General features: G+C 71.9%; 51 protein-coding genes (2 of these 51 only partly in view). 17 read left to right on the top strand and 34 right to left on the bottom strand.

Going from position 1 to position 56590, the window contains the following annotated elements; all coding sequences use genetic code 11:
- Positions 1 to 37, bottom strand: the 5' end (the start) of a protein-coding gene (gene pyrE / locus BLV05_RS37585) for an orotate phosphoribosyltransferase (protein WP_046767857.1). 503 nt of this gene lie to the left of the window's left edge; 37 of the gene's 540 nt are visible here — the first part of the coding sequence; the start codon lies at positions 35 to 37; its stop codon lies off the left edge, out of view.
- A 30-nt stretch (positions 38 to 67) separates the two neighbouring features.
- On the opposite strand from pyrE, the gene BLV05_RS37580 reads away from it, so the two are divergent.
- Complete coding sequence (locus BLV05_RS37580) at positions 68 to 703, top strand: hypothetical protein (RefSeq protein ID WP_052762300.1); 636 nt, start codon at positions 68 to 70, stop codon at positions 701 to 703.
- 151 nt (positions 704 to 854) lie between these two features.
- Here BLV05_RS37580 and BLV05_RS07340 read toward each other — a convergent pair whose 3' ends face one another.
- Entirely contained in the window at positions 855 to 1619 is a 765-nt protein-coding gene (locus BLV05_RS07340) for an SDR family NAD(P)-dependent oxidoreductase (protein ID WP_046767856.1), read from the bottom strand.
- 134 nt (positions 1620 to 1753) lie between these two features.
- Between BLV05_RS07340 and BLV05_RS07335 the strand changes: the two genes are divergently transcribed.
- The gene (locus BLV05_RS07335; RefSeq protein ID WP_063932518.1) at positions 1754 to 3169 is read left to right on the top strand and encodes a serine hydrolase domain-containing protein; all 1416 of its coding nucleotides are present in this window, start codon (positions 1754 to 1756) and stop codon (positions 3167 to 3169) included.
- Between the two features lie 69 nt (positions 3170 to 3238).
- On the opposite strand, the gene BLV05_RS07330 is transcribed toward BLV05_RS07335, so the two are convergent.
- A complete protein-coding gene (locus tag BLV05_RS07330) occupies positions 3239 to 3472 on the bottom strand; it encodes a hypothetical protein (protein WP_046767855.1) in 234 nt (77 codons plus the stop codon).
- Positions 3473 to 3714: 242 nt separating this feature from the next.
- Between BLV05_RS07330 and BLV05_RS07325 the strand changes: the two genes are divergently transcribed.
- The 3 genes from BLV05_RS07325 (at position 3715) to BLV05_RS07315 (ending at position 5541) form a co-directional block, all read left to right on the top strand.
- Positions 3715 to 4521 carry a helix-turn-helix domain-containing protein gene (locus BLV05_RS07325; RefSeq protein ID WP_046767854.1) on the top strand — a complete coding sequence of 269 codons (807 nt, stop codon included), beginning with the start codon at positions 3715 to 3717 and terminating at the stop codon, positions 4519 to 4521.
- On the top strand, positions 4518 to 4727 hold the full coding sequence (locus BLV05_RS07320) for a DUF397 domain-containing protein (RefSeq protein ID WP_046767853.1): 210 nt from the start codon (positions 4518 to 4520) through the stop codon (positions 4725 to 4727). The genes BLV05_RS07325 and BLV05_RS07320 overlap by 4 nt, the downstream gene beginning before the upstream one ends.
- Positions 4728 to 4791: 64 nt before the next feature.
- Positions 4792 to 5541, top strand: coding sequence for a siderophore-interacting protein (locus BLV05_RS07315; protein WP_046767852.1), 750 nt, complete (start codon positions 4792 to 4794; stop codon positions 5539 to 5541).
- Between the two features lie 109 nt (positions 5542 to 5650).
- Here the strand turns inward: BLV05_RS07315 and clpB are convergent, their stop codons facing one another.
- Positions 5651 to 8239, bottom strand: a complete 2589-nt coding sequence (clpB, locus tag BLV05_RS07310; protein WP_046767851.1) for an ATP-dependent chaperone ClpB — start codon at positions 8237 to 8239, stop codon at positions 5651 to 5653.
- A 113-nt stretch (positions 8240 to 8352) separates the two neighbouring features.
- Here clpB and BLV05_RS07305 point away from each other — a divergent pair, with 113 nt between their 5' ends.
- Positions 8353 to 8703: a DUF4333 domain-containing protein gene (locus tag BLV05_RS07305; protein WP_160312725.1), complete on the top strand. Its 351-nt coding sequence runs from the start codon at positions 8353 to 8355 to the stop codon at positions 8701 to 8703.
- A gap of 4 nt (positions 8704 to 8707) precedes the next feature.
- Here the strand turns inward: BLV05_RS07305 and BLV05_RS07300 are convergent, their stop codons facing one another.
- Complete coding sequence (locus BLV05_RS07300; RefSeq protein ID WP_046767850.1) at positions 8708 to 9325, bottom strand: TetR/AcrR family transcriptional regulator; 618 nt, start codon at positions 9323 to 9325, stop codon at positions 8708 to 8710.
- A gap of 63 nt (positions 9326 to 9388) precedes the next feature.
- On the opposite strand from BLV05_RS07300, the gene BLV05_RS07295 reads away from it, so the two are divergent.
- The 3 genes from BLV05_RS07295 (at position 9389) to BLV05_RS07285 (ending at position 11754) form a co-directional block, all read left to right on the top strand.
- Entirely contained in the window at positions 9389 to 9799 is a 411-nt protein-coding gene (locus tag BLV05_RS07295; protein WP_046767849.1) for a hypothetical protein, read from the top strand.
- A gap of 235 nt (positions 9800 to 10034) precedes the next feature.
- Complete coding sequence (locus BLV05_RS07290) at positions 10035 to 11210, top strand: FAD-dependent monooxygenase (RefSeq protein WP_052762298.1); 1176 nt, start codon at positions 10035 to 10037, stop codon at positions 11208 to 11210.
- A gap of 37 nt (positions 11211 to 11247) precedes the next feature.
- On the top strand, positions 11248 to 11754 hold the full coding sequence (locus BLV05_RS07285; protein ID WP_082155076.1) for an ester cyclase: 507 nt from the start codon (positions 11248 to 11250) through the stop codon (positions 11752 to 11754).
- A gap of 471 nt (positions 11755 to 12225) precedes the next feature.
- On the opposite strand, the gene BLV05_RS07280 is transcribed toward BLV05_RS07285, so the two are convergent.
- Genes BLV05_RS07280 through BLV05_RS07205 form a run of 16 tightly spaced genes read right to left on the bottom strand, consistent with a single transcriptional unit; the run spans position 12226 to position 28070 of the window.
- Entirely contained in the window at positions 12226 to 12678 is a 453-nt protein-coding gene (locus BLV05_RS07280) for a DUF1772 domain-containing protein (protein WP_046767981.1), read from the bottom strand.
- A 2-nt stretch (positions 12679 to 12680) separates the two neighbouring features.
- Positions 12681 to 13448 carry an alpha/beta fold hydrolase gene (locus BLV05_RS07275; RefSeq protein WP_052762295.1) on the bottom strand — a complete coding sequence of 256 codons (768 nt, stop codon included), beginning with the start codon at positions 13446 to 13448 and terminating at the stop codon, positions 12681 to 12683.
- Complete coding sequence (locus tag BLV05_RS07270) at positions 13445 to 15784, bottom strand: beta-ketoacyl-[acyl-carrier-protein] synthase family protein (protein ID WP_197683565.1); 2340 nt, start codon at positions 15782 to 15784, stop codon at positions 13445 to 13447. The genes BLV05_RS07275 and BLV05_RS07270 overlap by 4 nt, the downstream gene beginning before the upstream one ends.
- 43 nt (positions 15785 to 15827) lie before the next feature.
- Positions 15828 to 17120 carry a beta-ketoacyl-[acyl-carrier-protein] synthase family protein gene (locus BLV05_RS07265; RefSeq protein WP_046767847.1) on the bottom strand — a complete coding sequence of 431 codons (1293 nt, stop codon included), beginning with the start codon at positions 17118 to 17120 and terminating at the stop codon, positions 15828 to 15830.
- Entirely contained in the window at positions 17108 to 17512 is a 405-nt protein-coding gene (locus BLV05_RS07260) for a 3-hydroxyacyl-ACP dehydratase FabZ family protein (protein WP_046767846.1), read from the bottom strand. Before BLV05_RS07260 ends, BLV05_RS07265 begins: the two co-directional genes overlap by 13 nt.
- Positions 17509 to 18777, bottom strand: coding sequence for a beta-ketoacyl-[acyl-carrier-protein] synthase family protein (locus BLV05_RS07255; protein ID WP_046767845.1), 1269 nt, complete (start codon positions 18775 to 18777; stop codon positions 17509 to 17511). The genes BLV05_RS07260 and BLV05_RS07255 overlap by 4 nt, the downstream gene beginning before the upstream one ends.
- Complete coding sequence (locus BLV05_RS07250) at positions 18774 to 19214, bottom strand: hotdog family protein (RefSeq protein WP_046767844.1); 441 nt, start codon at positions 19212 to 19214, stop codon at positions 18774 to 18776. Before BLV05_RS07250 ends, BLV05_RS07255 begins: the two co-directional genes overlap by 4 nt.
- Positions 19199 to 19657, bottom strand: coding sequence for a holo-ACP synthase (locus BLV05_RS07245; RefSeq protein ID WP_046767843.1), 459 nt, complete (start codon positions 19655 to 19657; stop codon positions 19199 to 19201). The genes BLV05_RS07250 and BLV05_RS07245 overlap by 16 nt, the downstream gene beginning before the upstream one ends.
- Positions 19635 to 20039, bottom strand: a complete 405-nt coding sequence (locus tag BLV05_RS07240) for an acyl carrier protein (RefSeq protein WP_046767842.1) — start codon at positions 20037 to 20039, stop codon at positions 19635 to 19637. Before BLV05_RS07240 ends, BLV05_RS07245 begins: the two co-directional genes overlap by 23 nt.
- A 55-nt stretch (positions 20040 to 20094) precedes the next feature.
- Positions 20095 to 20862 carry a 3-oxoacyl-ACP reductase family protein gene (locus BLV05_RS07235; RefSeq protein WP_046767841.1) on the bottom strand — a complete coding sequence of 256 codons (768 nt, stop codon included), beginning with the start codon at positions 20860 to 20862 and terminating at the stop codon, positions 20095 to 20097.
- 3 nt (positions 20863 to 20865) lie between these two features.
- Entirely contained in the window at positions 20866 to 22392 is a 1527-nt protein-coding gene (locus tag BLV05_RS07230; RefSeq protein WP_046767840.1) for a phytoene desaturase family protein, read from the bottom strand.
- The gene (locus BLV05_RS07225) at positions 22389 to 23465 is read right to left on the bottom strand and encodes a 3-oxoacyl-ACP synthase III family protein (RefSeq protein WP_046767839.1); all 1077 of its coding nucleotides are present in this window, start codon (positions 23463 to 23465) and stop codon (positions 22389 to 22391) included. Before BLV05_RS07225 ends, BLV05_RS07230 begins: the two co-directional genes overlap by 4 nt.
- 23 nt (positions 23466 to 23488) lie before the next feature.
- Positions 23489 to 24487, bottom strand: a complete 999-nt coding sequence (gene fabD, locus BLV05_RS07220; RefSeq protein ID WP_046767838.1) for an ACP S-malonyltransferase — start codon at positions 24485 to 24487, stop codon at positions 23489 to 23491.
- Positions 24484 to 25842 carry an acetyl-CoA carboxylase biotin carboxylase subunit gene (gene accC / locus BLV05_RS07215; RefSeq protein WP_046767837.1) on the bottom strand — a complete coding sequence of 453 codons (1359 nt, stop codon included), beginning with the start codon at positions 25840 to 25842 and terminating at the stop codon, positions 24484 to 24486. Before accC ends, fabD begins: the two co-directional genes overlap by 4 nt.
- Positions 25843 to 25863: 21 nt before the next feature.
- On the bottom strand, positions 25864 to 26355 hold the full coding sequence (locus BLV05_RS07210; protein WP_052762293.1) for an acetyl-CoA carboxylase biotin carboxyl carrier protein: 492 nt from the start codon (positions 26353 to 26355) through the stop codon (positions 25864 to 25866).
- The gene (locus BLV05_RS07205; RefSeq protein ID WP_046767836.1) at positions 26352 to 28070 is read right to left on the bottom strand and encodes an acetyl-CoA carboxylase carboxyl transferase subunit; all 1719 of its coding nucleotides are present in this window, start codon (positions 28068 to 28070) and stop codon (positions 26352 to 26354) included. The genes BLV05_RS07210 and BLV05_RS07205 overlap by 4 nt, the downstream gene beginning before the upstream one ends.
- Positions 28071 to 28646: 576 nt before the next feature.
- On the opposite strand from BLV05_RS07205, the gene BLV05_RS07200 reads away from it, so the two are divergent.
- The gene (locus BLV05_RS07200; protein WP_267884854.1) at positions 28647 to 29504 is read left to right on the top strand and encodes a helix-turn-helix domain-containing protein; all 858 of its coding nucleotides are present in this window, start codon (positions 28647 to 28649) and stop codon (positions 29502 to 29504) included.
- Here the strand turns inward: BLV05_RS07200 and BLV05_RS07195 are convergent.
- From BLV05_RS07195 to dnaK, 4 genes are read right to left on the bottom strand one after another with little or no spacing between them, the layout of a single operon-like run.
- Positions 29407 to 29823, bottom strand: coding sequence for a heat shock protein transcriptional repressor HspR (locus BLV05_RS07195; RefSeq protein ID WP_152690654.1), 417 nt, complete (start codon positions 29821 to 29823; stop codon positions 29407 to 29409). The two genes, BLV05_RS07200 and BLV05_RS07195, sit on opposite strands and share 98 nt — an antisense overlap.
- Positions 29820 to 30968 carry a molecular chaperone DnaJ gene (gene dnaJ, locus BLV05_RS07190; protein ID WP_046767835.1) on the bottom strand — a complete coding sequence of 383 codons (1149 nt, stop codon included), beginning with the start codon at positions 30966 to 30968 and terminating at the stop codon, positions 29820 to 29822. The genes BLV05_RS07195 and dnaJ overlap by 4 nt, the downstream gene beginning before the upstream one ends.
- 31 nt (positions 30969 to 30999) lie before the next feature.
- The gene (grpE, locus tag BLV05_RS07185) at positions 31000 to 31680 is read right to left on the bottom strand and encodes a nucleotide exchange factor GrpE (protein WP_046767834.1); all 681 of its coding nucleotides are present in this window, start codon (positions 31678 to 31680) and stop codon (positions 31000 to 31002) included.
- Positions 31677 to 33572 carry a molecular chaperone DnaK gene (dnaK, locus tag BLV05_RS07180; protein ID WP_046767833.1) on the bottom strand — a complete coding sequence of 632 codons (1896 nt, stop codon included), beginning with the start codon at positions 33570 to 33572 and terminating at the stop codon, positions 31677 to 31679. The genes grpE and dnaK overlap by 4 nt, the downstream gene beginning before the upstream one ends.
- 147 nt (positions 33573 to 33719) lie before the next feature.
- Here dnaK and BLV05_RS38145 point away from each other — a divergent pair, with 147 nt between their 5' ends.
- Both BLV05_RS38145 and BLV05_RS07175 read left to right on the top strand, forming a co-directional pair.
- Positions 33720 to 33848, top strand: a complete 129-nt coding sequence (locus BLV05_RS38145) for a hypothetical protein (protein ID WP_267884848.1) — start codon at positions 33720 to 33722, stop codon at positions 33846 to 33848.
- A 5-nt stretch (positions 33849 to 33853) separates the two neighbouring features.
- Positions 33854 to 35047 (top strand): heparan-alpha-glucosaminide N-acetyltransferase domain-containing protein, encoded by a 1194-nt coding sequence (locus BLV05_RS07175; RefSeq protein ID WP_046767832.1) that lies wholly within the window; start codon positions 33854 to 33856, stop codon positions 35045 to 35047.
- Here BLV05_RS07175 and BLV05_RS07170 read toward each other — a convergent pair.
- Both BLV05_RS07170 and BLV05_RS07165 read right to left on the bottom strand, forming a co-directional pair.
- Positions 35021 to 36334, bottom strand: coding sequence for an SGNH/GDSL hydrolase family protein (locus tag BLV05_RS07170; protein WP_052762291.1), 1314 nt, complete (start codon positions 36332 to 36334; stop codon positions 35021 to 35023). The genes BLV05_RS07175 and BLV05_RS07170 overlap by 27 nt on opposite strands.
- Positions 36335 to 36472: 138 nt before the next feature.
- Positions 36473 to 38488, bottom strand: a complete 2016-nt coding sequence (locus BLV05_RS07165; RefSeq protein ID WP_046767831.1) for a beta-galactosidase — start codon at positions 38486 to 38488, stop codon at positions 36473 to 36475.
- Between the two features lie 389 nt (positions 38489 to 38877).
- Here BLV05_RS07165 and BLV05_RS07160 point away from each other — a divergent pair, with 389 nt between their 5' ends.
- On the top strand, positions 38878 to 41361 hold the full coding sequence (locus BLV05_RS07160) for a M14 family zinc carboxypeptidase (protein WP_046767830.1): 2484 nt from the start codon (positions 38878 to 38880) through the stop codon (positions 41359 to 41361).
- 62 nt (positions 41362 to 41423) lie between these two features.
- On the opposite strand, the gene BLV05_RS07155 is transcribed toward BLV05_RS07160, so the two are convergent.
- Together BLV05_RS07155 and BLV05_RS07150 are read right to left on the bottom strand one after the other, a co-directional pair.
- Positions 41424 to 41930, bottom strand: coding sequence for a ferritin (locus BLV05_RS07155; protein ID WP_046767829.1), 507 nt, complete (start codon positions 41928 to 41930; stop codon positions 41424 to 41426).
- Positions 41931 to 41977: 47 nt separating this feature from the next.
- Entirely contained in the window at positions 41978 to 43213 is a 1236-nt protein-coding gene (locus tag BLV05_RS07150; RefSeq protein ID WP_046767828.1) for an MFS transporter, read from the bottom strand.
- A gap of 92 nt (positions 43214 to 43305) precedes the next feature.
- Here BLV05_RS07150 and BLV05_RS38140 point away from each other — a divergent pair, with 92 nt between their 5' ends.
- Positions 43306 to 44271 carry a LysR family transcriptional regulator gene (locus tag BLV05_RS38140; RefSeq protein ID WP_152690653.1) on the top strand — a complete coding sequence of 322 codons (966 nt, stop codon included), beginning with the start codon at positions 43306 to 43308 and terminating at the stop codon, positions 44269 to 44271.
- Here the strand turns inward: BLV05_RS38140 and hutI are convergent.
- The 5 genes from hutI to BLV05_RS36465 form a co-directional block, all read right to left on the bottom strand.
- The gene (gene hutI, locus BLV05_RS07140; protein ID WP_046767827.1) at positions 44268 to 45440 is read right to left on the bottom strand and encodes an imidazolonepropionase; all 1173 of its coding nucleotides are present in this window, start codon (positions 45438 to 45440) and stop codon (positions 44268 to 44270) included. The genes BLV05_RS38140 and hutI overlap by 4 nt on opposite strands.
- A gap of 23 nt (positions 45441 to 45463) precedes the next feature.
- Complete coding sequence (locus BLV05_RS07135; RefSeq protein WP_046767826.1) at positions 45464 to 45961, bottom strand: helix-turn-helix domain-containing protein; 498 nt, start codon at positions 45959 to 45961, stop codon at positions 45464 to 45466.
- Positions 45962 to 46173: 212 nt separating this feature from the next.
- Positions 46174 to 48408, bottom strand: coding sequence for a putative bifunctional diguanylate cyclase/phosphodiesterase (locus tag BLV05_RS07130; RefSeq protein WP_082155071.1), 2235 nt, complete (start codon positions 48406 to 48408; stop codon positions 46174 to 46176).
- 16 nt (positions 48409 to 48424) lie between these two features.
- Complete coding sequence (locus BLV05_RS07125; RefSeq protein WP_046767825.1) at positions 48425 to 50542, bottom strand: Rv1355c family protein; 2118 nt, start codon at positions 50540 to 50542, stop codon at positions 48425 to 48427.
- On the bottom strand, positions 50526 to 51242 hold the full coding sequence (locus BLV05_RS36465) for a hypothetical protein (protein WP_046767824.1): 717 nt from the start codon (positions 51240 to 51242) through the stop codon (positions 50526 to 50528). Before BLV05_RS36465 ends, BLV05_RS07125 begins: the two co-directional genes overlap by 17 nt.
- 900 nt (positions 51243 to 52142) lie before the next feature.
- Here BLV05_RS36465 and BLV05_RS07115 point away from each other — a divergent pair.
- The 3 genes from BLV05_RS07115 to BLV05_RS07105 all read left to right on the top strand — a co-directional run.
- Positions 52143 to 53387 carry an MFS transporter gene (locus BLV05_RS07115; RefSeq protein ID WP_046767823.1) on the top strand — a complete coding sequence of 415 codons (1245 nt, stop codon included), beginning with the start codon at positions 52143 to 52145 and terminating at the stop codon, positions 53385 to 53387.
- 1430 nt (positions 53388 to 54817) lie between these two features.
- Positions 54818 to 55906: a GGDEF domain-containing protein gene (locus BLV05_RS07110; RefSeq protein ID WP_197683564.1), complete on the top strand. Its 1089-nt coding sequence runs from the start codon at positions 54818 to 54820 to the stop codon at positions 55904 to 55906.
- A gap of 42 nt (positions 55907 to 55948) precedes the next feature.
- Positions 55949 to 56590: the 5' portion of a lactonase family protein gene (locus BLV05_RS07105; RefSeq protein ID WP_046767822.1), read on the top strand. It continues 381 nt past the right edge of the window; 642 of the gene's 1023 nt are visible here — the first part of the coding sequence; it begins with the start codon at positions 55949 to 55951; its stop codon lies off the right edge, out of view.

Here is a 56590-nt window from a genome sequence, read left to right as displayed (position 1 = left end):
CGACGATGTGGCGGCGCAGCTCATCCCAGGCACTCACGAGGCACGAGCGTACGGCAGGCTGTGCAGCGTGCAGCCCGGAGCCGTCGTCGTCGTGTCCGGCCCGCTCGGCCCCTGGGACGGCGGGCCGGCACCCACGCGCGCGCCGTACCCCGTCGTCGTCGCGTCGCCGGTCGCGGACCGCCGCCCGTACGCGGTCAGCTGGCTGGCCGACGCCGCGCGCCGGCTGCTGGCGGCCGCGCCCGCGTCGCCGCTGGTCCTCGTCGCGCACGGCACCGCGGGTCCGCTGCTGCCGGCGCTGGCCCGCGCCCAGCGAGCGGCCGGGCGCCGCGTCGGGGGTTACGTGTTCGCCGACGCGACCCTGCCGCGGCCGGGCGCGCCGTCGCACCTGGACCTGCTCCGCGCGGCCGACGGAGCCGCCGCCGACGCCGCGCACGAGGCGCTGCACGCGAGCGGCGCAGGGTGGCCGCCCGAGGCCGCGCACCCCGGCGACCACGACTTCTGGACCGAGCGGCTGCCGCCCGCGCCGGACTGGCCCGACGCGCCGTGCGCCTACCTGCACACGGGCGCCACCGTGCCGGGCGTCGGGCCGGTGGACTTCTGGGCCCGGTCGGCGACGGCCCGCGGCTGGCCGGTACGCACTCCGGCCGCCGGCGAGGACGTCGCGGCGGCTCTGGCCGAGACGATCGCCGCACTGCCCGGATGACCGATACTCGCGCGATCGCCTGACCCGCACCGCCCTGCCGGCCCCGTTGGAGGTCTGCTGTCGCATCAGACGGCAGACCTCCATCGCGCGATGGTGCTCTGCCGTCGCTTTGGACGGCAGACCTCCACAGGGCGTCAGTGCTGCGCGCTGATCAGCGGCGACGGCCGGCGGGGTGGCGCTGCCCGAGCCCGAGCACCAGCCGCCGGGGCAGCCGCGGCAGCACTGCGGCCGCGGCCTTGTACATCGTCCCGGGCACCGACACGACCTTCCCCTGCCGCAGGTCCTTCAGCCCGGCGGTGACCACCGCGTCGGCGTCGAGCCACATCCACGACGGCAGGCTGGACATGTCCTGCTGTGCGCGGTCGTGGAACTCGGTGCGGACGAAGCCCGGCGCGAGCGCCATGACCTGGACGCCGGTGCCGCGCAACTGGGGCGTGAGGCCCACGCTGAACGCCGTCACCCAGGCCTTCGCCGCGCTGTACGTGCTGCGCGGCACCCAGCCGGCCACCGAGCTGACGTTGACGACGGCGCCGCGGCCACGCTCGACCATGCCGGGCAGCGCGGCGTGCGTCAGCCGCAGCACCGCCCGCACCAGCACGTCGAGCAGGTACTCCTCGTCGGCGACGTCGTTGGTGAGGAACCGGCTGCGCAGCGCGAAGCCGGCGTTGTTGACCAGCAGGTCGACCGGGCGCTCCACCGCGCGCAGCCGCTTCTCGACCGCCTCGGTGTCGGCGGCGAGGTCGGCCGGCAGCACCTCGGCACCCACGCCGTAGGCGCCGCGCAGCTCGGCGGCGACGGCCTCCAGCCGGGCCTCGTCGCGCGACACGAGGACGACGTCGTGGCCCCGGGCGGCGAGCGCCCGGACGAAGGCCAGCCCGATGCCCGCGGTGGGTCCGGTGACGAGTGCCGTAGCCATGGGCGGAAGAGTACGCCGCCGACCACGATGCGAGACCCGGCGCCCGAATCGCATAGATCGCGACGATCATGGTCCCACTTCGGTCATTGCGGTCGATAAGGTCAGGATTCGTGAGCGATCTTTCCCATCCAGCCGTGGCCGACGCGACCCGCTACTTCGACACGTGGGTCGCGTTCCGGCAGCAGTACGACCGCATCCCCGGCGTCCAGGCGGCCGTCCTCCACGAGGACAAGCTGCTGTTGTCGAGCGCGCACGGGCTCGCCGACGTCGAGCACGGCGTCGCACTGACACCGCAGCACCTGTTCCGCATCGCGTCGCACTCGAAGACGTTCACGGCCACCGCGGTGCTGCAGCTGGCCGAGCACGACCAGCTGCGTCTGGACGACCAGGCGGTGCACTGGCTGCCGTTCCTGCGCGACACCCCGCTGGCCCCGGTGACGGTGCGCGAGCTGCTCGCCCACGGCGGCGGCGTGGTCCGCGACAGCCGCGATGGCGACTTCTGGCAGCTGGCGCACGCGTTCCCCGACGAGGACCGGCTGCGCGCCATCCTGCTCGACGACGGCGCCGGCGTGCTGCCCGCGAACGAGCGGTTCAAGTACTCCAACATCGGCTACTCGATGCTGGGCCTGATCGTCGCCGCCGCCTCCGGGCAGCCGTACAACGCGTTCGTGCACGAGAACATCGTCGAGGCGCTGTCGCTGGACAACACCGGCCCCGAGTACGACCCGGCCCGGGCCGGCGACTACGCCACCGGCTACACCGCGCTGTCCTACGCCGACCGGCGCATCCCGATCGACCACGTCGACACCGCCGCGATGGCCGCCGCCACCGGCTTCTTCAGCACCGCCGAGGACCTCGTGCACTATGTCGCGGCGCACTTCCACGGCGACACCCGGCTGGTGTCCGACGCGACGAAGCGGCTCATGCAGCGGGCGGAGTGGAAGGTCGAGGGCCGCGGCGACGCCGAGTACGGCCTCGGGTTCGGCCGGGCGATGATCGGCGACCGGCTGGTGTTCGGGCACGGAGGCGGCTATCCGGGCCACATCACCCGGACGTCGTTCGACCCGGCCGGGCGGCTGGCCGTCTCGGTGCTCACCAACGCGATCGACGGGCCGGCGCTCATGCTCGCCGACGGGCTGATCAAGCTGGTGAACCTGGCCCAGACCGCGAGCCCGCAGCTGGCGCCGTCACCGGCCGACCTGTCCCGCTTCACCGGGCGGTTCGCCAGCATGTGGCGGGTGTTCGACATCGTCGACCTCGCCGGCCGGCTCTACCTGCTCGATCCGACCGACCGCGATCCCACCGAGGAGCCCATGCGGCTCGCCGTCGTCGACGACCACACGCTGCGGATCGCCGGCGGCACCGGCTACGCGCCCGTGGGCGAGGCCATCCGCTACCACTTCGGCGTCGACGGCGTCGCGTCGGTCCAGGCGTTCGCCATGACCGCGCACCCGATCGACCGGGTGGCCCGGGCGGTCCGGACCCGCAACCGCGTCTCGCCGGGCACGCCGCTGGTCACGAATGGTGCCGGCGACGCTCACGCGAGATGAGCTCGCAGACGCCCCAAAGCAGGGGCAGGGCAAGGACAACGAGGGTCGAGGTCATCTCACTCACCGAAGTCAGAACCGCGAGCGCGGTTCGGTACGGGTCACGCCGTGGCTCCACTGGCCGGCCCACGCCGCGGCCGGGCACGGCCAGCTCTCTCCGCACTCGCGGCACGACGACGAACGATGCGGCATCCAGCGGCGGCCCGGAACGTGGTCGCGCAGCAGGCGTGAGGCGTAGGCGTCCACCTCGTCAGCGGTCCAGTCGACGAGGCCGTACCCGTGCGCTCGGGCCGTGAAGCGGGACATCTCTCCTCCGTCGTGCCGGGCCTTCTCAGGGCCCGTGCTCCGGGCTCGTCCGCGCCCGTTCTGGACGGTCCGCGGACCGGGGCCTGGCAACGCTTCGCCACGGCTCGGATCAGCCGAAACGCTGCGCCGTTGCCCTTGGCGAAGTATCGTGCATGATCTGAGCCACCGGCGGGAACAATTTGGGTGTCACGCCCCCCACCTGTGACGCCGCCCGCGACTTTGTGACATCGCCTGGAGATGCCGTGACAGACCATGATCCGGATTCCGCGGCCGCCTTTTTCGGTGGTGAGCTGGCGCGGGCGCGTCACCGTGCCGGTCTGACCCAAGAACAGTTGGCGGAAAAGCTCAACTACTCGCGCGGAGCCGTCGCTAATGTGGAAACTGCGCAGCGGCCTCCGCAGCGAGAGTTTGCGGAACGATGCGATGAGATCCTGGGAACCGACGGCCTCCTCGTCCGTGCATGGAAGATGGTGAGCCGCGAGTCGGTGCCCGCGAAGTATCGAGGGTTCATCGAGGAGGAAGAACGGGCCAAGTCGATCCACACGTACGAACAGACCTTTCCGCCCGGACTCCTGCAGACACAGGCGTATGCACGTGAGCTCCTGGCGGGCGTCAGGATGGCCTATGACAACCACGTCGACACACAGGTCGAAGCCCGGATTCGACGGCAAGAGATCTTGCGCCGCGATGATCCACCGAGGCTCCGAGCGGTGATCGACGAGGCCGCGCTCCGCCGCATGATCGGCGGACCGGACGTCATGAGAGATCAACTCCAGCACCTGCTCAAAATGGCCGAGATGCGGCATATCACCATTCAGGTGATGCCATTCGTCGCGGGAGCACATGCCGCGCTGAACGGACAAATGACGATCTTCGACCGCCTGAACGGGCAGCCGGTGTTGTACTACGAGGGCCCCACCGGGGGTCACCTCATGACGGACAGCGGAGTCGTGGGCGATGCCGTGGACCGGATGGATGTGCTCCGGGCCCAGGCGTTGTCACCAGATGAATCGGCGGATCTGATCCGCCAAGTCATGGAGGAATTATGAGCGAGGTGTCGGAGCTGGCCGGCGCCGTGTGGCGCAAGTCCAGCTACAGCAACGGCGACGGTGGACAGTGCGTCGAGATCACGCCGCTGTCGAACGGTGGCATGGCAGTGCGCGACAGCAAGAATCCCAACGGTGGAATTCTCAAGTTCACCGCTGGTGAGTGGTCGGCATTCGTGATGGGCGCGAAGGCCGGCGAGTTCGACTGAAGCCGAAGAACCTCCGACCGCCCCCGCAGCCGACCGGCCGCGGGGGCGGTCTTACGATGCGGGCATGACCGCCGGATCCGCACCCGGCCGCGGGTCGTCCGGCCGGCTCCGGGTCATGGCCGTCGCGCCGCTCACCCCGGCGATGCTCCGGCTGACCGTCCAGGTCGAGGAGCCGCACCTGCCGCTGGACCCGTCCTGCCCGAACCAGGTACTGCGGCTGTCGCCGCCGGCTGGTGGCGCGGACGCGCTCAGCGGAGCGCGGCCGGCCAGCCGCACGTACACGATCCGCCGCGCCGACCCGGCGTCCGGGCTGATCGACCTCGACGTCGTCCTGCACGGCGACGGGCTGTTCGTCCGCTGGGCGCGGGCGGCGGCCCCCGGCGACGCGCTCGACTTCACCGGCCCGCGGCCGCACGCCGTGCCGTCGCCGGCCGCTGACGCCGTGGTCATGGCGACCGACGAGACCGGCCTGCCGGCACTGGCGGCCCTGGCCGAGGCCGCGCCCGCCGGGCTGCCGATGCACGCCGTCGTCGAGGTGGCCGACGCCGGCGAGGAGCTGCCGCTGGAGTCGGCCGCGGACCTGCGGGTCACCTGGCTGCACCGCGACGGCGCCGCGGCCGGGACGACCGGCGCGCTCGAGCGCGCGGTCCGGTCGCTCCCCTGGCCCGGCGGCGCCGTCGACGTGTGGGTGGCCGGCGAGGCGGGCGAGGTGCGCGCCATCCGCCGCTTCGCCTCGATCGAACGCGGCGTCGAGCGCGACCGGCTGCATGCCTTCGGCTACTGGCGCCGCGGCCGCGCCGGCTCCCCTGCCTGATCTAGGGAGGGGGCGGAGGAGGCTGCGCCGGCTCCGCTTCGCGGCGGTGAAGCATGCCGCGTGCGCTCTTGACGCCGGCTCCGCCTCCTCCGCCCCCTCCCTGCCCGCGTCAGGCGGGGCGGACGCTGAGCTTGTCGGCGCCTTCGTCGAGGTCGACGACGACGGTGTCGCCGTCGCGGACCTCGCCGGCGAGGATCTCCTTCGCCAGCTGGTCGCCGATGGCCGTCTGCACCAGCCGGCGCAGCGGCCGGGCGCCGTAGACCGGGTCGTAGCCGGTCAGGGCCAGCCACTCCTTCGCGCTGTCGGTGACCCGCAGCGCCAGGCGCCGGTCGGCCAGCCGCTGGGCCAGCTTCACGACCTGGAGGTCGACGATGCGGGCCAGCTCGCCGGTGCCGAGCGGCTCGAACATCACGATGTCGTCGATGCGGTTGAGGAACTCGGGCTTGAACGCCGCCCGCACGATCTCCATGACGGCGTCGCGCTTGGCCTTCTCGTCCAGCGCCGGGTCGGCGAGGAACACCGAGCCGAGGTTCGACGTCAGGATGAGGATGACGTTGCGGAAGTCGACCGTGCGGCCCTGGCCGTCGGTCATGCGGCCGTCGTCGAGCACCTGCAGCAGGATGTCGAAGACCTCGGGGTGCGCCTTCTCGACCTCGTCGAGCAGCACGACGGAGTACGGGCGGCGGCGGACCGCCTCGGTGAGCTGGCCGCCCTCCTCGTAACCGACGTAGCCGGGCGGGGCGCCGACCAGCCGCGCGACGCTGTGCTTCTCGCTGTACTCGCTCATGTCGATGCGGACCATGGCGCGCTCGTCGTCGAAGAGGAACTCCGCGAGCGCCTTGGCCAGCTCGGTCTTGCCGACCCCGGTCGGGCCGAGGAAGACGAACGAGCCGGTGGGCCGGTCGGGGTCGGAGATGCCGGCGCGGGACCGGCGGACGGCATCGGAGACCGCGGTGACCGCGGTGCGCTGACCGATGACCCGGCTGCCCAGCTCATCCTCCATGCGCAGCAGCTTCTCGGTCTCGCCCTCGAGCAGCCGGCCGGCCGGGATGCCGGTCCAGGCCGCCACGACGTCGGCGACGTCGTCGGGGCCGACCTCCTCCTTGACCATGGTGGTGGTCGCGGCCTGGGCGTCGGCGGCCTCGCTGGCGGCAACGAGCTCCTTCTCCAGCTCGGGGATGCGGCCGTACAGCAGCTCGCTGGCGCCGGCGAGGTCGCCCTCGCGCTGCGAGCGCTCGGCCTGGCCGCGCAGCTCGTCGATCTGCTCCTTGAGCGCGCCGACGCGGTTCAGCCCGGCCTTCTCCTGCTCCCAGCGGGCCTCGAGAGCGCGCAGCTCCTCCTCACGGTCGGCCAGCTCGGCCTGCAGCGACGCGAGCCGCTCGCGCGAGGCGGCGTCGTGCTCCTTGTCGAGGGCCAGCTCCTCCATTTTGAGGCGGTCGACCTGACGGCGCAGCGTGTCGATCTCGACCGGCGAGGAGTCGATCTCCATGCGCAGCCGCGACGCGGCCTCGTCGACGAGGTCGATGGCCTTGTCGGGCAGCTGGCGGCCGGTAATGTAACGGTGCGAGAGCGCGGCGGCGGCGACCAGCGCGGCGTCGGCGATCTGCACCTTGTGGTGCGCCTCGTAGCGCTCGCGCAGCCCGCGCAGGATCGCGATGGTGTCCTCGACGCTGGGCTCGCCGACGTAGACCTGCTGGAAGCGGCGCTCGAGGGCGGCGTCCTTCTCGATGCGCTCGCGGTACTCGTCGAGCGTCGTGGCGCCGACCATGCGCAACTCGCCGCGGGCCAGCATCGGCTTGAGCATGTTGCCGGCGTCCATCGCGGAGTCGCCGGTGGCGCCGGCGCCCACGACGGTGTGCAGCTCGTCGATGAACGTGACGACCTGGCCGTCGCTGGCCTTGATCTCGTCGAGGACGGCCTTCAGCCGCTCCTCGAACTCACCGCGGTACTTCGCGCCGGCCAGCATGGCGCCCATGTCGAGCGACACCAGCCGCTTGCCGCGCAGCGACTCGGGGACGTCGCCGGCCACCATGCGCTGGGCCAGGCCCTCGACGACGGCGGTCTTGCCGACGCCGGGCTCGCCGATGAGGACGGGGTTGTTCTTGGTGCGCCGCGACAGCACCTGGACGACGCGGCGGATCTCGGAGTCGCGCCCGATGACGGGGTCGATCCGGCCCTCGCGGGCCCGCTCGGTGAGGTCGACGCCGTACTTGTTCAGCGCGTCGTAACTGCCCTCGGGGTCGGGGCTGGTGACCCGGGCCGAGCCGCGCACCTCGGCGAACGCCGCGCGCACCTTCTCGGCCGTGACGTCGTGCTTTGCCAGCAGGTCGCGCACCGGCGAAGGCACGTGCGCCAACCCCACCACGAGGTGCTCGGTGGAGACGTACTGGTCGTCGAGCTCGCGGGCCACCTCGCCGGCGTGCGACAGCACGGCGTACGTGGTACGGGCGAGGTTCGGCGACGCGACCGTCGAGCCGGCCGCCTTGGGCAGCCCCTCGAACGCGGCGTCGACGTCGCGCCGGACGGCGGCGAGGTCGGCGCCGGCCGCCTCGAGCAGCGGCCCGGTCAGCCCACCGGACTGGATGAGCAGCGCACGCAGCACGTGCACCGGCTCGACGGCCGGATTGCCCGCGGTCGCGGCGCTGCGCACGGCGACGGACAGCGCCTCCTGAGCCTTGGTGGTGAGCTGGTCGGACATCGATCTCCCCGCTGTTCGGTGTGTTCGGTCTCTTCTGAAGCCAACCGCGACAGAGTTGAGCCTATTCCACTCAACTCTGTGCGGCCAGCCCGAGCACTGGAACAATGACCATGATGTCTCGTCGCCTTCCGGCCGCACTGGCCGCCGCCGCTCTCGCCGCCGCCCTGGCCGGGTGCACCGCGCTAGGCGACCGGTCCGTGCCCCGTTCCGACCTCGAGAGCGCGGTCGAGCAGCTGATGGAGGAGCAGGCCGGCCAGCCGGTCGAGTCCGTCAGCTGCGACGGCGACCTCGCCGGCGAGGTGGACGCGTCGGTGCACTGCACGGCGACGGTCGACGGCGAGCAGGTCGGCCTCACGGTCACCGCCACCGACGTCGACGGCAACGACGTCCGGTACGAGGTGCGCAACGACACCGCAACCCCGACACCGACGCCGACCCCCACCCCGACGCCCACCGGCGGCTGAGCCGCTACCGGTCCGGCCGGCCCGCCATCGCCACCCAGCCGGCGACGTTGGCGCGGACGGCGGTCACGAACAGGCCGGCCGCATCACCGGCGCTGGGCGGCATCATGTCGCCCAGCTCCAGCGACACCAGGCCGTGGACGTTGGCCCACAGCGCGGTGGCGATCGACTCGGGCGGCGGCGAGGCCGGGAACGCTCCGGCCCGGACCGCCCGGCGGACGGCGTCGAGCAGCGGCTCGAAGGTGCTGGCGCCGGCCCGCGCCACCTCGGGCTCGACCTCTGACGGACGGACCTCGTCGCCGAACATGATCAGGTAGCCGTTCGGGTCGGCCAGCGCTCCGTCGCGGTAGGCCAGACCGAGCCGGACGATGTCCTCGACCGGGTCGTCGCTCACCCCGGCCAGCGCCAGCTGCTCGCCGAACCGCGTGAACGCGCGCTGGTAGACCGCCGTCACCAGTCCCGGCTTGCCCCCGAACAGCGAGTACACCGCCGCCGTGGACGTCCGCGCCTGGGTGGCCAGGGCGCGCAGGCTCAGCGACCGGACCCCTGTCGAGGTCACGGTCGCGGCCGCGCTGCTCAGCAGCCGGTCGCGCAGGGCTTCGTCGTGCAGTCGCGGCCTACCCACTTGACGGAGTGTAGCCTAACGTTGTTACATAACAGTGTCAGAAAACTGACCTGGAAGGTCGCCATGCTCGAGCTCAGCTCCGAAGCCACCACCTTGTCGGGCATCCTGCTGCTCACCGCCATCACCGTCGAGACCGGTGGCATATTCCTGATGCGGCTGGCCCGCGGGGACCTGCCGGCCACCCCGTTCCAGCAGTCCTTCGCCCGCGCCGGACACGGACACGCCGGGATGTTCATCACGCTCGGCCTCATCACGGCGGTCCTCACCGACGCCACCACACTCGAGGGAGCGGCCGCCTGGATCGCCCGCGGCGGCGTCCCGGCGGCGGCCATCCTGATGCCGGCCGGGTTCTTCTTCTCGTCCATGGGCAAGGACCGCACCACCCCCAACCGGCTCGTCTGGCTGATCTGGCTGGGCGCGCTGTCCCTGACGGCGGGCCTGGCGACCCTGGGTATCGGCCTATTGACCGCCTGACCGAAGAAGGTCCCGAGAAGAGCGCGTCCGAGCCATTAGATTGACCCGGACGCGCCATTTCGGCCTGCTTTCTCTGCGGCACTCCGCATTACCGCCGAATATCGGCTTCACCTCCCCTTTACCCGACTGTCACGCGGCACATATTGACCTTCGCCGCCACCGATGCTTGGCTTGGATCAGCACGAATCGGTGGAAATCTGGCACTCTCTCGACACCATTTCACGGCGGAGGCGACATGCGGAAGAACGGCCGGCGAGCCCTCGTCATCGGCGGCGGAGTCGGCGGCGCCGCCACCGGCATCGCGTTGCGCCGCGCCGGATACGAGAGCGTCGTCTTCGAGCGTGCGCCGTCGCTGGCGGCCGCCCAGGTCGGCGGCTGCTACGTGCTCTGGTACGCGGGCGTGCTGTCGCTCGGCGACCTCGGCGTCGGCGACGCCGCGGCCAAGATCGGCCACCCGGTCGAGCGGTTCGAGATGTGCGACACCCGCGGCCGCGTGCTCAACGGCCTCGACGTCGGAAAGCGCGGCCGAGCCATCGGCGCGGTGCCCATCGCGCTGCGTCGCACCGACCTCATCGCCGCGCTCCACGACGAGCTGGGCACCGACAGCCTGCGGCTCGGCGCCACACTGTCCAGCGTCGAGCAGGACGGCCGCGGCGTCACCGCGGTCTTCACCGACGGCCACACCGAGCGGGGCGACCTGCTGGTCGGCGCCGACGGCCTGAAGTCGGTGGTCCGCGGCGGGTTGCACCCGAAGGCGGCGCCCCGGCACCCCGGCTACGCCCACTGGTTCGGCATCGCCGACGACGACGGCGGCGCGCCCGACGGCGTCTTCCGCATCCTGCACGGCAAGGGCGCCCGGTTCGCGTTCTTCCACCTCGACGGCGGCAAGGTCTGCTGGTGGTTCGTCCGCAACAGCGCCCAGGGCCCGGCCGGCGACGCACTGGGCGAAGCGGACGCTCTGGCGAGCTTCGTGCGCGACTGGCACCCCACCGCCGCGGCGCTGGTCGAGGCCACGCCGGCCGGCGGCATCCGCCGTCGCGACACCTACGACCAGGCACCGCGGCGGCGCTGGGGCACCGACCGCATCACGACGCTCGGCGACGCCGCGCACGCCATGACGTTCAACCTCGGCCAGGGCGCCGGCGCCTCGCTGACCGACGCCGTGGTGCTGGGCCGGCAACTGGCCGCCGGCGGCGGGCTGCTCGGGGCGCTGCGCGGGTACGAACGCATCCGCCGCGCCCGGACGCTGCTACTGGTGTGGGCGTCGCGTCAGGTGGGCGACTCCGCGTCGTGGGAGAGCCGGTTCGGCTCCGCCGCCAACGCCACCATCCTGCGCACCGTCGGCGCGCTGGTGACGCCCTCGCTGCTGGAACTCGACGCTCGACGGCATCCCGCACTGGCGACGCCGTGACCCTCCGCACGAGCCACCGAACGGAAAGAGAGATGCCATGAGCCCGGAAGAGAACAAGGCTATTGTCGCAAACTATCTCGAGCAGGCCTGGGGTAAAGGAGACTGGGCGGTGGCCGAAGAAGTCGTCGCCGACGACGTCGTCTTCCACGACCAGATCCGCGAAGGCGATCTGCCGGCCGGCCGTGAGGGAATGCGCGAAGCCATGCGGCGCATCAGCACCGGCCTCCCTGATTTCACGATGGACGTTCACGAACTGATTGCCGAGGGCGACTTCGTCGTCATCCGCTGGAGCTCCACGGGAACCCACAACGGCTTCTTCAACGGGTTCCCGGCCACCGGCCGATCGGTCACCCTCGAGTCCATCAGCATCGTGCGCCTGAAGGACGGGCGCATCGTCGAGGGCTGGCAGGAGGCCGACCAGTTCGGTGCCGCCCGCCAGCTCGGCATGCTCCCCAAGGGCAACATGCCCAAGCCCATGGCCTGGCTGGTGGTGAAGGGCATCCGCCTGAAGGACCGGCTCTCCCGGCGCGGGCGCACCGCCTAGCGAAGCTCGGTCCCCGAAACTCCGACACTTGAACCGAGTTTGAGCGGGCTGTGCTTGCCGGGCGGCGTCGCTGTCGCCAGAGCAACAGTGATCCACCCCACCCGACGCAGCGAACTCACACACTGAGGTGGGGATGCCGGAGTGAGTCCGAATGATCATGGCGGGGGTTGTTGTCGCCAGGGCAGCAACTACCGCGCCTTGATCAAGGTTCTCGCGGCTTGCGGCGCAGGACGGCGGGAGACGCGGTGGTCGCCGGCGCCCGCTCCTCACCCTGGTGGGGTGCACCTCACCCGCGTCAGGACCGGATCGAGACCGGGCCGGCGCCCCGATGTGGTCCCGCGGCGGGTCAGGTGCGCTCACGCCGGGTGAGGACCGCCGGGCCTCACCCGCCGAACACCACGCGCCAACCGCCTACCGACCAGTGAGAACTGGACTCATTCATCCAGCCCCCGCCCGGGCCGCGGCGGCCGCTCAGGCGGACGTCGCGGCCCAGACCACCAGCACGAAGCTGACCAGGTACATCCACGAGCGGAACCCCTGGAACCACTCCCACCGCGACCGCGTGCGCTGCCAGGTCTCCGGCGGCGCGTCCGGGTCCCAGCGCAGCGTGGCCAGGTTGATCGGCACGTTCACCAGAACGGTCGACACGATGCCGAGGCCCCACGCCACCGCGGCGGCCACCCGCAGCCACAGCGGGCCGCCCTCGGTCCCGCCGCGTGCCGCGTTGGTGATGGCGAGCACCAGGCTCCCCGTCATCAGCGGCGGCATGACGATGCCGAACGTCCGGAGCAGGCCCTGCTCGACGCGGACGTGGTACTCCGGCGGCAGCCGGCGGATCACCGGGTGCACGAACGCGTACGAGCCGAACTCCGCGGCGGCGGTGAAGCCCACCACCACGATCACGACGAACCCCAGGACGTCCACGCTCACCCCTCTCGGCGGCCGGGTGCGCCGCAGACGAACGTCCGCACCTGTGCGGCCACCCGCTCGGCGTCCTCGACGTGCAGGCCGTGACCCAGGCCGTCCAGCCGGACATGCCCGGCGCCGCGCAGCAGCTTCAACGCGTCGGACACGTCGTCGTCGCCCATGAGCGCGCCGCGCTCGGGATCACCCTGCAGGAGCAGGGTAGGGCAGCGCACCCGCGCCAGCAGTTCGTGCGGGTCGAAGCCGGCCAGCATCCGGCCGTCCCGGAAGGACGCCATGACCTCGGGGTCGAGCTGGTCCAGCGACTTCGCCATGGACCGCAGCGCGATCGGCAGGTCGGCCAGGTAGCCGACCACGAGGCTCGGGTCCAGCCGCTCCGGGAAGATCGCCGAGTCCGCCACGACCAGCGAGTGCACCAAGGACGGGTACGACGCGGCCAGCACGAGACCGACCCAGCCGCCCAGCGAGTGCCCGTAGACCACGACCTGGCCGGACGCCGTCGCCCGGACGAAGCGGGCGGTGTCGGCCGCGAAGTCGCCGGCGCCGTAGTGCTCCGGCGCCCGGCCGGAGCCGCCGTGCCCGCGGAAGTCGGGCGCCAGCTGGTCGACGTCGTCGCGCAGCCGCAGCATCAGGGGCGCGAAGACCTGCCAGCGCGCGCCCAGCCCGTGCAGGTACACGACCGTGGGCCCGGCGCCGGGCAGCCGCCCGTACGCCAGCGCCGGGTCGGCGTCGTCGACCAGGTGCTCGGTCGGACGGACCCGTCCCGTCACGACGCCGGGGCCAGCACGATCGAGACGTGCGTGCCGCCGAGCGACGAGCTGTTGACGAGCACCGGCCCGCGGTACTGCCCGCGCGACCACGCCTCGACGGCGAGCGCCAGGTTCAGCGCTCCGCCGGCGCCGATCGGCTCGCCGATCAGCTTCTTCGGCGCCAGGATCGCCGGGCCCTCGGTACCGGCCGCGTCCCCGAACAGCCGGCGCAGTGCCGCCCGCTCGGCGTCGTCGGCGCGGTCGAGTCCCGCGATCGACGACCAGACGGCTGTCACGTCGGACGGCGCGAGGCCGGCCCGGTCGATCGCGAGGCGCATCGCCCGCTCCAGCCCGCGGCCACCCGGGCTCCAGCGGCCCACGCCGATACCGTCGCCGGCGATGCCGTACCCGAGCACCTCCGCCAGCGGTGCGGCGCCGCGAGCGAGCGCCGCCGACCGCCGTTCGAGCAGCACGGCGATGCCCGCCTCGGCGACCGCGAAGCCGTCCGGGCCGCCGGAGGAGAGGTCGCGATAGCCGTCCACGACCGCGTCGGTCAGCGTGTCGGCGGCGATGGCGAGCATGCCCGCCGCCTGGTCGCGCTTGAGCAGGTCGGCTGCGTACACGACCGCCGCCGCGCCCGCCGCGTGCCCGGTGGTGACGGTCGACGTCGGGCCCAGCGCCCGCACGTGCATCGACACCTGACCGGTGGCCGCGTTGTAGACGGTGTTGGGGAAGACCGCGGGGCTGGCCGCACGCGGCCCGTCCTCGAACAGCGGCCTCGAGAACGCCTCCATCGCCTCCATCGGGCCGATGCCGGTGCCCAGCACCGTCCCGATCGACCCGGCGTTGTCGTCGTCGATGTCCAGACCGGCGGCCTCCAGCGCGAGCCGCGAGGAGATCACCGCGAAAATGCCCAGCCGGTCCATCCGGCGGCGCTGCTTGGCGGTCAGGAACTCGCTGACGTCGACGTCGACGCGGGCGACCCGGGTGTCACGCTCGGGCATGGTGCAGTCGCGCTCGGCGGCCCAGGCGTCCCAGAGCGCCGCCGGGCCGGTGCCGGCCGGGGTGAGCGCGCCGACCCCGGTGACCACGACGCGGTCCGGCCGCGGCACCGGCGCGGTCGAGGCGCGGTTCCTGGTCAGCACGAGTGACGCGTTCGCTCCGCCGAAGGCGAAGTTGTTCGAGAGCGCGACGGAGGTGTCGAGCGGCCGCGACACGTTCGGCACGTAGTCCAGGTCGCACTCGGGGTCGGGCTCGGTGAAGTTCGCCGTCGGCGGCGCCGTCTGCTCCTCCAGCGCCCGGACCGTCACGATCGCCTCGACCGCGCCGGCGGCGCCCAGCAGGTGCCCGATCATCGACTTCGTGCTGCTCACCGCGACCGAGTGGGCCGCCTCGCCGAGCCCGAGCTTGGTCGCCTTGGTCTCGGCCGGGTCGTTCTTCGCCGTGCCGGTGCCGTGGCTGTTCACGTAGCCGACCTCGTCCGCGGCCACGCCGGCGGACCGCAGCGCCGCCTGGATGGCGCGCGACGCGCCGCGGCCGCCGGGGTGCGGCGCCGTGGCGTCGTAGCCGTCGGCGGACAGGCCGTAGCCGGCCACCTCGGCGACCACCGGCAGCCCCAGCTTGCGAGCGAGGTCCTCGCGGACCAGGACGAGCATGCCGCTGCCCTCGCCGAGCGACAGCCCGAGCCGGTCGCGCGAGTACGGCGCCGCGGGCTCCGGCGACAGCGACTCCAACGCGTTGAAGCCGGCCACCAGGACGTCCGACAGCGCGTCGCTGCCGCCGGTGAGCACGGCGTCGGCCTCCCCCCAGCGGATCAGCTCGGCGGCGTAGCCGATGGCGTTGGCGCCGGCGGCGCAGGCCGTGTTCACCGACAGCGCGGGGCCCTTGATGCGGTACCTGCCCGCGAGCGCCTCGGCGATCGCCTGCGGCGGCACGAACATCAGCAGTGCGGGATCGGCCGAGCCGCCGCGCATCCGTTCGAGGTACCAGTGCCGGCCGCTGATCAGCCCGGCGTTGCAGCTGCCGACGACGACGCCCCACCGGTCCGACGGGACGTCGTCGGTGCCGAGTCCGCTGGCCGACATCGCCTCCTCGGCCGCGACGAGCGCGAACTCCACGGCGCGGTCGCGGTAGCCGTTCGGGTAGCCGGTCCGGCCGCGCGGCCGGTGCTCGTCCTGCACCTCGCCGGCGAGGCCGGTGCGGAAGCCCTCCATCGACATGTGGCGGACCGGCCCGATGGCGACCCGGCCCTTCTCCGCGCCCTGCCACAGGTCGCTGGCGGTCGGGCCCTGGGAGGTGATGGCGCCGACGCTCACGACGGCGACCCGGGCCGGCTGCTGCTGCGATGCGATCGTCACGATGCTCTCCTCGTACGTGTGGTCACTTCACGGCTGCCGGGTTCTACGGCGCGGCCCGCAGCGCGAGCGCGACGTTCTGCCCTTCCAGCCCGCGGCTGAGCGCCAGCGCGTGCCCGACCGGCAGGTTGCGGGCTTCGCGCGGCACCCAGTCGATGCCCTCGCAGGCCGGGTCGACGTCGGTGAGGTTCAGGGTCGGCGGGACGGTGGCGTGGTGGCAGGTGAGCGCCGCGACGGCGACGTTGAGCGGGCCGGCCCCGGCGACCAGGTTCCCGGTGGCCGGCTTCACGCTGCTGGCCGCGATCGTGCCCGCGGCCGGCCCGAGCGCCGCCCGCAGCGCCGCGGCCTCGCCCGCGTCGCCGGTCGCCGTGGCCGCGCCGTCGGCGGCCACGTAGTCGACGTCGGCCGGGTCGACGCCGGCCTCGTCGAGGGCGGCTCGGATGGCGTGCGCGAGGCCGCGCCCGTCGCGCGCCGGCATCCCGACGGCGCCCGCGTCGAACCCGGAACCGAACCCGGTGACCTCGGCGTAGACGGTGGCGCCCCGGCTGCGGGCCGCGTCCAGGTCCTCGAGGACGACGAAGGCCGCGCCCTCGCCGGTGACGGCGCCGTCGTGACCGCGGTCGAAGGGGCGGAAGGCCCCGGCGCCCAGGTCGTTGCTGGCGGTCAGGACGCCCAGCGGGTCCAGCTTCGTCATGCTCCACCACGACGTCGGGTCGTCGAACCCGCCGGCGACGGCCACCGTCGCCTCGCCCCGGCGCACAGCGCGGAACGCCCGGCCGACGGCGGTGGCGCCGGCGTCACCGGTGCCGGCGAAGTAAGTGTTGGTGCCACGCAGCCCGTGCGCCTGCGAGATGTAGAACAGGGCCGCGGCCTGCAACCCTTCGACGTAGAAGAGCGGGTAGAACTGCGCGGCGCCCTCGGTGCCCATCCGCCGCAGGTCGGCCGTGCCGTCGTCGTTGCGGGCCAGCAGGACGGCGTCGAGCACCTTCGACGGCTCGGAGATCTCCTTGTTGCCGCCGATGAACAGCCCGAGCCGGTCCGGGTCGAGCGGCCCGTCCTCGCCCAGCTCGAGACCGGCGTCGCGGACCGCGAGCGCGGCTCCGGCGACGGCCAGCTGGTCGTTGCGGGTCATGTTGCGCAGCGCCCGCCGCTGCTTCACGTACGGCGTCGGGTCGAAGCCGGCGATCTCGGCGCCGAGCCGCGAGTCCAGCGACGCGGCGTCGAAGCCGCGCAGGTGGTCGACGGCGCTCTTGCCGGCCACCAGCGCCTGCCAGGTCTCGTCGGTCCCGGTGCCCAGAGCGGTGACCAGGCCGATTCCGGTGACGGCTACTCGGCGCACGGCACACCTCCGTCGACGCGGTCCAGCAGCAGCCGGCGCACCGTCGTGACGCGGGTGGCGTCGACGCCGGCCTCGGCCTTGCAGACGGCGAGGCCGTCGTCGTGCTCGGTCAGCTCGACGCTGAGCCGGAGCACGTCGCCGGGCCGGACGAAGTGCCGGAAGCGGACGCCACCGGCGCCGGACAGCCGCCAGGTCGCCTGGGTCGTGTCGCGCAACAGCAGCTCCGCGAGCGCGCCGAGGGTGCCCAGGATGAGCACGCCGGGCAGCACCGGGAACCGAGGGAAGTGGCTGTCGAAGAGGTCCAGCGTGCTCGGCACGTTGCGGATCGCCTCGGCCCGGCGCCCGGGTTCGACGCCGACCACGCGGTCCAGGGTCATCAGAGCAGATGTCATGACGTGGTCAGCTCCTGCACGATCAAGCAGGCGTTGGTGCCGCCGAAGGCGAAGGCGTTGACCATCGCCGTGCCGGTGTCCACCGCCGCGGACGTGTTGGGGACGTAGTCGAGGTCGAGCTTCGGGTCCGGATGGTCGAGGTTGATGGTGGGTGGCGCGACCTTCTCGCGCAGCACGCCGAGGGCGCCGATCAGCCCGACGCCGGCGGCGGCCGCGGTGAGGTGTCCGACCATCGACTTCGCCGAGCTGATGGCGACCTTCGGCGCGTGCGCGCCGAACACGTCCTTGATCGCCCGGGTCTCGCAGATGTCGTTGCCGGGCGTCGAGGTGCCGTGTGCGGCGATGTAACCGACCTGCTCCGGCGCGAGACCGGCGTCGTCGAGCGCCTGGACCATGGCGAGGGTGACGCCGCCGCCGTCCGGTGGCGGGTCGGTCATCCGGTAGGCGTTCATCGTGGCCGCATAGCCGACGATCTCGGCGTGGATGGTCGCGCCGCGCGCCCGGGCCGCCTCGTAGTCCTCGAGCACGACCATGACCGCGCCCTCGCCGAGCACGAAGCCGGACCGGTCGGCGCTGAACGGGCGCGAGGCCTGCTCGGGCCGGTCCGCGTGGTCGGTGGTCAGCGCGCCGAGCAGCGAGAAGCCCAGCACGTCGAGCCAGGAGATGAGCGAGTCGTAGCCGCCGGCGACCATCATGTCCGCGTCGCCCTCCTGGATCCGCCGGTACGCCTCGCCGATGGCGTGACCAGAAGCGGTGCACGCCGTCGACACACCCACGACGGGGCCCTCGCAGCCGGCCAGCCTGGCGATCGCCGCGGCCGGCACGTTCTGGTCGCGTTCCCAGACGTTCTCCGGCGGCTGCCGGTAGAGCGGCATGGAGCCCTTGATGCGGTGGAAGATCTCGGCCAGCTCGGCCAGCGACGGCCGGCCGGACGTGGCGCCCACACTGACCCCACGCAGGTGCGCCGGGTAGGTCTCGTCGTCGATCGCCGCGTCGGTCAGCGCCTCGGCGGCCGCCGCGACGCCGAACGCGCCCGGGCGCGAGAGGTGCCGGCGCAGCTCCGGGTCGGGGATCCGCTGCTCGGGGTCGAAGTCCTTCACCATGCCGGCGATGCGAACCGGGAACGTCGAGGCGTCGAACGTGGTGATCGGGCCGACCCCGCTGCGGCCGGCCCGCAGCGCCGACCACGTGGACGGCGCGTCGTTGCCGACCGGCGTCACCGCGCCGACGCCGGTGATGACGACCCGGCGGTCCAGCGGCCTCATGCGCGGGTCAGCTGGCGCAGCAGGCGCTCGCTGTCCTCGGGTGCCTCGAGATCGTCGGCGTCGATCAGCGCGCACATGATGTCGGCGGCGTCGACCACGGGCTTGCCGTCGACGCTGGCGGTTCCGGACAGCACCGCCGTCTCGTCGTTCATCGCCTCGACGATGCCCTCGACGACCACGACGTCGCCGGGACGCGCGTCGCCGACGAAGCGCACGTCGCCGATCTGCAACAGCGCGGCCCGCTTCCGCCGCTCCGTCGAGAGCATGATCAGCCAGGTGCCGGCCTGGCAGATGGCCTCCAGCAACAGCGGCGGCGCCAGCACCGGGCCGTCCCCGTGGTCCTCCAGGGCCGGCTCGTCCCCGGAGACGACCTTGCGCCCGCGCACGCTGCGGCGCGGCTCGTACTCGTCGATGCGGTCGATCAGGTGGAAACGCACGCCTGGTCCCTTCTCTCGGTCCGGCTCACGACCACGGCCTGCGCCATGGCCAGGCCGGCGGTGTGGGTCAGCGAGACCTCGACCTCGCTGACGCCGCGCTCGCGCGCCCGGGCGGCGACCGCGCCGTCGAGCCGCACGGTCGGCCGGCCGAGCGGGGTGTTCACGATCTCGACGTCGGTCCACCGCATCCGCTGCCCGAGCCCGGTGCCGAACGCCTTCAGCACCGCCTCCTTGGCGGCGAACCGGGCCGCGAGGTGCTCGACGCGTCGCCGCTTGCCCTCGCAGTAGGCCTGTTCGGCGACGGTGAACAGCTCGTCCGCCGCGCCCGGGTTCGCGCCGAGCAGCCGTTCCAGCCGCTCGACGTCGACCAGGTCGACACCGACGCGGACCCGGCAGTGCGCCGCGGGCCGGCCGGCGAACTCAGGCGGAGACTGCCGCGGCACGGGCCGCCACCAGGTCGGTCAGGTTCTGCACGGTGAAGTAGCTCATGACCTTCTCCGGCTGCAGCTTGCCGTCGAGGTCCATGCCGGCGATCTGCGGCATGACCTTCTTCAGTTGCTCCATGCCGACCGGCGTGATGACGTCGTTCGCCTCGTCGCCGAACTCCTCGTCCGGGATGCCGCCCTGGACGTGGTGGGAGAGGTCCGCGGCCTGGATCTTCACGCCGGTGGACCGCTCCAGCCGGAACAGGATGTCGAGCAGGTCGATCGACTCCGCGCCCAGCTCGTCCAGCAGCGTGGCGTCGGGCGTCACCTCGTCCTCGTCGAGACCGAGGGCCTCGGCGACCGCCGGGCGGACCGCCAGGAAGATCTCTTCGTTCGTCACGTTCGGCTCCTTCGTGTGTGGTGCGTGGTGGGGTGTGCCGTGCTGCGGCGGCGGGTCAGTCGGGCCGCCCGATGCCGAGCTGGGCGCTGCCTCCGCCGTCGACGGTGAGGGCGGAGCCGGTCATGTAGCTGGAGTCGGGCCCGGCGAGGAACGCGATGGTCGACGCCACGTCCTCGATCCGGGCGAAGTCGCGCATCGGCAGCTGCTTCTTGATGCCCTTGCCGCCCTTCTCGACCAGGCCGGCGACGAGGTCGGTTGGGGCGAAGCCGGGCAGTACGGAGTTGACCCGGATGCCGAAGCGGGCCAGCTCGACCGCGGCGGTGCGGGTGAAGGCGTTGATGGCGCCCTTCGACGCGGCGTAGTTGGACTGGCCGACCCATCCGCGCTCGCCCATCACCGACGAGACGTTGACCACGACGCCCTCGCGCTGCGACATGAAGTGCGACAGCGCCGCCTTGGTGCAGTTGAAGACCCCGCCGAAGTTGGTCTCCATGACCGAGCGCCAGTCGTCGGGCTCCATGTTGAAGATCAGCACGTCCTTGGCGACACCGGCGTTGTTCACCAGGATGTGCAGGCCGCCGAGCTCGGCGATGGTCCGTTCGACCATGGCGACGGCGTCGGCCGGGCTGGCGACGTCACCGGCGACCGCGATGGCCTTGCCGCCCGCGGCCTCGATCTCGGCCACGACCTCTTCCGCCTGCGGCCGGCTCGACCGGTAGTTGACCGCGACGTACGCGCCCTGTGCGGCCAGCAGGAGGCAGACGGCGCGGCCGATGCCCCGCGAGCCGCCGGTCACCAGCGCCACCTTGTTCGAGAGCTTCATCAGTCATCCCCTCGCGGGTAGGTTCAAGAAGGACGGGCCGCCCAGGTCGGGGACGGTGCCGGGGCTCCCGAGGTCGGCGGCCACCATGGCCGCGGTGGCCCGGCCCGACGTCAGAACCCGCAGCGACGACGTCCCCTCCTCGGCCCACTGCCCGGACAGGAACAGGCCGTCGACCGGGGTCCGGTGCGCCAGCCGCTTGCTCGCCGTCTGGGCCGGGATGTTCTCCCAGCCGTACGTGGCGCCACCGCTGCTGTTCGTGTAGCGGTGCAGGGTGTCCGGGGTGGCGACCTCGACGATCTCGAAGGCGTCGCGCAGCCCCGGGATCAGCGCGTCGACGTCGCGCAACATCCGGTCCGCGACATCGTCGCGCACCGCTCGCCACGACCCGTCGGCGCGCGCCGGCACCAGGCCGGTGACCACGCACAGGTGCACGCCGGGCGGCGCCAGCGACGGGTCCAGCAGCGTCGGCACACTCACCCAGATGCCGCCCGGCCGGCCGGCCTGCAGCTCGCTCCACGTCCGCTCGTGGTCCCAGCTGGGGAAGACGAAGCTCTCATGCACCAGGCCGAGGGCGTCCGGGTCGGCGTTGAGCACGCCGTAGAGCACGACGGCCGACGGCGACAGCTTGTAGCGGCCGATCCGCCGGCGCAGGCTCGGACCGGTCGCGTCCCATCCGACCAGCTCGCCGAAGGTGTGCTGCGGGTCGGCGTTCGACACCACGGCGCGGGCCGGCAGGACTGTGCCGCCCGCCACCTCGACGCCCGCGGCCCGGCCCTCGCGCAGGACGATCTTCGTCGCCGCGGCGCCGAGCAGCACGTCGCCGCCGTTCTCGACGACGGCAGCCGCCAGCGCGTCGACCACCGTCTGGAAGCTGCCGAGCGGGTAGTAGCAGCCGGCGTGCATCGTCTCGAGCATCTGGTTGAACAGCAGGAAGGACATCCGCGACGGCGGCGAGCCGACGTACGGCCAGATGCTGGCGACTGCCGCCGCCGTCCGCGAGTCGCGCAGGTACTCCTTCAGCACGTCCTCGACAGAGGACATCCGGTGCCGGAAGACCAGCGGCGCGGTGGCCATCGCCGCCTCCAGGCCGTCCGGGCCGACCTTCTGCGGCAGCGCCGCGAGCTGGGCGAAGATCGCCTGCCGCATCTCGAACAGCCGGGCCAGTCCATCGGAGTCGGCGGGGAACAGCTCCTGGTGCGAGCGCAGGAACGCGTCGCGGCCGGGCATGGCGTCGAAGGTCAGGTCCGGGAAGAACGAGCGGTAGGTGTGCTCCGACGCCACGAACCGCACCCGGTCGGCCACGCCGACGTGCTCGAGCAGCTTCGGCGTGAAGCCGCCGGGCCCGGCGTCCAGCGTGAAGTGGATGGCCGGGTCGAACACGTACTCACCGCGGCGGAACACCTGGGCGTAGCCGCCCGGGTGCTCGTTGCGCTCGACGACCGCGACGTGCAGGCCGGCTCGGGCCAGCAGCGCGGCGGCGGACAGGCCGCCCAGACCGCTGCCGATGACGACGACGTCGTAGCCGGTCATGCCGGCGCTTCCGCGGTCCAGTCGCAGGCGATGCCGGCGTAGATCCACTTGGTCGCCTCGACGCCGATGAGCAGCACCTTCTGGCCGGGCTTGACCATGCCGGTCCGCCACGCGTGGTCGAGAAAGAGCGGCACGGCCGCGCATCCGCACGCGCCGGTCTGGGCGAGGTCGTCGAAGATGCGGCCCTGCAGCGCCAGCCACTCGGGCGTCAGCAGCCCGGCCTCGTTCAGCGAGTCGAGCATCCAGCCGACGTTGCCCTCGGGGATGAGGCACCAGTCGGCGTCCTCGGCGGCCAGGTCCGCGGCGGCCAGGCTGTCGGCCAGCGCCTTCGTCACCATGACCGGGGTGAAGTCGCCGGCACCGACCACGTCGACGCGCAGGTCGACCATGCGCTTGGAGCGCTGCTGGGTGAGGATCGGCGCGTGCGTCCCGCCGCCGATCGCGTGGATCCCGGCCTTGCGCGAGCCGCCGATCGCCCGCGTCGTCCCCTGCCGCAGGCCCTCGCCCTCGCCCGCCCGGACGACGATCGCGCCCGCGCCGTCGCCGAACATGTAGAGCGGAACGCGGTCGCGCATCCGGATCTTCGCGGGCTCGGTCTTGAGGAACACCGGAGCCAGCGCGGGCGAGATCGCCTCGGAGCCGATGACCAGGGCGGTCGTGATGCGGCCCTGTTCGATCCACGTCCTGGCGATGTCGAGCGCCTGGACCGGCCCCGAGCCCGCCGACCGGAGCTCCATCGTGGCGCACTCCTCCAGGCCGAGCGCCTCCTGCACGAGGTTGGCCACCGGCGGCAGCGGGTAGTCGGGGGTCCCGGTCGCGACGATGATCAGCTCGACCTGCGCGGCCTCCAGCCCGGCGCTCTCCAGTGCCGAGCGGGCCGCCTTCACCGCCATCCCGGAGTTGCTGTCGAGGTGCTCGCCGGTGGCCGGGTCGATCATCCAGTACCGCTGCTGGATCGACACCCCGGCGAGGACGTCCTCCGGCAGCGGGCCGACGATCGACTCGATCATCGCGTTGTCGATCGGCTCGCCCGGCTGGTAGCCGCCGGTCCCGACGATCTGCGCCTTGGGCATGGGTCTCCCTTTCGTGGACGGTGTCATCCGGTGGTCACCGGCAGCAGGGCCGCGATCGCCTGGTCGGTGCGGCGGGCGTCCGCCGTCGAGTAGCTGGGCAGGTCCGGGTAGCTCCTGCGGCCCAGGCCGGACAGGACGCGGCCGGGGCCGACCTCGACGAAGGTCTCGACGCCGAGACCGACGATCGTCGTCAGGCTCTGCCGCCAGCGCACCGAGCCGGCCAGCTGCGCCCGCAACGCGGCCCGCGCCTCCTCGCCGGTCGTCACCGGGAGCGCGGTGGTGTTCGCCACCACCGTGACCGCCGGGTCGGCGAACTCGACCTCGGCCAGGTCGGCGGCGAACTCGTCCTCCACCGCCGACATCAGCGAGCAGTGGAACGGCGCTCCGACGTCGAGCCTGACGACCTTCGCGCCGGGGATCCGCTCGGCGCGCAGGCGCTCGCCGAACGCCTCGACGCCGGCGACCGTGCCCGACACCACCGTCTGGGTGTCGTCGTTGAAGTTGGCCACCTCGACGACCTCGCCACTGGCGTCGCGGGCGGCCGCGCACAGGTCCTCGACCTGCTCCGCCGCCGGCCCGATCACGGCCGCCATCGCGCCAGGTGTCGTCGCCTGCACGCCGGCCATCAGCAGGCCGCGCCGGCGGACCAGCGCCAGTGCGTCGAGCCAGTCCAGGACTCCGGCCGCGACCAGCGCGGTGTACTCGCCGAGGCTGTGACCGGCCACGACGTCGGGCCGCGGCACCTCGGCCGTCAGCACCTGGAACGCCGCCAGGCTCGTGACGAAAATGGCCGGCTGGGTGATCTCGGTGCTGCGCAGCCGCTCCTCGGGCCCGTTCCAGCACAGGTCTGACAGCTCGAAGCCGAGCGCCTCGTCCGCGGTGCGGAAGATCGGTTCGACGATCGCCGGGTACCGCTCGAGCAGGTCCCGTCCCATCCCGACGCGCTGCGAGCCCTGTCCGGGAAACACGAACGCGGTGCGACGGTCTCCGCCCGGGCCGTCGGCCGGTCGCGCACTGGTCATGAGATCTCCTCCGGATCGTGGCGGGACAGGAAGTCGGTGTGGACCTCGCCGGCGCGGAACACCGGGTGGCTCACCACCCAGCGGTGGAAGCCGATCGTGGTGTGGACGCCCGGGCCGGCGACCTCGAACTCGGCGAGGGCCCGATCGAGCCGGTCGATCGCCGCGTCGCGCGTGGGGCCCCACACGACGAGCTTGGCCAGCAGCGAGTCGTAGTACGGCGGGACGAGGTCGCCGGGCCGGCAGTGGGTGTCCACACGGGTCCACGGACCGGCGGCGGGCTGGAAGACCTCGAGCCGGCCCGGCGTCGGCGCGAAGTCCTGAGCCGGGTTCTCGGCGTTGATCCGGCACTCGATCGCGTGCCCGTCGAGCCGGACGTCCTCCTGCTTGACCGACAACGGACGGCCCGAGGCGACCGCGATCTGCTCGGCGATCAGGTCGATGCCGCTGAGCATCTCCGTCACCGGGTGCTCGACCTGGATCCGGGCGTTCATCTCCATGAACCAGAACCGGCCGTCGTCGTCGAGCAGGAACTCCATCGTGCCCGCGCCGCGATAGCCGATCGAGCGGGCGCCGGCCAGTGCCGCCGCACCGAGCTCGGCCCGCAGCTGCGGGCTCACGGCCGGCGACGGCGCCTCCTCCACGAGCTTCTGGTGCCGGCGCTGCACCGAGCAGTCCCGCTCCCCCAGGTGCACCGCCCCGCCGTGCTCGTCGCACAGCACCTGGATCTCGACGTGCCGGGCCCGGCGCAGGTACCGCTCGATGTACACATCGCGGTTGCGGAAGACGGCGAGGGCGGTCGCCCGGGTGGTCTGGTAGGCCCGCCGGAGGTCGTCGGCCCGGTCCACGACGGTGATGCCGCGGCCACCTCCGCCGGCGGCGGCCTTGATGACCAGCGGGTATCCGATCTCGTCGGCGATCTCGCGGGCCTGGTCGAAGGTGTGTACCGGGTCGAGGGTGCCCGGCAGCAGCGGCAGGCCGGCCTCGGTCATCAGCCGGCGGGCCACGGCCTTGTCGCCCATCGACTCCATGACCTCCGGCGGCGGTCCGACGAACGTGATGCCGTGGTCGGCGCAGATCTCCGCGAAGTACGGATCCTCGGAGAGGAATCCGTAGCCGGGGTGGATCGCGTCGGCTCCGGTCTTCAGAGCCGCCCCGATGATGTTCGGGATGTTGAGGTAGCTGGCGCCGGCCTGCGGCGGGCCGACGAGCACGGCCTCGTCCGCCAGCCGGACCGGCAGGCTGTCGCTGTCGGCCGCGGAGTGCACGGCGACGGTCCGGACGCCGAGCTCACGACAGGCCCGGATCACGCGCAGAGCGATCTCACCACGGTTGGCGATCAGCAGCTTCTCGAACACGTCATCTCACCGTCCCGTCGCTCAGTAGGTCTCGGGGGACAGCTCGACGAGGACCTCGTCGAACTCGACCATCTGGCCGTCCACCGGGCGGATGGCGACGACCCGGCCCGCGCGGTCGGCCTTGATCTCGTTCATCAGCTTCATCGCCTCGATGATCGCGACCGTCTGACCCGCCTCGACGCGGTCGCCGACCTCGACGAACGGGTCGGCGTCGGGCCCCGGGCAGCGGTAGAAGCAGCCGACCAGCGGCGCGCGCAACGCGTGGGTGTCCGGCCGCAGCTCGACCACCTCGCCGTCGAGCTCCTCGGCGGCGGCCGCCAGTACGGCCGGCTGGCCGTTCGCGACCGGCGCCCACTCCACCGCGATGGAGCAGTCGCCCGCGGACACCTCCACCCGGTGCACCCGCCCGGACAGCGAGTCGACCAGGGCGGCGGCCTCGACGCGCAGGTGACTGACCAGGCTCACCCGCTCGTCCGCCGCCGGGTCGTGGTCGTCGACGGGCGCCGCCGTCATGCCGCGCCCCTCCGGCCGGCGCCGATCGCGTCGTCGAGCTGACCGAACGCGCGGAACCGGCTGTAGCGATCCGCGACCAGCTCGTCCGGGCTCAGCCGCGACAGCTGGGCGAGCGCCGCGCCGAGGGCACGGGCGAGGTTGTCGGCCGTCGCCGACGGGTCGGTGTGTGCGCCACCGGCCGGTTCGTCGACGACGCCGTCGACGATGCCCAGGTCCAGCAGGTCCGGTGCGGTGAGCCGGAGCGCGGCCGCCGCCGTCGACGCCTTGGCCGCGGTGCCCCACAGGATCGTCGAGCAACCCTCGGGCGAGATCACCGAGTAGTAGCTGTTCTCGAGCATCAGCACCACGTTGCCCACCGCGAGAGCCAGCGCACCGCCGCTGCCGCCCTCGCCCGTCACCACGCTGACCACCGGCACCCGCAGCCGCGACATCGCGGCGATGCACTCGGCGATCGCGCCGCCCTGCCCGCGGGCCTCCGCCTGCAGGCCGGGATAGGCGCCCGCGGTGTCGACCAGGGTGAGCAGCGGCAGCCCGAACCGGTCGGCGTGCTGCATCAGCCGCATCGCCTTCCGGTAGCCCTCCGGGTGCGGCATGCCGAAGTTACGGCGCACCATCTCGGCGGTGTCGTGGCCCTTCTGGTGCCCGACGACCACCACGGCGCGGCCCTGGAACTGGGCGATCCCGCCCACGATCGCGGCATCGTCGGCGTGCGTGCGGTCGCCGTGCAGCTCGACGAAGTCGTCGCAGATCTGGGCGATGTAGTCGAGGGTGGTCGGACGGCCGACGTTGCGGGCCAGCGTGACCACCTCCCACGGGTCCACCGCGCCACGCTCGGGCTCCGGGTGCGCCGTCCGCTCCGGTGCGGCGCCCGCGTGGCCACCGCCGACGCTGTGCAGCGAGGACGCCGGGCGATGCGCGCGCAACAGCCGGGCCGTGGTCTCGCGGAGGTTCTGCCGCGGCACCACGATGTCGACCATGCCGTGCTCGAACAGGAACTCCGCGGTCTGGAAACCGGCCGGCAGCTCCTCGCGCACGGTCTGCCTGATCACCTGCGGCCCAGCGAAGCCGATGAGGCTGCCCGGCTCGGCCATGATGATGTCGCCGAGCGACGAGAACGAGGCCGTCGCGCCGCCGAACGTCGCGTCGGTGTTGAGGTTGATCACGAGGACGCCCGCCTCGCGCAGCTTGGCAATCTCCTGAGCGGTGCGGGCCAGCTGCATCAGCGACAGGCAGCCCTCCTGCATCCGGGCGCCGCCCGAGGCGGAGATGATCAGCAGCGGGAGCCGCCGCCGCAGGGCCTCCTCGGCCGCTACGACGAGCACGTCGCCCACGGCGGTGCCGATGCTGCCGCCCATGAAGGCGAAGTCGAGCGCGGCGACCACCAGCTGCTCACCACCGATGCGGGCCGTCCCGGCGACGACGGCCTCGGGCCGGCCGGTCTTGCGCCGGGCCGCCTCGAGCCGCTGCGGATAGGGCCGCGAGTCGACGAACCCGAGCGGGTCGGCATCGACGAACACCGGCGCGAACGGCGCCAGGGAGCCGGGGTCGAGCAACTGGGCGAGCCGTTCGTCGAGGGTCAGCCGCAGGTGATGCCCACATTCTGGACAGACTTTGCTGTTGCGGTCCAACCGCTTCGCGTACAGGTAGGTCGAGCAACTCGGACAGCGGCTCCACACCCTGCCGTCCGACGCAGTTTCCTTCACCGTCTCGGTCATCGCGCAGCACTTCCTTCTCAGCGGGGCACGCCGTGGCCGACACAAATAGGTTTTTGTGGCAACACGACGTCACTCATCGAATGCACGCCGGGGAGTCCGCATTCGGCGTCGCGGGGTGAAAAAAAGGCGTCCGGACTGGAACGGTGCCCACGCTCCAGGCCGACTTGCCGCCGGAATCGCTCGAGGATCCTCGCCGGTCCCGTGCGTCAGCGCACGGCCGGCAACGCGCGGCTACAGGTTGAGCTGGGCAAACACAACGACCCCCCACAGTTGCGACTGTCGTCACTCATCGACTGACAACTTCGCAAAATCGGTTGTTTGTCGGATTTGAGTTAACCCTGCCCCCGGGTGTGGCGTCAACAACCCTGACGGGGTGACTTGGGTTACATGTATATGACGTCGACTCGACATCCAGCTTGTTGACGGGTCACATTAATGCGGGGTTAAGTTCGCGTATTGGCGCTTTACTCTGTGGCGATGCCCTGGTAGCGAACGCGTCCATAAGTATGTCGACTCGGGACATATGGCACTATTATTCGCGTGCGGGACGACGATGGGCGGAAACTCGACCACAAGATGCTGGAATCGTTACGAATAACAGCGGTGCAACACGTGCGGGAGGGAGCACATCCAGAGGACGTCGCGAAGACTCTGGGGCTGCACCGCAAGACTGTCTACGGCTGGCTCGCCCGCTACCGCAAGGGCGGCACCGAGGCGCTGCGGGCGAAGCCGTTGCCCGGCCGCCCACCCAAGCTGTCGGAGCAGCAGCTGCGCCGGCTGTACTCGCTGATCGTCGACGGCGATCCACGACGGCAGCAGTTCGAGGTGGCGCTGTGGACCAAGCAGGTCGTCCGCGCGCTGATCCGGCGCGAGTTCGACGTGGCCCTGAGCATCGCGTCGGTCGGCCGGATGTTCTCGAAGCTGGGCCTGACACCCCGGCCGCCGTTGTCGCGGGCCGGCGATCACGATCCCGAGGCCCTGGCGCGGTGGAAGCGCGAAGAGCTCCCGGACGTCCGGGTCGCCGCCCAGGTCGTCGGCGGGACCCTCTACTTCTGCGACGACATCGCCCTCTGTCCGCATGGCGGCGGTGACGGGCCGGACGTGCACATGATCTGGGCAGCCACGACGAAGGGCGGCTTCTGGTTCGCGCTCTACGAGGGTGCGATGACCCCGGCGGCCTTCATCGACTTCTGCCGGCGGCTGCAGCACGACTCGCGGCGCCCGGCGTACGTCGTCGTGCACGGCGGGGCCGCGCAGCGCGCCACCGAGACCGAGCGGTTCGTAGCGTCGGCCGAGGGCCAGCTGCGGCTGTTCTTCCTGCCCGGCCGGGCAGGGGTCAGCGGGTCGGGTCCGAGCGCCACACCGCCAGCGCCGAGCGGAAGGCCGGCACCGGCAGGTAGCCGGACGATTCCGGGACAGCGCCGGCCAGCATAGCCAGCTCGTCACGCAGCGCGTGCACCTCGGCCTCGAGCTCGAGGATGCGCTTGATGCCGACGAGGTTGACGCCGTCCTCCTGGGACAGCCGCTGGACCTCGCGCAGCATCTCGACCTCGCGCAGCGAGTAGCGCCGGCCGCCGCCGGGGGTGCGCCGAGGCGACACCAACCCGAGGCGGTCGTACTGGCGCAGGGTCTGCGGGTGCATGCCGGCCATCTCGGCCGCCACGGAGATGACGTACAGCGGCTCGTCGTCGCTGACCAGCCGGGCGGCGCCGGACATCGCCACGATGAACCGTCCTCCGGCCTCCATGGTCATCCCTCCTTCGCCGCCAGACTCATCAGCTCGGCCCGGACGTCCTCTCCCGAGGTCGCCGTCTGGAACTCCTCGAGCGCCTGCTTGGCGTCGCCCTTGAGCGCCGGCGGCACCGTCACCTCGACGGTGACCAGCAGGTCGCCCCGGGTGCCGTCCTTGCGCGGTGCGCCCCGGCCGCGGACCCGGAAGGTGCGGCCGTTGGGCGTGCCCGGCGGCAGCTTCAGCGTGACGGCACTGCCGCCCAGCGTGGGCACCTTGATGTCGGCACCCAGCGCCGCCTCGGGGAACGTCACCGGGACCGTGACGGTGAGGTGCTCGCCGCGGCGGCCGAACACCGGGTGCGCACCCACGTGGATGATCACGTAGAGGTCGCCGGCCGGTCCGCCGCGCTCGCCCGGCACGCCCTTGCCGCGCAGCCGGATGCGCTGGCCGTCGACCACGCCGGCCGGGATGCGCACGTGCATGACCTTGCTCGTGGTGCCGCGGCCGGAGCCGTTGCACACCGGGCACGGGTCGTCGACGACCAGACCGCGGCCCCGGCAGTCCTTGCACGGCTCGGCCATGCCGAAGCCGCCGGAGTCGGTGTTGGTGAAGCCGGTGCCCGAGCAGGTCGGGCAGACCCGCGGGACGGTGCCGGCCCGCGCGCCGGTGCCGGCACACGCCGAACAGGCCGACGAGCTGGTCAGCTTCAACGGGATGGTCTTGCCCTCGACGGCCTCGCTGAACGTGACCGTCACCTCGCGCTCGACGTCGGCGCCGCGGCGCGCGCCGGTGGTCCGCGGCCGGTTGCGCTGGCCGAAGATGCCACCGAACACGTCGCCGATGCCGCCGCTGCCGCTGCCGGAGAACAGGTCGCCGAGGTCGAAGTTGAACGACCCGCCACCCCCGCCCGCCGGCGTGCGGATGCCGCTGCCGAACAGCGTGCGCGCCTCGTCGTACTGCTTGCGCTTGGCGGGGTCGGACAGCACGGAGTACGCCTCGGAGACGTCCTTGAAGCGTTCCTCCGCCGCCTTGTCGTCCTTGTTGCGGTCGGGGTGGAGCTCGCGAGCAAGGGTGCGGTAGGCCTTCTTGACCGTGGCCGCGTCGGCGTCCTTCGCGACGCCGAGGATCTTGTAGTAGTCCTTCTCGATCCAGTCCTTCGTGCTCACGGGCTCACCCCTCCTCTCCGTCTGTGGAACGTCAGCTCTGGTCGTCCTTATTCTCCGCCGGTTCGTCCGCCGCCGGCGACTCGGCGGGAGTCTCCGGCAGCGCCTCCGTCGGCTCGGCCACCGCGACCCGCGCGGGCCGGATGACCCGCTCGCCGATGCGGTACCCCGGCTGCAGGATCTGCGTGGCCGTGGGCACCTCGACGTCGTCGGCGTAACCGTGCATGAGCGCCTCGTGGATCATCGGGTCGAAGGCGTCGCCCGGCTCGCCGTAGCGGACCAGGCCGGCCTTCGTCGTGACCGACTCCAGCGCCTCGCCGACCGATCGGAACGCGCCGGTGAGGTCGCCGTGCTCGCGGGCCCGGCCGATGTCGTCGAGCACGCCGAGCAGCTCGGCGAGCACCTCGGCCTTGGCCGCCTCGCGGTTGGCCTCGCGGTCGCGCTCGACCCGGCGGCGGTAGTTGACGTACTCGGCCTGCAGCCGCCGCAGGTCGTCGAGCCGCTCAGCCGCCTCGGAGCGGGCCGCGGCCAGCTCCTCGTCGGACGCGGCCGCCGCTGCGCCCGACGCGGGAGCCGAGGCCCCCGCGTCGGTGCCGTCGCCGGTCTCGGGCACGCGCGCCTCGCCGGTCTCGGGATCGATGCGGCGCCGGTCGCGGACGACGGGCTTCAGCTCTTCGGGGTCCTCGAGACCCTCGGGTCGCTGCGCATCGGTCACTTGGTGTCCTTCTCGTCGTCGACGATCTCGGCCTCGACGACGTCCTCCTCGGCGGTGTCGCTCGTGGTCGAGGACGACGCGTCGTCGCCGTCGGCGCCGGCGGCGCCGGCCTGGGCGCCCTCGGCGTCGCCGGACGGGGCCTGGGCGGTGGCGTAGATGGCCGCGCCGAGCGCCTGGAACGCCGTCTGCAGCCGCTCGGTGGCCGACTTGATGGCCGCCTCGTCATTGCCCTCGAGCGCCTTCTTGGCCTCGGCGAGGGCGGTGTCGACGTCGTCGCGGACCTCCTGGGAGAGGGTGCCGACCTTCTCGGTGTTGTCGGCGAGGAACTTCTCCGTCTGGTAGACCAGCGACTCGGCCTGGTTGCGGTTCTCGGCGGCCTCGCGGCGCTTGGCGTCCTCCTCGGCGTACTGCTCGGCCTCGCGGACCATGCGCTCGATGTCGTCCTTGGGCAGCGACGACCCGCCGGTGATGGTCATGGACTGCTCGCGGCCGGTGCCGAGGTCCTTGGCGGACACGTGCACGATGCCGTTGGCGTCGATGTCGAACGTGACCTCGATCTGCGGGACGCCGCGCGGCGCCGGCGGCAGGCCGGTGAGGTCGAACGTGCCGAGCTTCTTGTTGTACGCCGCGATCTCGCGCTCGCCCTGGTAGACCTGGATGCCCACCGTCGGCTGGTTGTCGTCGGCCGTGGTGAAGATCTCCGAGCGCTTCGTCGGGATGGTCGTGTTGCGCTCGATCAGCTTCGTCATGACGCCGCCCTTGGTCTCGATGCCAAGGGACAGCGGGGTGACGTCGAGCAGCAGGACGTCCTTGACCTCGCCCTTCAGGACACCGGCCTGGAGGCTGGCGCCGACGGCGACGACCTCGTCCGGGTTGACGCCCTTGTTGGGCTCCTTGCCGCCGGTCAGCTCCTTCACGAGGTCGACGACGGCGGGCATGCGGGTGGAGCCGCCGACCAGGACCACGTGGTCGATCTGGTCGACGGAGATGCCGGCGTCACGGACGACGTTCTGGAACGGCGACTTGGTGCGGGCCAGCAGGTCGGCCGTCATCTGCTCGAACTGCGCGCGCGAGAGGGTCTCGTCGACGTGGACGGGGTTCTTCTCGGGGTCCTGGGCGATGTACGGCAGCGAGATGGACGTCTGGGTGCTGGACGACAGCTCGATCTTCGCCCGCTCGGCGGCCTCGCGGACGCGCTGCATGGCGATCTTGTCCTTGGAGAGGTCGATGCCGTGCGCGGACTTGACCTGGCCGATCAGCCACTCGGCGACCTTCTGGTCCCAGTCGTCACCACCGAGGTGGTTGTCGCCGCTGGTGGCCTTGACCTCGACGACGCCCTCGCCGATCTCGAGGAGGGACACGTCGAAGGTGCCGCCGCCGAGGTCGAAGACGAGGATGGTCTGGTCGTGCTCGCCCTTGTCGAGGCCGTACGCGAGCGCGGCCGCCGTGGGCTCGTTGACGATGCGCAGGACGTTGAGGCCCGCGATCTCGCCGGCCTCCTTGGTGGCCTGGCGCTGGGAGTCGTTGAAGTACGCCGGCACGGTGACCACGGCGTCGGTGATGGTCTCGCCCAGGTACGCCTCGGCGTCGCGCTTCAGCTTCTGCAGGACGAACGCCGAGATCTGCTGCGGCGTGAAGTTCTTGTCGTCGATCTTCTGCGACCAGTCGGTGCCCATGTGCCGCTTGACCGAGCGGATGGTGCGGTCGACGTTGGTGACGGCCTGGCGCTTGGCCACCTCACCGACCAGGACCTCGCCGTTCTTGGCGAAGGCCACGACGGACGGGGTGGTGCGCGACCCCTCGGCGTTGGCGATGACGGTGGCCTCGCCACCTTCGAGAACGGCCACGACGGAGTTTGTCGTGCCCAGGTCGATGCCGACGGCTCGAGCCATGGCAGTTACCTCCAGTGTGTTTCTCAGCAGTGTTGAGTCAGTATCGCTCAACTATAACCTTGAGCCCGGGTGGCTCAACTTCACTCCCCGCACAACGAGCGACCGGCTCTGAGGATTCCCTCAGTTTCTCCGCGTACGCTGGCGGCCATGTTCCCGGAGTTCCAGGACGACGACGCACCCCGCCGCACGGACCTGCGCACGAAAATCGTGGCCGCGGTGCTCATCCTCTGCCTCGTCGCCGGCGTCGCGCCGTTCCTCGCCGCGTTGTTCTTCTAGACACGATGGCCGTTCAGGAGGACGCCCGCCCCGTCGCGGTGCGCAGCCGGCTGCTGGGCGTCGACGCGGCCCGCGGCATCGCGCTGCTGGGCATGATGTCGGTGCACATCCTGCCCGCGATGGGCGACGACGGCGGCGCGACGGTCTCGCGGCTGATCGCCAGCGGCCGGTCGTCGGCGCTGTTCGCGCTGCTGGCCGGTGTCGGCCTGGCGCTGGCCACCGGCGGGCGCACGCCACCGCGGGGGCGCCCGCTGGCGGCGGCCGGCGTCGGCGTCGCCCTGCGGGCCCTGGTGATCTTCCTGGTCGGCCTGTGCCTCGGCGCGTTCGACTCCGGCGTGGCGGTCATCCTGGCCTACTACGGGGTGCTGTTCCTGCTGGCCATCCCGTTCCTCGGGCTCGGGCCGCGCCTCCTGATCCCGCTTGGCCTCGTCTGGGCCGTCGGCGCGCCGCTGCTGAATCACTACTGGCGCATCGGCGAGCCGCTGGCGTCGTACGACAGCCCCAGCTTCGAGTCGCTCGAGCACCCGGTGGACCTGCTGCGCGAGGTACTGGTCACCGGCTACTACCCGGTGTTCCCCTGGCTGGCCTACGTGCTCGTCGGCCTGGGCATCGGCCGGCTGGCGCTGTCGTCGACCCGGGTCGCGACGGCGCTACTGGCCGGCGGCGCCGCGCTGGCGGTGGCCGCCTGGGTGACGTCGACCATGCTGCTCGACAACGGCGGGCTGGAGCACCTGGTCACCGCCGGACTGGGCGGGCACCCGGCCAGCCCGTTCGACTTCACCGCCGCGGTGAACAACACCTCCTTCTACGGCACCACGCCGGCGACCAGCTGGTGGTGGCTGATCGTCGCGTCGCCGCACTCCGCGACGCCGTTCGACCTGCTGCACACCATCGGCACCGGCGCGGCGGTGCTCGGGCTGATGCTGTTGCTCGCGTCGCGCGTCCGGCTCCTGGTCTGGCCGCTGGCGGCGATCGGCGGCATGACGTTCACGCTCTACACCCTGCACGTCGTGCTGCTGTCCGGGCCGATCCAGGGCCACGACCTGTCCACCTACCTGGTGCACGTCGCGATCATGTTCGCCGTCGCGATGCCGTGGCGGGCGTTCATCGGCCGCGGCCCGCTGGAGGCTGTGGCGGCCTCCATGGGCCGCGCCGGGCGCGAGTCCGTGCTGTCACCGTCGTCGCGGCGACAGCTCTGACAGGTCGACCGCGTCGGCCATGGCCTGGTAGCCGGCGTCGCCCGGGTGCAGGTGGTCGCCGGAGTCGTACTCGGCGCGCATCCGCAGCGGCTCCTCCGGGTCGCGCAGGACGGCGTCGAAGTCGAGCACCGCGTCGAACGCGCCGGACTCGCGGATCCACTCGTTGACGGCGGACCGCACGGCCTCGCGCTCCGGCGTCCACGAGCCCCAGCCCTGGAACGGCCCGATGGTCGCGCCGACCGCCCGCATGCCCTGGTCGTGGGCGCGCTGGATGATCTGCTCGTACGCCGCGATCAGCCGCTGCGGGTCGTACTGCGAGTTCGGCTGCTGGATGTCGTTGACGCCCTCGAAGACGACGACGGTGCCGGCGCCGGTCTGCGTCAGCGCGTCGCGGTCGAACCGGGCCAGCGCGTTGTCGCCCTGGCCGGGGCTGTTGGCGTCGAGCAGCAGCCGGTTGCCGCCGATGCCGGCGTTGAGCACACCGAACCGCAGCGGCCGCGGCTGCTCGAGCATGCGGTCGGCGAGGTAGTCGGGCCAGCGCCGGTTCGCGTCGCGGGTCGAGCCGGCGCCGTCGGTGATCGAGTCGCCCAGGAACACCACCGCGCTCGGCGCCGCGCCGCGCACGTCCAGCCCGTCGAGGAACCAGAACGAGGACGTGGCCTGCGGGAACGACGACACCGACGGCGCGGTGGTCTGGTCGCCGGTCGCGACCCAGCCGGTCGAGTACGCCGCCGAGTGGTACGTCGCCGGGCCGGTCGGGCCGGGCACGTACAGGCTGACGAGGACGTCGCTGTCGTCGGCGATCCGCAGCACGACGGGGTCGGAGACCAGCTCGGCGCCCGCCGGGATCGTCACGCCGGCATCGCCGGAGAACGTCACCGGCCGCAGTGTCGCCGGGTCGACGTCGCCGGGCGCCGCGCCCGGCAGCCCGAGCGTCGCCGCCTGGACGACCAGCGGCTGCGTCCCGTACACGTTGGTCACCCGCAGCCGGACCTGCGAGCCGCCCACCGACACGTGCAGCCGCTGGCGCAGCGTGGTGTCGGTGAACCCGGTCAGCGCCTGGCCGTTCTGCGGCCGGGCCACCGCGGTGGCCCAGGTGCCCACCCAGTCGCCGGTCGCGGCGGGCGCGACGGCGGTCTGGTCCGGGTTCGGCGGGACGGTGCCGGCGGACGGCGCGGCGGTCGTGGCAGTCGTCGCGCCGGCCACGAGCACGGCGCCCGCGGCGGCCGCGGCCAGTGGCCCGGCCCAGCGTCGGAGGGAGGTCGGCAGCGAACGGGACAGCGGCATCGGCGTCTCCTCGGGTCGGCCGCGCCCGGCAGGGGGTGGCCGGGCGCGGCACTCGTGACGCTAGATCCGGGCGCCGGCGACCCGCCAGGAGCGATGCGGCGAACGGCCGGCCCGGTGCGGCAAGCGGTTTCCGAGCCGTCAGCCCTCGCCCGCCAGCCGCAGGACGGCGACGCCGCGGGGCGGCAGCGCGACCCGGCCGTCCGCCGGCGCCGGTCCGACCAGCGCCGTCGCGGCGGGCACCGGGACGGACGCCGCCGAACCGCCGTGGTTGAGCAGGAACGCGTACCGCCCGGAGTCGTTCGCCCGCACCGTCGCCTGCACGCCGGCCGGCAGACCGGGCAGCACCGGCGCCACACCGGCGTCGGCCAGGACCCGGCCGACCAGCGCGTCCATGGCGTCGTCGGCGAGCCGGGTGCCGGCGTACCAGGCGACGCCGGCGCCGTGGCCGTTGCGGGTGACCGCAGGCCTGCCGGCCAGCTCGGACGAGGCGAACGTCGCGACGACCTCGGCGCCGTCCGGCTGGATGACCTCGGACCAGACGGTGGCCGGCGTGACGGTGCCGGCCAGCTCGACGTCGACGGTGCCGGCGTCGTCCAGCGGCCAGAACTCCTCGATGCGCAGGCCGAGGACGTCGCGGAACGGCGCCGGGTAGCCGCCCAGGTGCACGCGGTCGTACTCGTCGACGATGCCGGAGAAGAACGACATCAGCAGGTGCCCGCCGCCCTCGACGTAGGCCGTCAGCCGGGCCGCGTCGGCCTCGGACACCAGGTAGAGATTGGGCACCACGACCAGCTTGTAGGCGGACAGGTCGCGCGACGGCGACACGACATCGACGGCCACCGACCGCGCGAACAGCGGCGCGTAGTGCGCCGTGACCGCGTCGAACTGCTCCAGCACCGCCGGGTGCGAGCTGCGCTGCAACCCCCACCAGCTGCGCCAGTCCATGACCAGCGCGACGTCGGCCGTGCTGCGCCCGCCTGCGACGTCGGCGGCCGCGCCCAGCTCAGTGCCCAGCTCGCGGACCTCGCGGAAGGTCCGGGTGTGCTCGCCGCCGTGCGGGACCATCGCCGAGTGGAACTTCTCCGCGCCGCCGCGTGACTGCCGCCACTGGAAGTACAGGACGGCGTCGGCGCCCTGCGCCACGGCCTGCCACGACCACAGCCGCATCAGGCCGGGCGGCTTCGGGCTGTTGCGCTGCCGCCAGTTCACCGCACTGGGCGCCTGCTCCATCAGCATCCACGGCTGACCGTGCCGCAGCGACCGCATGAGGTCGTAGCCGAAGCCGGCGAGCACGTGCGCGTCCGGCTCGTACGGGTCGGGGTAGGAGTCGTAGCTGACGACGTCCTGGTGCGGCGCCCAGGCGAACGGGTCGGTGCCGCGCGGCATCGGGATGAGGTTCGTCGTCACCGGGACGTCCGGCGTGATCCGGTTGACGATCTCCTTCTCCATCAGGAAGCAGGCGAGCAGCGCGTCGGAGCCGAACTCGGTGAAGTCGATCTCCTGCGCCGGGTTCGGGATGGTGGGAGCGGACCGCGGCGGCAGCACCTCGTCGAACGACGAGTACCGCTGCGACCAGAAGGTGGTGGACCACGCCTCGTTCAGCCCGTCGACGTCGCCGTAGCGGTCGCGCAGCCACACCCGGAAGTCCGCCGCCGACACGTCGCACCAGCAGCGCGACACGTGGCAGCCGTACTCGTTGCCGATGTGCCACTCGGCGATCGCCGGATGGTCGCCGTAGCGCTGCGCCAGCCGCTCGACCAGGTCGGCCGCATAGCGCCGGTAGACCGGGCTGGACGGGCAGTAGTGCTGCCGTGCGCCGGGCCACAGCGTGGTGCCGTCGGCGGTGACGGGCAGCGTCTCCGGGTGCAGCCGGGCCAGCCACGGGGGCGGCGACGCGGTCATCGTCGCCAGCCCGACGGCGACGCCGGCGCCGGCCAGGGTGTCGAGGACGCGGTCGAACCGGCCGAAGTCGAACCGATCAGGCTCGGGCTGAACGACCGCCCAGGAGAAGATGCCGACGCTGACCATGGTCACGCCGGCCGCCTTCATCAGCCGGACGTCGTCGGCCCATACCTCCTCGGGCCACTGCTCGGGGTTGTAGTCACCGCCGAAGGCGATGCCGGTGATCTTCGCATGCCAGGGTCGTGGGCTCACTGCTCGTTCGCTCCCTCGCCGACGGCCGTCCGTCCCGAAATGGTCGCAGCCCGCGGGGAATCCACGGAAAACGGCCCCAATTTACGCCTTCGTTATCGAGCCAGTCAATGGCGTCTTGTGTTCCGTCATGAGCATTGACCGGCCCGATTGCCGCCACTAGTGTGTGTGACACTCTTCGCCCAAATCGTCCGGCGAGTGTCACAGTGAGCGCCGCCCCGCCGGGCACGACTCACGGAGGCCCCATGTCAGTGAAACGCGCCCTGACGGGTGCGGCCGCAGCCACCCTCGCCGCAACAGTGCTGGTCGTCGTGCCAGGCGAGCGAGGATCAAGCACCGCGGATGCCGCTGCTGACGACATACCCACGCCCACGGAATTCTTCGGATTCGCCATGGGCACCACCGGAAAGCTCGCGCCTTTCGAGCAGATCAAGGACTACTTCGAACTGGTCGCCGAGGAATCGGACAGCGTCGAGTACGAAGTCGTGGGCACGACCACGATGGGCAACGAATACCCGATCATGCGGGTGAGCTCCGCGGAGAACCTCGCCCGGATCGACGAGATCCTGGCCGCCAACGAGCGGCTGGCCGACCCGCGGGCGGACCTGAGCGAGAGCGAGGCCCGCGCGCTGGCCGAGCAGAGCGTCCCGGTCTACTACCTCGAGGCGACGCTGCACTCCGTCGAGGTCGGCAACCTGCCGGCGCTGGTCGACGTGATCCACCGGCTGTCGACCGAGCGGTCGGAGTACGTCCAGAACATCCTCGACAACCTGGTGATCCTGGTGGTGCCGTCGGCGAACCCGGACGGCCAGCACCTGATGGTCGACTACTTCAACGAGACCGAGGGAACGAGCTACGCGCGCACGTACCCGGACCTGTACCACAAGTACACCGGGCACGACAACAACCGCGACTGGATCTTCCACACCCAAGTGGAATCGCGCATTCGGCTGCAGCTGGAGCAGCAGTACCGGCCGGTGTTCCTGCATCTCATGCACCAGTCCGGCACCAACAGCCCGCGCATGTGGGTACCACCGTTCGACGAGCCGCTCGGGCCGAACGTCGACTCCATCGCGATCTCCGCGTCCAACGCCGTCGGGGCCGAGGTCGCGAACGCCGCGGCGGAGGCCGGGCTGACCGGCGTGAGCAGCGACGACGCGTACGGCATCTTCTGGAACGCCGACGTGTTCGGCACCGGCCCGCACCGCGGGGCGTCGCTGTTCCTCCACGAGCTCGCCGCCGCGCGCGACCTTGCGCTGCCGTACTCGAATCCCGACGGCACCCCGCCCGGCGCCACCGACCGCACGATGCGCACGTTCGACCCGTACACCGGGCCGACATGGACGTTGGAGCAGATCGTCGAGTACGCGACGCTGTCGATGTACACCGCGCTGGACACGGTGGCCGAGGACGCCGACGACTGGCTGTTCAACAACCTCTACCAGCTCAACCGGAAGAACATGGAGCCCGACGGCGGCCCCGAGACGTACCTCGTTCCGGCCGGCCAGCGTGACCCCTTCGCCGTCAAGCAGCTGGTCGAGATCTTCGACCTCGCCGGCGTCGAGGTCGACCGCGCGCTGTCGACGGTACGGGTGGACCGGACGACGTACCCGGCGGGCACGCTGCTGATCCAGTCGCAGCAGCCGATGGGCAGCTGGGTCGACCAGGTGCTCGAGGTGGACCAGTACCCCGACGAGGCGCGCAAGTGCGCCGCCTGCCCGCTGATCATGCCGTACAGCGAGACCACCGACAATCTCGGCATGCTGCTCGGCCTGACGGTGCAGCCGGTGGACGACGCACGGGTGGCCCGCACCGAGCGGATCACCGCCGAGGACGTCACCGCGCCGGCGGTACCGAACCCGCCGGCGAACGGCGCCTACCTGGTGCGGCCGACGTCGTACGGGCTGACGCACGCGATCGCCCGGCTGCAGGAGGACGGCGTCCCGGTGTTCCGGGCGGCGGCGGCCTTCCAGGCCGGGAACGCGGCGTACGAGCCCGGCACGCTGATCGTCCCGGCGACGGCGGCCGCGCGTGCCACGCTGACCGAGGTGTCGCAGCTCACCGCGCTGCCGGTGACGACGGCGCCGCAGGTGCCCGCGGTGAACGCGCTGGAGCTGAAGCCGAACACCAAGATCGGCCTGATCCGCGGCGCGAACAACATGCCGGGCGGCTGGCTGATGTGGCTGGCCGACACCTACGGCCTGAACTACGAGGTGGTCGAGGCCGACGACTACGCGAACCTCGCGCAGTTCGACACCATCCTCGTCGCGCCGGGCATCACCAAGGCCCGCATCGTCACCGGTCTCAACCCGGCGGTGGTCCAGGAGGAGTTCCACTGGGCCCGCGGCGTCGGCGAGGCCGGCTGGCAGGCGCTGGCGACGTGGGTGCGCGATGGCGGCAACCTGGTGGCCGTCGGCGCGGCGGCGGAGACGGCACGCGAGCTGCTGGCGCTGCCGATCACCAACGCCACCCCCGCCGACCGGGCGGCGTTCAACGCACCGGGCACGCTGCTCAATGCGCAGTTCGACCCGGCCGTCCCGGCTACGTGGGGCATGCCGGCGAACTGGCCGGTCTGGTACTACAACAGCCCGGCGTACCGGGTGACGGCCGGCTCCGGCGCCACCGTCGGCGCGACGTACCCGACCTCTGGCGAGCTGCTGGCCAGCGGGTACGCACACGGCCAGGCGGCGCTGAGCGGCCTGGCGAACGTCGTGACCGTGCCGGTCGGCGCCGGTGAGGCGACCGTGGCGAGCGCGGACATCACGTTCCGCAGCTGGCCGCGGGCGGCGTGGACGATCGTGTCCAACGCGCTGTACAACGGCCCCGGCACCGCGGTGCCGGCGGCCGAGCTGGCGGCCCGGGTCACCGGCCGCTAGGCGCTCCGCTCGTCCCGCCCCCCGTGGTCCGTCACCCGGACCGCGGGGGCGGTTCGGGTCGCCTACTCGTCCGTGCCGGGCGCGCGGGCGCCGAGCTCTCCGTCGAGCCGCAGCAGGCCGGGGCCGTCGTCGCCGATGAGGTGCAGCCGGCCGAGGATCTCCGAGACCGTCGACTCCTCCTCGATCTGCTCCTCGATGAACCAGCTCAGCAGCGGCAGGCTGTCGATGTCGCCCTCGGCCTGGGACAGCCGGTACAGCGCGCGGATGGACTCGGAGACGTTCTGCTCGTGCGCCAGCGACGCCTCGAACGCGGTGACCACCGCGGAGCCGGGGTCCTTCGGCGCCGGGATGTCGCCGATCTGCGGACGGTTGCCGCGGTCGGTGACGTGCTGGATGAACTTGGCCGCGTGCACGCGCTCCTCGTCGGACTGGATGCGCATCCACGACGCCATGCCCGGCAGATTGGCGTCCTCGAGCGCGATGGCCAGCTGGAGGTACGCGATCGACGACTCGATCTCGAGGGTGATCTGCTCGGAGAATGCCTTGGCAAGCGTGTCGTTGAGCTTCATGAGGACGACGTTAACGCAGCTCAGAGCACATTTCCACGAAGTCGTGCCTACCCTTGGAAAGGTTCGCCGAACCTCTCCCCCAGTGTGACGGCGACCGGGATCGCGACGACCAGCATGACGATCGCCGCGCCGATCACCAGCGCCGTGAAGCCGCCGGACGCCACGACCAGCCCTGCCACCGGCGCGCCGCCGCCGGCGGCCAGCCCCATCGCCACCTCGCCCAGGCCCTCCGCCCGCAGCCGGTCCCGCCGCGGCACGCCCGCGGTCAGCAGCGCGCTCCCGGCCAGCACGCCCGCGTTCCAGCCCAGCCCGAGCAGGCCCAGCGAGACGAGCAGCGTCAGCCCGTCGTCGGCACCGGCGGCGCCGACCACGCCAGACGCCACCAGCAGCAGCGCAGCCGCGGTCGTCACGATGGCCGGGCCGGCGCGGTCGAGCAGCCGGCCGGAGACGATCGACGGGACGAACATGCACAGCGCGTGCACGCTGACGATGCCGCCGACCACCGCCGGGCCGTGACCGTGCCCGACGAGGTGCACCGGCGCCACCGCCATGACACCGACCATCACCAGGTTGGTGACGGCCAGCAGCGCGACCGCCCGCCACGGCACCACCGCTCTCCCCCACGTTGATCTTGGAGAAGTTCGCCGAATGCTGGGCGATATGCCCGATAGATGGCCGCCTTTCTCCAAGATCAACGTGAGGGGGGCGAGGAGGGCGGCGGCGGCGAGGAAGGCGACGACGGAGATCAGGTACAGCCCGGTCAGGTCCGGCAGGCCGAGGGCGGACGCGAGCCGGCCGCTGGCGGCCAGCAGGTTCGGCCCGGCCACCGCGCCGGCCGCCACCGCGAACAGCACGATGCCCAGCGCCCGGCCGCGGGTCGCCGGTCCGCCGGTCTCCGCCGCGGCGTAGCGGGCCAGGAACACCGACGCGTTGCCGACCCCGAACACCGCGCTGCCGGCCAGCAGCAGGCCGAGCCCGGCCCAGGCGGCCGCCGCCACGACGATCACGGCGCCGGCCACGCCGAGGAGGTAGCCGAGGGCGAGCCCAGCGGGCCGGCCCGCGCGGGCGCTGACCCGCGAGACCAGGACGGCGCCGACGGCGGAACCGGCGACGTGCACGCCGATGGGCAGGCCGGCCGTCGCCGGGTCGCCGGTGAGGTCGACGGCCAGCAGCGGACCGGCGAGGCCGCCGGCGGCCAGGCCGATGCTGCCGACGGCGGTGGCGGCGGTCAGCAGCGCCAGCCGCGTGCGGGTGGTGGGCATCGAATCCGTGGTGATCGTCATGTCCCCACGATCGGCGCCGTCACCCAGAGGCGTCCAACACCTGTTCGAGCGGCATCTACCGCCATGCGTTGTCAATCGGTAGGGTGTGTCTGGTGGCCGTGTCCGACATCGACACCCGGTTGCTGCGGCACTTCGTCGCGGTGGCCCAGGAGCTGCACTTCGGCCGCGCCGCCGCCCGGCTCTTCGTGGCGCAGCAGGCGCTCAGCCGCGATGTCGCCCGCCTCGAGCGCGAGCTCGGCGTCCGGCTGTTCGACCGCACCACCCGCCGGGTGACGCTGACGGCGCCGGGCGAACGGCTGCTCGCCCACGCCACCGAGCTGCTGGCGCGGCACGACGCCATGCTCGCGGAGCTGCGCGACACCACGCGGCCGCTGCTGGTCGACGTCATGCACGACCGCTCGACCGCGCAGCGGGTGCTCGACGCGGCCCGGCCGCTGGCGCCCGGCGCGGAGCTGGAGGCGCGGTTCCACGGCGGTTGCGACGCCGCGGTGCGCGCCCTGCTGGCGCACCGCGTCGACGTCGTGTTCGGCCGGCTGAGCGGGGTCCGGGCCACGCTGCCCGCGGACCTCACCCGCCGGCCGGTCCGGCTGGAGCCGCTGGGCCTGATGGTGCTCGACGACGACCCGCTCGCACGCCACGACACCATCCCTATGGCCCTGATCCGGGGCCGCACCATCGACACCAGCGGCGGCAACCCCGAGGCGCCGGAGTGGACCGGCCTCGGCGCGGAGCTGGTCGGCGAGCACGGCGGCACCGTCGCTCCGGACCACCACCCCGGCATGGCCGCCGTCGCCGCCGCCCCGCCGGAGGAGACCGCCCACCACATCCGCAGCACGGGCTGGCCGGTGCTCGCCAAGACCGACGCGGCGCCGATCCCCGGCACCGTCGTGCGGCCGCTGACCGATCCCGTCCCGCTCTACCCGTGGACCATGGCGCACCGCGACACGCTGCGCCATCCCGGCGTCGACGCCCTCCACCGGGCGCTGGACCGGCTGATGCCGGCCGAGGGCTGGCTCGACCCGCCGGCCGGCGCCTGGTTGCCGGCCATCGACCGCTAGAACGGGCCCCCGCCGATCCAGGTGTCGGCGACCAGCGGGACGCCGGGGCGGTAGGCGAGGTGGACATACGACGGGGCCTCGAGGACGGCGAGGTCGGCGCGCGCGCCGGGCGACAGCCGTCCGACGTCGGTGCGCCGCAGCGCCGCAGCGCCGCCGGCCGTCGCCGCCCAGAGCGCCTCGGCCGGCGTCATGCGCATCTCGCGGACCGCCAGCGCGACGCAGAACGGCATCGACGACGTGAAGCTGGAGCCGGGGTTGCAGTCGGTGGCCAGCGCGACGGTGACGCCGGCGGCCAGCAGCCGGCGGGCGTCCGGGTAGGGCGAGCGGGTGGAGAACTCCACGCCCGGCAGTAGCGTCGCCACGGTGCCGGAGCCGGCCAGCGCGGCGACGTCGGCGTCGTCGAGGAACGTGCAGTGGTCGGCGCTGGCGGCGCCGAGCTCGCAGGCCAGCTGGACGCCCGGCCCGGGGCCGAGCTGGTTCGCGTGCACGCGAGCACCCAGCCCGCGGCCGAGGCCTGCCGTCAGCACCGCGCGGGCGGCGTCGGCGTCGAACGCGCCGGTCTCGCAGAACACGTCGATCCACCGGGCGTACGGCGCGCAGGCGTCGAGCATCGGGCCGGTGACGAGGTCGACGTACGCGGCCGGGTCGGACTCGTACTCGGCCGGCACGACGTGCGCCCCGAGGTAGGTCGTCTCGTCGGTGTGCTCGGCGGCCAGCGCCAGCGCGCGGGCCTCGTCGGTCACCGTCAGGCCGTAGCCGCTCTTGATCTCGACGGTGGTGGTGCCCTGCCGGCGCAGCTCGCGCACGAGCCGGGCGAGGTTGAGGCCGAGGAGTTCGTCGGGCGCGGCCCGGGTGGCCGCCACGGTGGTGCGGATGCCGCCGGCGGCGTACGGCGTGCCCGCCATGCGCGCGGCGAACTCGCCCGAGCGGTCGCCGGCGAACACGAGGTGGGCGTGGCTGTCGACGAAGCCGGGCACGACACAGCGGCCGTCGAGGTCGATACGGGAGTCGGCGCTGGGTGCGGCGGGGGCTGGGCCCACCCAGAGCACCTGGCCGCCGGAGTCGGCGATCATGGCGGCGCCGGAGATCTCGCCGAGCGGCGACCCGTCGCCGAGTGCGGGGTCGTTCGTGACCAGCAGACCGATGCCGTCGAGGAGTGTCGTCGCCACGACGGGAGCCTAGACCGAGCGGCTCAGGTGGTGCTGGAGGCCAGAACGCCCCACGTGACGAGCTTCTCGCGAAGCTCGGCCGGCGGGATCTCGTAGAGGAGGGCGGCGAGCGAGATGTCCTCGGCCCGGATGGTGAGCACCGGGCTGCCGAAGTCGTTGCGCTGCCGTTGGATGGATGCGATGAAGGTGGCGAGTCGTTCGGCCTCGGGCGGTGCGTTGCGCAGCGCGTCGAGGTCGAGGACCACCTTGCCCTCCTGCGCGGGGATACGGGACCGGGCGCCGTCGGACACCAGGGTGTCGATCGGGACGCCGTAGAACTCGGCGAGCTCAGCGATGCGCCGGATCGACGCCACGCGGTCACCGCGTTCGTAGGAGCCGACCACGACAGCGCGCAGCCGGCCACCAGACTTCTCCTCGACGGCTTGGAGCGAGAGCCGGCGACGCTTGCGCAGCGCGCGCAACCGTGCACCCACGACCTTCGCGAAGTCCTCCTCAGTCGAGTCCGGACTGCCGTCGTTCATCGTCGAGCTCCCCAAAGGTGCCTCGTCCTCCGTACTGATCCGCCCGCACCAGCACGCCTGCGCCGCCCCCCTGGCAGGGTCCCGGACAACGCCCGGGACAGATCAGAGAATACCGGGCATTCGTGGCCGATTGATCACCGGCCGTCCGCGACTTTGTTCAGCTGGCATGCTAAGAGGTGAGACGAGCACACGCCAATGACACGTGTTCCACGTCACACCATACGCAGCGGGACTCCTGGGTTGCGGGCCTGCTCCAGTACCACCTGGGCAGGCAGTGGTTTGGACATGAAGAACCCCTGCGCGCGGTAACAACCGAGGTCGAGCAGGGTCGTGACCGCCGCCGGGTCCTCGACACCCTCGGCAACCGTGGTCAGGTTGAAGGCCTCGGCGAGCCGGACGATCGCGGCGACGATGGCGCGATCGCCACTGCTCTCGGCCAGTGCCGAGACGAAGCTGCGGTCGATCTTGAGGATGTCGACCGGGAGCTGTTTCAACTGAGCCAGCGAGCTGTACCCGGTGCCGAAGTCGTCGATGGCCAGTGTGACGCCCAGGCCGCGCAGCCCGTTGAGGGTGGCCTGCACGTCGTCGATGTCGCGCATGACCGTGCTCTCGGTGATCTCGATGCCCAGCTCGGCCGGCGCCAGGCCGTAGCGGCCCAGCAGCGTGGCGACGAAGCCGACGAAGTCGGCGCTGATCAGCTCGCCGGCGGAGATGTTCACCCGGACCAGCGGCGGCGGCACCGGCGACGTGCGCTTCCACGCCGCCAGCTGCCGGCAGGCCTCCTCGAGCACCCAGCGGCCCAGCTCGGCCGACAGGTTGATCTCCTCGATGACGGAGATGAAGGCCTCGGCCGCGAGCAGCCCGCGCTCGGGGTGCTGCCAGCGCACCAGCGCCTCGACGCCGGTCATGCGGCCGTCGCGGAGGTCGAACTCGGGCTGGAAGTACAGCCGCATCTCGTTGTTGCTGATGGCCGAGCGCAGCCGCAGCTCGAGGTCGGCGCGCACGAGGATCTTGGATCGGAGGTCGTCGTTGAACACCACTACGGAGTCTCCACCGCGCTCTTTGGCCTCGAGCAGCGCGACATCGGCGTTGCCGAGCAGCTCGTCGACCGTGCTGGGCATGTCCCCGTTGACCACGACGCCGATGCTGGCACTGCGGCTGATGGCGTGACCACCCACTTCGAGCGGCACGGCGACACGATCGAGGATGCGCCGGGCGGCCCGCTCGGCGGCCGACGTCGACGCGATGTCGTGCAGCACGATGACGAACTCGTCGCCGGCCAGCCGCGCGACGACGTCGTTGGGCCGGACGGAGTCGCGCAGCCGTTGCGCCACGCCTTGGATGAAGTGGTCACCGACGGTGTGGCCCAGCACGTCGTTGACCGTCTTCAGCCGATCCATGTCGGCGAAGAGCACGGCGAGCGGGGCCCGGGGATCGGCCGCCAGCACCTCGTTGAGATCTTCGACGAACGCCCGGCGGTTCCACAGCCCGGTCAGCTCGTCGTGGTACGCATGGTGGTGCAGGCTCTCCTCGGCCGCGACCCGGGCGTCGAGCTGCACCAATAACGAGGCGATGGCGCGCAGCGCCCGCACCTCGGCCCGAGTCCAGATGCGGTCGCCGAAGTGGATGAGCCCGAGGACGCCGCGGGTGGTCTCGCCCTGGATCAGGGGGACGGTGGCCATGGACACCTGCGGGATGCCTGAGCCTGCCTCGACGCGGTCCTGATAGTCCTGCTGGCCGTCACCCGGCCGCAGGATGAACGGATCGCGCAGGTCCTTGATCATCGCGAAGATGGGGTCGTCGGTGTCCCACGGGACCACGCCCAGAGGGTCGGGGTCGGGCACGTTCTCGCGGCGCGGCCACTCGTCGACCAGCACGCTGGCCTTCAGCGACGGGTCGTTGTGCCGTAGAAGACAGGTGTCGGCCTCGAAGTACCGGCCGAGCTCGCCCAGCACGCGGTACGTCGTCTCGGCGAGGTCGGTGGCCGTGACGGCCATCAGCTCCGATGCGACATAGCTGACCAGCGCGTCGAGCCGCCCGTGCTGGCTGGGCATCTCGCTGGTCTCCATGACCGCCGCGCACAGCGACCCCGCCATTCCCAGCAGCCGGCGATCCTCCTCGGACCACTCACGGGTGCCCGCGCGGACCAGGCAGACGCTGCCGCGGAAGTCGTGGTGAGTCAGCGCGGTCCCGAGCAACTGGTAACCCGGGATCGCGGACGACTCGACCGTGCCGTCGCCCGCCTGCTGAACGACCAGCGCGGTGAGCTCACGGATGGCGTCGCGCATCGCCGAGATGCCCGCACCGCCGACACCCGCGGCCGCGGCGCTGCCCCATGACACGATCGGCATGCCGCCCTCGACCGCCAGGATGTCTGCGGAGATGCTCTCGGTCGCCTCGGCCAGCGACTGGAGCAGCGGCTGCATGGTCTCCGGGTCCATCTTCATAGGTCTCCCCGTGCCGTCAGCGCGTTCGGACGTTACGATCGGCGGGCAGGCGGCGGCTCCGAACGCTGATCGTTGGAGCGTATCCGATCCGCATGACGAGAGCGATGGGTCGGTCCCCGGTGCTGGTCAGAGCGCCGAAATCACGGTGCAGCGCCTGCAGCCGCGGTGCGTAGCGCGGCGAGAGCTCCACATAGTCCGCCTCGTCGACGGCGAAGATGAAGACCGGCGACATCGCCTGCACGGCCAGCCCGCGCCGCTGCGCCTCGATCCACACCCGCTCGGCCGCCTGGCCACCGCGGACGTAGTCGCCGGGTGTCGCGGCACCGACCGTGACGACCACCAGGCCGGACGTCGTCTCGACGCGGTCGCGGGTGGGCTCGCCCAGAGCCCGGCCGAGATCCTGCCGGGCGAGAACGGCCATGACGTCGGCCCGCCTGGCGACGGCGAGCTTGGCAAGGTCGGAGTCGTCCAGCTCCAGCGTACGGACGTCCAGCCCCCAGTCGAGCGGGTCGACACCGGGCCAGCGCAGCTCGCGCATCATCTCCCGATGCAGGTGCTCGGTGAGGTAGCGCAGCCGGTCCGACTCGCCCAGCAGCTCGGCCAGCTCGCGCAGGCGGGACCGGTCGGTGACGATCTCGGCCTCGGCGCGTTCGTCCAGGGCGGCCTGGCGCAGCGCCGGCACGATGTCGCCCGGCAGCTGCGTGGGCTCGGTGAGGTGCCGGTTGGAGACGCGGTCCAGCATCGGCTCGTAGAGGGCGGCGAGCTCGGCGGGACCGCCCTGGCCGAACCGCAACCTGGCCACCGCGTCTGAGCCGGAACCATCCGGGAACAGGTCGACGACGCCGAGGATCCCATGCCTGGCGGCGGCGACGCGTGCGTTGAACAGGGCCGCACCGAGCGCCACGTGACTACCGCGGTGCGCGACGTCCAGCGTCGAGGTCTGCGCGTGATCGAGCTGGAGCTCCAGGCCGGCCGCATCGAGGACGAACCGCCAGGGCTGGGTGTTGCCGCCCGAAGGGGCCAGCCTGGCGGCGTGCACGACCGCGGCCGGAGCCTCGGGCGGAGCGGGCTCCGGCGCGGGGTCGCCGCCGGCCGCCGGCACCGGGTCGCCAGGGGGCTGTGGCGCTGCGATCTTGGCGAGCATCGCCTCGAGATCGACCCGGATCCGGCCCGACGGCAGCGGCTCGCCGAGCCCGAGCTTGCGCACAGCCACGGCGACCGTGGCGGCGCCCAGGCTGACGTCACCGCCCAGCTGCGGCCAGGTGCTCAGCGTCTCGTCGACCTCGGTCATCGACGCGGCCATCACGGCCGACAGTTCGTCCGGCTCCAGGACGCGCAGGACGTAGGGGATCTTGTCGTGGGTCGACAGTCCCATCAGATCGGCGGGCCGGACATCACCGAGGAGCCCGTGGAACAGCGGCCGGTCCGGTTCGACGTCGTACCGCTCGATGTCGAGCATTCCCCGCTCGTTGGACTCCATGATCAGCGGGATCCGGCGGCGGCGAGCGGCCTCGCGCACGGCGAGCTTGAGATCGAACGAGTCACACTCCTCGACCACGAGGTCGAGACCTTCCATGAAAGCGTCGGTGGCGCTTACGTCGAGGCCGGCCGGTTCAATCTGCACGTCGAGGTAGGGATCGAGCTCGGCGATCCGGCGCGCCAGCACGACCGCCTTGTTCACGCCCAGATCGAAGACCGTGCCGGGGATCCGGTTCAGGTTCGACAGCTCGATGTGGTCGAAGTCGGCGAGCCGGATCCGTCCGCAGATGCTCTCGAGCGCCAAGGTGTACGCGATGGCGTGCCCGACGCTGAGCCCGACCACCCCGACGGAGAGCCGCCTGAGCCTGCGCTGTTCCTCGGCGGTGATCTTGTTGCGGTTGCGGTCCGACCTCAGGGCCTGGAAGCCGCCGGGCCCCAGCAGGTGTACGAGGGCCCGTCGCCACGGGTAGTAGTACCAGCGGGTGGGCTCGTCCAGGTGCGCGGCGTCCGGGCTCGGACGAAGCCGGGCGAGGTCGCCGCGCTGCCGCTCGATGGTGTCGATCACCTCGATCGCGGGGTCGCCGGTCAAGGCGGCCAGACGTTGCCGATCCTCGACGTGGATCGGCCGCCAAGCCTCGTCAGTGGCGTGTGTCATCGCCCGCCTGCCGCCGTTCGTCCAGGTAGAGGGCCAGCTGGTCCGGCGCGCAGCGCTCAGGCGAACCCGAGACATGCCACCAGAGGAACGTCGTGCGGTAGCGCGCGTCGGGGTAGGCGGCCAGGACGATGCCGGGCAGCGACTGCGCTCCGGACTGCGCCCAGCGGGGGGTGGCATGCTCGGCCGCCGTGCCGAACGCGTACGGGACGCCCACCACGTGCATGGCGTGCAGGTACGACCGGGCCAGCAGGTCGGCCAGGCCGGACTTCTGCTCCGACTCGGGGTCGACCCAGGCGCCCTTCATCTCCATGACGCCGTCCGCCAGGACGCTGTCGATCCACTCGGCGACCAACGCGGCGGAGTACGGCTCACTGGCGAACTCGGACGGCGCATGGGCGCCGCTCACGGCCTCGAGCCGGCCGTTCGTGTACCAGCCGGCCCGGACGACGTCGTGGTCGTCGATCGCAACGGCGAAGAACGGGGTGCTGGACTCGGACGTCGTGTCCGGGATGCGGAGGGCGTTCTCGACGTGGTACCGCTGATAGGTCCGCCGGGCCCCGGCGACGTAGTCCTGCCAGAGGTCGAACCGGCGTGACGGCGTGAAGAAGCACAGCCGCATTCCCGTGACCTGGTCGCGGAAGCCGTAGAGCTCCTCGATCGGCGTGGCGGGGTGCTTGATGCGGCGGGGGCTGGGGGTCATGGCATCCACACCTGGCTTCACGGCTCCGTCCGGTCTGCTGTATCTGTACCGTTTGCGCCGTTCACGCTATAGATGCCATAGTGCCCGACTCGGCGCGAGGGTAACGCCGGAATGGAGAACGCGACGGGTGCCTGCCCCCCAACAGACCCGCCGCGTCTCCACCTTGCGGTAGCAGGACCAGCCCGCGGAAACCTGCCACCGCCCCGTTTGGGACGTGGTGCGAACGTCCCCGGACGCGCGCACCACGTCCCCTTTTCACGGCACGGCCTGTGCAGGGCGGAGGGCCGTACCGGTCCAAGGTCACGGCCCCGAAGCCGTGAATCGCACCTCCGATGCTCCCGGCCGCGAGGCGTCACTTTCGTGACATCCCCGGTCCCTCGCGGCCAATCCAACTTAATGGACTGGAGCACCTATTTGCCGGTGCGGATGTTGAAAAGAATAGACAGCGCAAACAGATCTCGCAACAACTACTTTGCGTAACAAAAAGTGACGGAGAGTAGCGGGATCGATCTTGGCCCAGGGTGACGCTCAGTGATCAAGAACTCACTCTCGGTTACGGGCTGAGCAGCAGCTCAGCGCCGTCACAGCCGGTCACCGGAGCACCCCGCCACGGACCTTCCCACACCCCGTCGCGACACCGGACAATAGCGCGCACACGCCCGCCGGAAAAGTGGAACGCGCGATTCTCTCCCTGATCCGCGACGCAATTCCGGGCGACGCTCCGGCCGCCCGCCAATTGCCCTCCGGACTTCGTCGCAAGGCACGAGTCGCCGGCCCGGACCGGGCCTACCGGGCACGACGTCGTACACATCCGCGAGTGGGCCGGCGCTGGGCAGCCCTGAACCGACCGGTGAACAGCACCTTGCCGCGCGTCATGAGACCGGTAAGAATTCATCGGAAATGTCTGGATCCCCGGCTTCCTACCGTGACGTCTTCGCCGCGACGGAGTTCCGCTGGCTGTGGCTGGCGCACCTACTCTCCGTGATCGGCGACCAGTTCGCCCGCGTGGCGCTCACGCTCCTGGTGTTCGATCGGACGGAGTCCGCCGGGCTGGCCGCGCTCACCTACGCGCTGACGTACATCCCCGACCTCGTCGGCGGCGCCGCACTGGCCGGGCTGGCCGATCGGTTCTCGCGCCGCGACGTCATGGTGGCGACCGACCTCGCCCGGGCGCTGCTGGTGGCCGTGATGGCGGTGCCCGGCGTGCCGCTGGCCGGCCAGATCTGCCTGCTGGCCGTCGTGCAACTGCTGGCGGCGCCGTTCTCGGCCGCGCGCCAGGCCGCGCTGCCCGACCTCCTGCAAGGCGACCGGCTGATGCTGGGGCTGGGGATCATCTCGATGACGTACCAGGCCGCCCTCGTCGTCGGGTTCGGCGCCGGCGCGGCGCTGGTGGCCGAACTGGGCGTGCACGCGGCGCTGCTTATCAACGCCGTGACGTTCGCCGTATCTGCCGTGCTGATCGCGCGGGGCATGCGGCCGCACCGGCCGACTCCTCCCGCGGAGAATGACCGCGCGGAGCGTCCCGGCCAGTGGGCGACCATCCGGGCCGGCTGGCAGGTCGTGGCACGCGACTCGCGACTGCTCACGCTGCTCGCGATCGCCTGTTGCTCCGGTTTCTATGTCGTGCCCGAGGGTCTCGCCGTTCCGTACGCCGCCGAGCTCGGCTCCGACGCCGCGGCGGTCGGCTGGCTGCTCGCGGCCAATCCCGTTGGCACGTTCCTGGGCATGCTCCTCCTACGACGGGTGCGGCCGGACCGCAGACTCGCGCTCATGGGCCCGCTCGCCGTCGCGAGCAGCGCGATCCTCATCCCGACCCCGTGGACACCAGTCCTGGCCGCCTCGGTGGTGCTGTGGACGCTCAGCGGAGTGTTCTCCGCGCACGACATGATCACTCAAGCCACCTACGTCGAGGCGGTGCCGCCGCATCTGCGTGGCCAGGCCGTCGGCCTGGCCATCGCCGCGCTGCGTGCGGCGCAAGGCTTCGCCATCGTCGTAGCAGGTCTCTTCGCCCAACTCGTCCCACCGTCGACGGTGATCGCCGTTGCAGCGGTCCTGGGCACGCTGGTCGCGACCACCGCAGCCGTGCGATGGGCCCGCATGGGGCCTGCCCACGCGCACCACCACGCACCAGGACCGAACCAATGACGACACCAGCTCACCGGGCGCGCTCGGTCGAACCGGCACCCGGCGTCGCGTCAGCTCCAGGTCGTGTCACGCACCGCAACCGCCTCCCTTCCCACATCTGCTCGTCGTCGCCTCGTCCATCCGGGATCACGTCAGCTCCAGGTCGTGTCGCGCATCGCGAGTCCCTCCTTCCACACCTGCTCGTCGTCATCTGGTCCACGGGCTCCGGGTCAGCTCCAGGTCGTGTCACGCATCGCGAGTCCCTCCTTCCACACCTGCTCGTCGTCATCTGGTCCACGGGCTCCGGGTCAGCTCCAGGTCGTGTCACGCATCGCGAGTCCCTCCTTCCACACCTGCTCGTCGTCATCTGGTCCACGGGCTCCGGGTCAGCTCCAGGTCGTGTCACGCATCGCGAGTCCCTCCTCCCACACCTGCTCGTCGTCGCCTCGTCCATCCGGGATCACGTCAGCTCCAGGTCGTGTCACGCATCGCGAGTCCCTCCTTCCACACCTGCTCGTCGTCATCTGGTCCACGGGCTCCGGGTCAGCTCCAGGTCGTGTCACGCATCGCGAGTCCCTCCTTCCACACCTGCTCGTCGTCATCTGGTCCACGGGCTCCGGGTCAGCTCCAGGTCGTGTCACGCATCGCGAGTCCCTCCTTCCACACCTGCTCGTCGTCATCTGGTCCACGGGCTCCGGGTCAGCTCCAGGTCGTGTCACGCATCGCGAGTCCCTCCTTCCGGCACCTCGGTACGTCCGTCATCAGGTCGGGTCCGCTTCAGCTCCAGGTCGTGTCACGCATCGCGAGTCCCTCCTTCCAGCACCTAGGCACCTCCGTCACCAGGTCGGGTCCGCTTCAGCTCCACGTCGTGTCGCGCACCGCGATCGCCTCCATTCCCACAGCTCGTCTCCTCGATCACGGGGGCTACTTCAGCTCCAGGTCGTGTCGCGCATCTCAACCGCCTCCTTCCCGGGCCTCGTCTCGGCCATCACCAGCAGCTCAACGCCACGTCGTGTCACGCATCGAAACCGTCCCTCCACTCGTGCCGCGAGAACCAACCGGATCGTCCCACTTCGGATTCATTGTCCCCATCCGGGTTGGGACAGATGTGGACACTTCGGGTTAGGATGTGGCGCAAGATCAGCAAGTACGGCAGTCTGCACAGCTAAGGGCGGGTGCACGGCTTGACTCGAAGACTCTGGCGATGGTGTCGCAGCTGGTCGCTGTGGCAGCTGCCGAGGCCTCTCGTCGTCCTGATCGTCGTGATCGTGGCGGCCTCGGTCCTCGCGAGCTCAGCGACGGCCACGCTCGTGCCGATCGACGACCGCGACCTCGTTCGGTTCGGCGTGCTGTTGGGCTGCTCCTGGATCGCTATCGAGCTGACGCGGCATATCGAGCGTAAACGGGAATATTGGCGAAGTCCGACATCGGGTTACATCGACACGAAGTCCGTGTGGAGTTTCGCCGCCGTCATCGTGCTGCCGCCGCTGCTCGCCTCGCTGATGGTCGTGCTGACGTACACCCTCGCCTGGTGGCGCATCAAGCCACACGCGCGACCCGGGCTGCCGCACCGCTGGGTGTTCTCCTGCGCCACCGTGCTGTGCGGAACCCAGGCGGCCGTCGTCGTCCTCGAGGTCGGCATGGCGAGCTACCCCGGCGCTCCGGGCGCGGCGAGCATGGAAGGGCTGGCCGAGTTCGGCGTCATCGCCGCCGCCGGCGTCCTCCGGTGGGCCATCAACCTCGGCCTGGTCCTGGTCGCCATCGCGCTGGCCAGCCCGACCGCCCGGGCGCGGGACCTCTTCTCGAACATCGGCGAACAGGTCCTCGAGGCGGGCGCCCTCGGCCTCGGTCTCGTCACCGCCGCCGTCGTCGTGAACAACCCGTTCGTGCTGCCGGGCGTCGTCGTCGCGATGGTCGCGCTGCACCGTGGCCTGCTCGTGCACCAGTACCAACAGGCGTCCCGGTTCGACGCCAAGACCGGCCTCACCACGGCGAAGTGGTGGCACGAGTACGCCGAGCAGGCGTTCACCCAGTCCCGCAACCGGGGCCGGACGATGGGCCTGCTGATCGTCGACCTCGACCACTTCAAGGCGATCAACGACACCTACGGTCATCCGTTCGGCGACCGCGTCCTGCGGTCCGTGGCCAAGGAGCTGCTCGCCGAGGTGCGCGACGAGGACGCCTGCGGCCGGTGGGGCGGCGAGGAGTTCGTCATCGCGTTGCCCGAGGTCGGCAACGAGCACAACGTCCAGCGCGTGGCCGAGCGCATCCGCCGCCGCATCCAGTCGGTGGTGCTCGACCCGCCCGGGAACGACGACTCGGCCGACGTCGTCACCATCACCGCGTCGGTCGGCGGGGCGATCTTCCCGGCCGAGGGCATCAGCAGCCTCGACGAATTGCTGCTGGCGGCCGACACCGCGCTGTACGCGGCCAAGAACGGCGGCCGCAACACCGTCCGCCTCAACGGAGCCGGTGCGCCCACGATGCCGGTACGGCGGGCACTGCCGCAGCAGGCCGAGCCGCCGACCGCCGGCGCCTGACCCCGGGCCGGCGCCCGGGCGGCGCTCCGGGATGATGGGCCGATGCGCGCATTCATCGGGGCCGCCACCTCGGGCGGCCAGGGCGGTCCGGCGTCCGGCATCACCGTCGCCGACATCGAGAAGGGCGTGGTGACGCCGGTCGGCGAGCCCGCGCTCAGCGGTGTCGGCAACCCCATGTACCTGGCGTTGTCGCGGGACGGCCGGGTGCTCTACGCGATCCACGAGGTCGGTGCCGGCGCCGTCAGCGCCTGGGCGGTCGACGGCGCGGTGCCGCGGCCGCTGAGCGAACCGCGCTCGACCGGCGGCGACGGGCCGTGCCATCTCTCCCTGCATCCGAGCGGACGGTTCCTGCTGACGGCCGACTACGGGTCCGGCTCGCTGAGCGTGCACCCGATCGGCGCCGACGGGGCGCTGGGCGAGGCGACGCACGTCGTCCAGCACGAGGGCAGCGGCCCCGACCAGCAGCGGCAGGGCGGCCCACACGCGCACATGATCGTCACCGACCCGGTCCGCGGCCACGTCCTGGCCGCCGACCTCGGCACCGACACCGTCTACCGGTACGTCCTCGACGACGCCACCGGCCGGCTGTCGCTCGCGGACGAGATCGCGGTCGCGCCCGGCTCCGGGCCGCGGCACCTGGTGGTCCGCGACCGGTACGCGTACGTCGTCACCGAGCTGGCCTCG

The sequence above is a fragment of the Jiangella alkaliphila genome (assembly GCF_900105925.1).
Classification (GTDB): domain Bacteria; phylum Actinomycetota; class Actinomycetes; order Jiangellales; family Jiangellaceae; genus Jiangella; species Jiangella alkaliphila.
The sequence above is the reverse complement of the archived record's forward strand: the minus strand, read 5'-3'. Positions and strand labels throughout refer to the sequence as shown.

What these genes read in the sequence shown, in the direction of transcription:
- BLV05_RS07340 (WP_046767856.1), bottom strand. Translation starts at nt 1,619, where the DNA reads ATGGCTACGGCACTCGTCACCGGACCCACCGCGGGCATCGGGCTGGCC.
- BLV05_RS07330 (WP_046767855.1), bottom strand. Translation starts at nt 3,472, where the DNA reads ATGTCCCGCTTCACGGCCCGAGCGCACGGGTACGGCCTCGTCGACTGG.
- BLV05_RS07320 (WP_046767853.1), top strand. Translation starts at nt 4,518, where the DNA reads ATGAGCGAGGTGTCGGAGCTGGCCGGCGCCGTGTGGCGCAAGTCCAGC.
- BLV05_RS07315 (WP_046767852.1), top strand. Translation starts at nt 4,792, where the DNA reads ATGACCGCCGGATCCGCACCCGGCCGCGGGTCGTCCGGCCGGCTCCGG.
- clpB (WP_046767851.1), bottom strand. Translation starts at nt 8,239, where the DNA reads ATGTCCGACCAGCTCACCACCAAGGCTCAGGAGGCGCTGTCCGTCGCC.
- BLV05_RS07305 (WP_160312725.1), top strand. Translation starts at nt 8,353, where the DNA reads ATGTCTCGTCGCCTTCCGGCCGCACTGGCCGCCGCCGCTCTCGCCGCC.
- BLV05_RS07295 (WP_046767849.1), top strand. Translation starts at nt 9,389, where the DNA reads ATGCTCGAGCTCAGCTCCGAAGCCACCACCTTGTCGGGCATCCTGCTG.
- BLV05_RS07290 (WP_052762298.1), top strand. Translation starts at nt 10,035, where the DNA reads ATGCGGAAGAACGGCCGGCGAGCCCTCGTCATCGGCGGCGGAGTCGGC.
- BLV05_RS07285 (WP_082155076.1), top strand. Translation starts at nt 11,248, where the DNA reads ATGAGCCCGGAAGAGAACAAGGCTATTGTCGCAAACTATCTCGAGCAG.
- BLV05_RS07260 (WP_046767846.1), bottom strand. Translation starts at nt 17,512, where the DNA reads ATGACATCTGCTCTGATGACCCTGGACCGCGTGGTCGGCGTCGAACCC.
- BLV05_RS07255 (WP_046767845.1), bottom strand. Translation starts at nt 18,777, where the DNA reads ATGAGGCCGCTGGACCGCCGGGTCGTCATCACCGGCGTCGGCGCGGTG.
- BLV05_RS07235 (WP_046767841.1), bottom strand. Translation starts at nt 20,862, where the DNA reads ATGAAGCTCTCGAACAAGGTGGCGCTGGTGACCGGCGGCTCGCGGGGC.
- BLV05_RS07230 (WP_046767840.1), bottom strand. Translation starts at nt 22,392, where the DNA reads ATGACCGGCTACGACGTCGTCGTCATCGGCAGCGGTCTGGGCGGCCTG.
- BLV05_RS07225 (WP_046767839.1), bottom strand. Translation starts at nt 23,465, where the DNA reads ATGCCCAAGGCGCAGATCGTCGGGACCGGCGGCTACCAGCCGGGCGAG.
- fabD (WP_046767838.1), bottom strand. Translation starts at nt 24,487, where the DNA reads ATGACCAGTGCGCGACCGGCCGACGGCCCGGGCGGAGACCGTCGCACC.
- BLV05_RS07210 (WP_052762293.1), bottom strand. Translation starts at nt 26,355, where the DNA reads ATGACGGCGGCGCCCGTCGACGACCACGACCCGGCGGCGGACGAGCGG.
- BLV05_RS07205 (WP_046767836.1), bottom strand. Translation starts at nt 28,070, where the DNA reads ATGACCGAGACGGTGAAGGAAACTGCGTCGGACGGCAGGGTGTGGAGC.
- BLV05_RS07200 (WP_267884854.1), top strand. Translation starts at nt 28,647, where the DNA reads ATGCTGGAATCGTTACGAATAACAGCGGTGCAACACGTGCGGGAGGGA.
- BLV05_RS07195 (WP_152690654.1), bottom strand. Translation starts at nt 29,823, where the DNA reads ATGACCATGGAGGCCGGAGGACGGTTCATCGTGGCGATGTCCGGCGCC.
- dnaK (WP_046767833.1), bottom strand. Translation starts at nt 33,572, where the DNA reads ATGGCTCGAGCCGTCGGCATCGACCTGGGCACGACAAACTCCGTCGTG.
- BLV05_RS38145 (WP_267884848.1), top strand. Translation starts at nt 33,720, where the DNA reads ATGTTCCCGGAGTTCCAGGACGACGACGCACCCCGCCGCACGGACCTG.
- BLV05_RS07175 (WP_046767832.1), top strand. Translation starts at nt 33,854, where the DNA reads ATGGCCGTTCAGGAGGACGCCCGCCCCGTCGCGGTGCGCAGCCGGCTG.
- BLV05_RS07170 (WP_052762291.1), bottom strand. Translation starts at nt 36,334, where the DNA reads ATGCCGCTGTCCCGTTCGCTGCCGACCTCCCTCCGACGCTGGGCCGGG.
- BLV05_RS07160 (WP_046767830.1), top strand. Translation starts at nt 38,878, where the DNA reads ATGGGCACCACCGGAAAGCTCGCGCCTTTCGAGCAGATCAAGGACTAC.
- BLV05_RS07155 (WP_046767829.1), bottom strand. Translation starts at nt 41,930, where the DNA reads ATGAAGCTCAACGACACGCTTGCCAAGGCATTCTCCGAGCAGATCACC.
- BLV05_RS07150 (WP_046767828.1), bottom strand. Translation starts at nt 43,213, where the DNA reads ATGACGATCACCACGGATTCGATGCCCACCACCCGCACGCGGCTGGCG.
- BLV05_RS07135 (WP_046767826.1), bottom strand. Translation starts at nt 45,961, where the DNA reads ATGAACGACGGCAGTCCGGACTCGACTGAGGAGGACTTCGCGAAGGTC.
- BLV05_RS07130 (WP_082155071.1), bottom strand. Translation starts at nt 48,408, where the DNA reads ATGAAGATGGACCCGGAGACCATGCAGCCGCTGCTCCAGTCGCTGGCC.
- BLV05_RS07125 (WP_046767825.1), bottom strand. Translation starts at nt 50,542, where the DNA reads ATGACACACGCCACTGACGAGGCTTGGCGGCCGATCCACGTCGAGGAT.
- BLV05_RS36465 (WP_046767824.1), bottom strand. Translation starts at nt 51,242, where the DNA reads ATGACCCCCAGCCCCCGCCGCATCAAGCACCCCGCCACGCCGATCGAG.
- BLV05_RS07115 (WP_046767823.1), top strand. Translation starts at nt 52,143, where the DNA reads ATGTCTGGATCCCCGGCTTCCTACCGTGACGTCTTCGCCGCGACGGAG.